Source organism: Halalkalibacter oceani, assembly GCF_023715705.1.
Classification (GTDB): domain Bacteria; phylum Bacillota; class Bacilli; order Bacillales; family Bacillaceae_D; genus Halalkalibacter; species Halalkalibacter oceani_A.
The window spans coordinates 115,344-157,858 of sequence record NZ_JAMBOS010000008.1 but is presented as its reverse complement, the minus strand read 5'-3'; the positions used below and the strand labels follow the sequence as shown (position 1 = coordinate 157,858).

Genomic DNA, 42,515 nt, shown 5'->3' with positions numbered 1-42,515 from the left:
TCTGGGCCGTGTCTCAGTCCCAGTGTGGCCGATCACCCTCTCAGGTCGGCTACGCATCGTCGCCTTGGTGAGCCTCTACCTCACCAACTAGCTAATGCGCCGCGGGCCCATCCCCCAGTGATAGCCGGAGCCATCTTTTATAACGGGATCATGCGATCCCGAAAATTATCCGGTATTAGCACCGATTTCTCGATGTTATCCCAGTCTGAGGGGCAGGTTGCCCACGTGTTACTCACCCGTTCGCCGCTGGATCCACTGACGTCATCCCGAAGGAATCTGTCAGGTTCACCCGCTCGACTTGCATGTATTAGGCACGCCGCCAGCGTTCGTCCTGAGCCAGGATCAAACTCTCCATGAAAATGGTGAGCTGATTAAGCTCTTAAACTTTTTTGACGGTGACATTCGTCACCTTTTTTTCGCTTGGCTTTTGTTCAGTTTTCAAAGAACTCGTTAGCGTCGTTTGTTAGCGACTTGATCATCTTATCAAACGATTTCGGACAAGTCAACACTTTTCAACAAAAATTTTACTGCGTTCTCCACGCACTAGGATGAAAGCTAGTAAAAAAGTAGCTCAACCTTTATCAATCGGGGAAGTTATTCCCGCTTCCGTGTCAGATTCCGAGCAAATCCATGTCATATTATCTAAAATTTATGTCAGATTTCCTTTCGATCATTCGGACTTTTTACCCGCAACATGCTAATCTTAGCTTAAAATTCAGAATATTCGCTTTTGGGAGGGGATCAAGTGGAAGAGTTACAAATGCACTTAAACTTTGTTTGGGTGATTCTTGCCAGCATACTCGTTTTGATCATGCAGGCAGGCTTCACTGCCCTAGAGGCCGGAATGACCCGGGCAAAAAACTCCATTAATGTAGCGATGAAAAATGTCGTCGATATTATTATCGCGACTATCCTGTTTAGTCTTATCGGCTTTCCTATTATGTTCGGGGAAAGTGCAGGAGGGTTATTTGGAACCGACTCATTCTTCTACAGCGGAATGGAGGAGGACCCATGGAATTGGGCATTTTTATTATTTCAAATTGTATTCGCTGGAACAGCCGCAACAATTGTATCCGGAGCGATAGCAGAGCGCGTTAAATTTTCAGGCTATGTTATCGGCACTATTTTGATCATTCTCGTCATATATCCGTTTTTCGGACATTGGGCGTGGGGAAGTCTCTGGAAAGAAGGGCAGGAAGGCTGGCTCGAAGGAATCGGCTTTATGGATTTTGCCGGTTCGACCGTCGTCCACTCTGTTGGCGCATGGGTCGCATTAGCAGCAGCGATTGTCATCGGACCGCGAATCGGAAAATATACAGAGAATGGCGAACCGCGTTCTTTTACAGGAAGCAATGCTGTTATGGCGACATTGGGGGTTTTTATTCTCTGGTTCGGCTGGTTCGGCTTTAATGCCGGCTCCACGACCTATGCTGATACGAATATCGCCATGATTGCCCTGAACACGCAACTCGCTGCTGTCGCCGGCGGTCTGCTCGCCTTAACAGTATCATGGTGGCTATATCAACGCCCCCATGTCGAAAGTATTCTAAACGGAATTCTTGGCGGACTTGTTGCGATCACTGCCGGAGTTGATGTCATGTCTCCCTTGAATTCACTCCTCGTCGGAGCAATCGGCGGAGCAATTGTCGTTCTCGCCTCACATTTTATTGAGCGAAAATTAAAAGTAGATGATGCGATCGGAGCGATTGCTGTTCATGGCGTCGCCGGAGCATGGGGCACACTTGCCATCGGCTTCTTGGGCAAGGCGGAACTTTTAGCATTAGATAGCCGCCTGCAGCAAATCGGCGTTCAAGGGATAGGCGTAGTCGTCGCCTTCATTTGGGCGTTCGGCCTTGGTTACATTCTCTACTGGAGCATCAATAAAATTTACCCACTCCGTGTCAGCCGTGAAGATGAGGAAGCCGGCTTAAACGTATCCGAACACGGGGAGCGGATCGCGATGGTTGATTCGATTATCGCCATGCAGGAAATCGCCGCAGCGAAAGGCGATCTAACGAAAACATTGCGGGTTGAACCCGGCGAAGATACAGCAGAGCTTCATCACGCCTTTAATACATTATTGCGGCGGCTAAACAGCCTGATTGAACAGGTGAAGACGGAATCGAACTTTGTTTTCCACGCTTCAGATCAACTAATCTCACTGACTGAGAAGCTCGAGAAAAGCTCCGGACAACAAAAGGATTACATCGGCCAATCGAAGGAGTACTTCACAAAAACGAAAAACCAGCTGGCAGAGGAGCTCGCGACAGATGAACAGGTGCTCGCCACGATTCAGGAATCCTTTAGTACGATGGAACAGCTTGGCAGTAAATTTGATGCAATCCAGCTGGAGATAAGAGAGATGTCCTCCTCTCTCGCTGATGTAACCGAATCAACTGCCGACACCCATCAATCCGTTGATCAAATGAGTAATCATATTGAACAGATTTCCCAATTCTCCGGAAAGATCGAGAATATTATTACAACGATCAACTCAATTACCGAAAAAATCAACCTGCTCTCGCTTAATGCGAGAATTGAGGCCGCGCGCGCCGGTGAGCACGGCAAGGGCTTTTCCGTTGTCGCCGATGAAATTCGCAAACTTGCAGATCAATCGCAGGAAGCGACGACGCAAATCTCAGCTATTTTAAAAGAAAATGCGACGATTATCGATTCGGGGCAAAATCAGTTAAAAACATTTATGACGAGCTTCCACTCATTGTACAAAAGCCTCACCCAGCTGCCGAGCCGCTTTACCTTTATTGATGAAAGCATTCTAACCGTCAACAATGAAACAGCCTCCTTTGTGAAAAAACTCGATAAAATCAGCAAAGAAACCTCTGAAATGGGGCATAACCGCCTCCGGCAACAGGAGGAGATGGACAGTCTCGTCAAAACAATTGATGACATTTATGCGATTGCCGAAGACACCAGCACCCTTTCTGATGAGATTCGTGACAGCTCCATTAAAATGAAAAAACAAAGCAATACCCTGCGGCAAAGTGTTGATCAATTTAAAACAAACCCAACGTTAACGCTCTCGTAAGGAAAAGAGCAAAAAGAGGCTGGGACAAAAGGTTGTTTTTTTTACCTTTTGCCCAGCCTCCAAGCAATGAGCGGAACCGCCACGATCTTTTAAAGCCCGTTGTGAGTGGGTTTCTCACAACGGGCTTGTGGCGTGTGAAGCCATTGCCAGTAGGTCCAAAGCTAGTTTTGTCTCAAGCTTTTTTCCATGTCGGCCTACTCCGATAAGAAACCAAAGTAAGCTAAGAAGACGAAGAATAGGACATACATAATTGGATGAACATCTTTCCCTTTCCCCCTACAAATCATCGTAACAGGGTACAAAATGAACCCGATCGCAATCCCGGTTGCGATGCTGTAAGTTAACGGCATCGTCACGACGGTCAAAAAGGCCGGTATAGCAATTTCGAGCTTCTTCCAGTCAATCTGACCGAGAGAGGACGCCATTAAAATACCAACGATAATTAAAGCCGGCGCCGTCACTTGATCTGTCACCACTGCCAGCAGCGGCGAGAAGAAAAGCGCAACGATGAATAACAGAGCTGTTACCACTGACGCAAAGCCTGTCCGACCACCCGCAGCGACACCAGAAGAAGACTCGATGTACGCCGTTGTCGTCGACGTTCCTAAAATCGCACCAATAGATGTCGCGCTTGAATCGGCAAGCAACGCCTTATTAGCCCGTGGAAGCTTGTTATCTTTGACAAAGCCCGCCTGATTCGCCACCCCGTATAACGTTCCAGCCGTATCAAAGAAATCAACAAATAAAAATGTGAGAATAACGATAAGAAGCTGTACCGTGAAGACGGACGACCAGTCAATCGCAAATGCTTGTCCAAAAGTCGGAGCAAGCGAAGGCACAGCGCCAATGATACCGTCAGGCATATCAATGACACCTGTGATCACCCCGGCAAGTGAAGTGAGAATCATCCCGTAGAAAATTCCGCCCTTTACGCCACGCACCATCAGAATAACCGTAATCACCAAACCGAAAATAGCAAGCAACGTCGTCGGCGCGTGAATGATGCCAAGCTCGACAGCCGTCGCTTCGGATGGTACGACAATACCGGCGTTTTTCAAACCGATAAAGGCGATGAATAGCCCGATACCTGCCGCCGCTGCATATTTCAGTTCAGCCGGAATCGCATTGATAATTAACTCCCGAACACCAACTAACGTAATAAGAATAAAAATAATACCAGACATAAACACACCGAACAAAGCAACTTGCCAGTCAATCCCCATTCCGAGCACGACAGAATAAGCAAAAAAGGCGTTAAGCCCCATCCCCGGTGCAAGGGCGATTGGGTAGTTCGCCAGCAGACCCATGATCAATGTCCCTAATGCCGCCGCCAGTGCTGTTGCCGTAAAGACAGCGCCAAGATCCATACCTGCGTCTCCAAGAATAGAAGGATTGACAAACAGGATATAAGCCATCGATAAAAACGTCGTCAAACCAGCGATGATTTCTTTCCGATAGGACGTGCCATTCTCCTTAAAACCAAAATACCGATCCATTTGATAGCCTCCAATTTATATTTTCTGTTCCACAAACGACGAAAAAAGCTTCAGGCCCTTCTTTGCCTAAAGCTTTCCTCAAAAAATCCGACATATTCCGTTTATTTGTGGAATAGGTTGATTTTTCGTAGTCAAGCTATTTACGGCAGCTTGGTAGAGACTTGCAGGCCATATTCCTGCAGTTATACGAAAATAAATACGAAAGGAGAGAAGTCTCTCTCATTCATCCATAAGAAGTGTAGCAATCAACCTATCTGTTGTCAAGAAAAATCCGAACGTTAATACAATATAATTATTTAATATTCGCCTATTATACTTCCGCCTTCACAGTCCCACTTACCGATTAAATCTTTTCAGAGACTACTATCCAAATTTTATCGCCTTATCAACAGACCTGTCAATTGGAGGCCACTGAAAAAATGAAAATCGTACTTTTTCAGCAGCTTCGTCAATTGCAGCTTTTTATAGAACGACCGAGCGCTGCAAACCGTTCAATCCGTTACATGATACCGTCCTTTTGGAATCACTAATGGGGTATCAGAGATCGGGTCCGGAATGACAACACAGTCTAAATCAAAGACTGTCTTTACTAAATCACTTGTCAGGACCTCAGCAGGCTTGCCTTCGGCGACAAGACGTCCTTTTTTCACCGCAAAAATATAATCTGCATAGCGGGCCGATAAATTAATATCATGCAATACCATCACAATCGTTGTCCCAAACTGGTGATTCAGATTTGTAAGCAAGTCAAGTATCTCTATCTGATAGATGATATCCAAAAAGGTCGTCGGTTCATCTAATAGCAAAATATCTGTTTGCTGGGCCAGGGCCATTGCAATCCACACGCGCTGTCTTTGACCACCTGAAAGCTCATCAATATCCTGATTCGCAAACTCCATTATATTCATAAATTCCATAGCATCTTCCACAGCTTCATAATCCTTTTTCGACCATCCACTGAATAAGGATTGATGCGGGAATCTTCCCCGCCCGACCAAATCTGCGACAGTAATCCCGTCCGGTACTACGGGAGATTGCGGAAGCAGCCCTAACGTACGCGCTAATTGCTTAGGCGGGTATTTGTGGATCGCCTTCCCATCAAGCGTGACTTCCCCTCCTGTCGGCTTAATAAGCTTGGCCATTGTTTTCAAAAGAGTTGATTTCCCACATCCATTTGCGCCAATAATGACGCTGATTTTATTTTTCGGAATTTCAAGATCAATTTCATCAATAATCGTCTTGTTATCATAGCCGGAAACAAGACGCTCCGCTCGAAAAACATGCGTGTTGCTCATTACAATTCTCCTTTTCGGTTCATCCGGATTAGCAAATAAATTAAATATGGCGCTCCGAGTATGCCCGTTATAACACCCACAGGAAATCTATATTCAAATGCAAATTGTCCAATTAAATCTGCAAATAATACTAGATTGGCACCGACTAAACCTGCCGGAAGAATATTTGAAGCACTAACACCGACTAAGCGGTTCGCAATTGGTCCCGCTAAAAACGATACAAAGGCAATTGGGCCTGTTGTTGCTGTCGCAATCGCCACCATAAATACGGAGCCTACAATTAAAATGACTCGTGTTTTATCGGTAGCTACACCGAGCGAGGTCGCCATTTGATCTCCTAACTCCAGCATGCTTAACTGTTTGCTAAGCACCAACATAACCGGTGCCAAAGCAACAACTATGATAATTAAAGGAAGGACTGCACTCATTTTTGCACCGTTTAAACTGCCGCTTAACCATCTTAATACTTCCGCAATATCCTGCTGAGCGCTTCTGAGAATTAAATAGGAAATGACCGCATCGAGCATCGCCTGCATCCCAATTCCGATAATAATCAAGCGCCCAATTGAAAATGACCGGCCACGAGCTAAAAAATACATCACGATGACTGTTGCTAATCCTGCAATGACAGCCGCGAATGATATCGCTGTATTGTTTAGATGCAACACGGTAATGCAAAACACAGCAGCTGCACTGGACCCCGATGTAATGCCTAATATATTTGGGTTAGCTAATGGATTCCGTAAGATCGTTTGAAAAATATAACCGGCCACACCAAAGGCAAATCCCGCAAATAAACCGGTGATCATTCTTGGGAGCCGAATCGTATTAACGGCAAAGTCAGCTCCTGCAATTTCTTCTCCCATTAATGTTCGAATCACAACACCGACCGGATAAATCGTGTTCCCTAATAAGAGCATCGCACAACAAAGAACAACAGCCAAGACGGCCAATAAAGAGGTAACTATAAGCCAGCGTCTTTTTCTTTTACGCATCTCGAGCATAATCTCATTGACTTCAGCTGATTGAATTCTCATAATGCCCTCACCTTCGATCTCTTTGCCAGTAAGATGAGGATCGGCGCACCGATAAACGCCGTAATAATACCTACTTCGAGTTCTCCCGGACTTCCAAGGAGCCTGCCTGCCACATCAGATAATGTTAAAATAATCGCCCCTGCCAATGCCGACATAGGGATTAAAAAGCGTAAATCCGGTCCAATAACGAAACGCATAGCATGAGTAGCCAAAAGACCAATAAAACCGATCGGACCAGCCAGGGCGGTCGTGACGCCGCATAAAATAACACCGGCGCAAATCGCGCCTACTCTCAATAGCCCCGGACGCACTCCTAAGCCTGTCGCCACATCATCACCTAATGCTAATGCATTCAATGCCGGGGCCGTGATAAACGCCAGGGTCATGCCAATAAGTAAAAAAGGAATGAAGATGGTGATTGACTCCCATGACCCAGAGCCGACACTTCCTACCTGCCAGAATCTAAATTGATCCATCGCATATTGACTTGGAATCAAAATGGCCGTTACGAGCGAAGAAAGAGCTGCAGTAGTTGCAGCCCCGGCTAACACTAATTTTATTGGCGTTGCTCCACCGCGCCCCATAGAGCCTATGCCGAAAACGAATACGGTCGTAACAGCAGCTCCGATTAAAGCTAACCAAATGTACTGGCTTGCCGTAGTAATATTAAAAAATGTAATACCGCTCACTACAAACAAGGCTGCTCCTGTATTCACACCTAAAATACTCGGGTCAGCTAATGGGTTGCGGGTTACAGATTGCATCAGGACACCGGCAATCCCTAACGCTCCCCCACAGCACAAACTGAAAATCGTACGCGAAACCCGTTTTTGCACGACGCTTGCGCCGTAGGAATCCTGGTTTTGATAAAACAGACCATCCATTACTTCCTGGACACTGACCACCCTGGCTCCTAATACAAAAGAAGCGATGATGGTAGCTGCTAATAAAATCAGACCCAGTATTAAAATAAGCGAAAAATGCTTCGGTACCCGTAAATCAAGTTGCTTTATTTCAGAATCTGAAGTACTATTCTTCAATTTTATCAATTGCTTCACCGATTAATTCTAAATAATCATCAATTGTATAAGCGATGGAGAGCGGGTTTGGAGTCCCTGCTGCTACCAGTGGCGACTCACTTGTAATAAATGCGACGGAGCCTCGCTCAACTGCCGGGATTTTGCCCAGAATTGGATCAGCTTTAATTGTTTCATAGAGTGCATCATCGCCATAACCAACGATGATGTCTGCATCGAATAAAGATTCGACATTTTCAGCACTCAATCGTAAAGAGTAACTCTCTGGATCCGTAATCAGGTCAGTCACACTTTCCGGATAAGTCAAACCGAACTCTTCCAGAAACGCGACACGTGAATCAATTGGAGTATAGATGTGCAATTGGGATAAATCTGTCGCTGAAAAGTTAACCCACACCACTTTTTTTCCATTGATTTGCGGGTAAGCACTTAGTTTTTCAGCAATTAATTCCTCTGTTTCTTCAATGAGCTGCTCGCCTTCTGCTTGCATGCCCATACCTGCCGCGTTGAATTCAATTTGCTCGCGCCATGTCGTCGCCCATGGGGCTGTCGGATATGCAACAACGGGAGCAATTTCAATCAATGTCTCATAGTCCTCTGTAGTAATGCCGGAATAGGCAGCAAGGATGACGTCCGGGTTAGCATCAGCAATTGCTTCAAAGTCTAAACCGTCCGTATCATGAAATACATTGGGAGCCGCTTCGCCAAGTTCATCCAGCTTTTCTTTTGTCCATGGTAATAATCCACTATCATCTTGAACCCCAAAGTTAGCCGCCGAAAAACCGACCGGCACTACGCCTAATGCTAATGCAACATCCTGGTTTGCCCACTGAATCGTTACAACTCGTTCCGGCTTGCTTTCAATAACAGCCTCACCTAAAGCATGATTAATCGTAATCGGGAATTGAGAATCCGTTTCCGTTGCAGTCTCTGATCCCTCTCTTTCATCACTAGGCTGCTCTGCCTCATCTGTTGATGATTGACTGGAACAACCGAATAATACCAAAGCGATCGTAATGACGAGCGTCCAAACTAATAAAAGCGATTTTTTGTTTTGCATATGTAAACCTTCCTGTCTCCTATGTATTTGTCGAGCATGTTGTTATCGATCCCACTAAATGACATTGATGATCATTATCAATTATAATGAAGTTATCCTACGTTTTCAAGTTGAATATTTAGAATAGAAACAAAAGAAGCTCCTCCGTATGCTTGTTAAATAACAGCATTGTGGAGAAACTTTTTCATTTCACAAAAATACGACAGGTCTGGATATATCCAGACCTGTCGCTTTCCTCTTCTATTCCCACTCAATCGTCGCTGGCGGCTTTGATGTAATGTCATACACTACGCGGTTGACGTGCTTGACTTCATTGACAATCCGCGTTGAAATCAACTCCAGCACATCCCACGGAATCCGCGCCCAGTCGGATGTCATGCCGTCGATTGATGTAACGGCGCGAATGCCGACGGTGTAATCATACGTCCGCGCGTCTCCCATTACACCGACGCTTCGCATGTTAGGAAGTGCGGTGAAGTATTGCCAAATTTCGCGGTCCAGCCCAGCCTTTTTAATTTCCTCGCGTAAAATGGCGTCGGACTCGCGCACGATCTCAAGCTTTTCTTCCGTAATTTCACCGAGGACACGGATGCCCAGACCAGGTCCCGGGAACGGCTGGCGCCAGACGATTTCGTCAGGAATGCCGAGCTCTGTCCCGACTTTGCGCACTTCATCCTTGAAAAGAGCGTTTAGCGGTTCGATTAACGTAAAGCTCATATCTTCAGGCAGGCCGCCGACATTGTGATGCGATTTAATCGTTTGCGCCGTATCGGTTCCGCTCTCAATGATGTCGGTATAGAGTGTTCCTTGAGCAAGGAAATCCATGTCCTTCAGCTTGCCAGCCTCTTCCTCAAACACATAAATAAATTCATTTCCGATAATTTTACGTTTTTGTTCCGGGTCAGAGACACCTTTTAACTTCGACAAAAAGCGCTCCTGGGCATCGATTTTAATGACGTTCATGTTAAAGCCTTCACTGAACGTTTTCATCACACTTTCCGCTTCGTCCTTCCGGAGCAGTCCGTGGTCAATGAACATACATGTTAACTGATCGCCAATCGCTTTATGAATTAAAACAGCCACGACCGAGGAATCAACACCGCCGCTCAAGGCGCAAAGCACCTGCTTGTCCCCTACCTGTTCACGGATCTTCACAATTTCTTCCTCGATGAAATTCTCCATCGACCATTCACCCGCGCACTGACATACTTCAAAGGCGAAATTCTTTAATAAGGCGTCGCCAAACTCAGAATGCCGTACCTCCGGATGGAATTGTACGCCATAAAGCTTACGGCTTTCATCACTCATCGCCGCCACCGGGCAAGAAGGGTTGGAAGCATCAACGACAAAACCATCCGGCGGAGCAACAATTAAGTCACCATGACTCATCCAGACAGACTGCTCTATCGGAAGACCGAGGAATAAATCGGACTGGTTTTCGACTTTAATCCGCGCTTTTCCGTATTCACGATGCTCAGCGGCTTCAACGCGCCCGCCAAAATGCTGGGTCATCAGCTGCATGCCGTAGCAAATCCCTAAAATCGGTACATCCAACTCAAAGATGGCCGGATCACATTTCGGCGCTCCTTCGACATAAGCACTATTTGGGCCGCCCGAAAAAATAATCCCTTTCAGGTTCATTTTTTTCAGCTCATCTGCTGTGATCTTATTGGAATGCAGTTCACTATAGACCCCTAAATCACGGATTCTCCGTGTAATCAGCTGGTTGTACTGTCCCCCGAAATCAAGAACAACGATCATTTCCTGGTTTAACTCGTTCACTTCTTCCACACCCTTTATCTAATTTTCAGTAAGAAAAGCGGCAAGCCGCCTTTCTACTAAGTACGCCAGCTCCCTTGAAATCACTAAAAGAGGCGATGCCAATTTTAGTGATTCCAGCTGGATTTCTATCCATTTTTATCTTTCAAAAAAAGCCGGAATCCACCTTTGCTTCTCCGCAACATACAAAGGCAGATTCCAGCATAATAGAATCTGCTTCATAGTCAGATGATTTCCGGTCATCCGGTAGAGACTCTTAGGCCATATTCCTAAGGATATACGAAGGCTTTTTCTCCTATACAATTAAGCACTGATTTATTTTATCAGTGAGCTATACTGCGGTCAAGAATGGATTTTTCTGACCAGTGCTTCCCAGTTGCCTTTATGGGAAGACCAGCTCGCTTTAAGTGATTTTCCGCCATAGACAAGACGCTCATATTCATCCGTTAACAGCAGCATTTCATCAGCGGCAAAATGTTCTGCCGTCCGGTTGGCGTATTCCCGCAACGTTTCTCCGTCCTTTCGGCCCCAGCCAAACCGGTGAAGCAGCCATAATAAGCGCTCGTAGGCCGGGATAAAGGCCGTTTCATCATTGCGGCTCATAAACCGCTTCAAAACCATATATTGCATGACCTTTTTATTTTTCAGGATAAAGACAAATAAGAGAGCCACTCCGAAAAGGACAAGCAGCGTCGCCCCGCCCGGACGTGCCCAGCTTCCAGGAGAAATCGCCTGGTTCCGCTCCTCTTCTTCCTCCAATTCCGCAAAGACATCCTCTACTTCCTCGTCCTCTTCCTCCTGTTCAGGTTCTGTTGAATCAGGCGATTCCGCTTCAAGCTCCGGCTCGATAAATTCAAAGCTCGAATCAAAGCCGCTTGTCGGCTCAAATGGAACCCAACCTGCCTCCGGAAAATAAACCTCCACCCAGGAATGGGCATTTCCGTTTGTAATCTGATAAACATTCCGGTTCTCATCGAGCGTGTCAATCTGTTCGCCCTGGGTAAAGCCCTTTACCCAACGGGCCGGAATATCCAATGTCCGTAACAGGACGACCATCGAGGTTGAGAAATTATCACAATAGCCCCGTTGCGTGTCAAATAAAAACTGATCAACATAGTCTTCCCCTTCGCCCGGCACGGCAACATCATTGGTTTCATATTGAAAGAACGGACCGGACAAATAACGCTCTATCGCCTTGGCGCGATCATAGCGATTATCCTCTTCTGCCGTGATTTCCTCAGCCAAATCCCGCACCCGCTCCGGCAATTCCTCCGGCAGCTGCGTATAAAATTCGGTAATGTCAGCCGGGTCACTTTCGTGCGAGGAACGGAGTCCTTCAATATGATAGGTCGGGTAGACATATTCATAACGATAGTTTGTGAGCCCGACTGGCTCTCCTCCGAAAGAGGTTTCCGCTTTGGCAGTGAACGCATCGACTGTCAGCTCGGCCTCCATAATGCTCGAACGCGTGACCAGTTCACCCGGATAAAAGAGATGGGCGTAGCTCCGGTTCGATTCGTCGGCAAAGGCAACCTCCGCTTCAAGATACTCAAGCTCATACATCCAGCTGTTCCCTTCCTGGAAAAAGCTTTGATCGCTTCTCACTGCCGGCGTTGTCGTCTCCCAGCCCTTCCCGGTATAGAAATCCTTCGTTTCTCCACGCCAATAATGCTCCTGGGTGGCCGCCGCATAAAACAACGGCGTATCATCATCAACAAAGCCGCCTCCCAGTTGTTCATCATTATCGCCGTAGCCGATCCTTCTTACAGCATCGCCGAACCCGTCTCCCTCGGCGCCAACGGCCGCTCGCATAAACGGAACGGGATCGGCCCATTGCGGCTCAGGCTTCGGTGAAAGAAAGCCGAATATCCCACCGGTGACGACCATTGCCACAAGCAGCAGCGCCAGCCGTACCGGCAGAAGCCGCGGGGCGGAGGCAACTTTTTCCTGCTCAATCATCCGGTAAATTGTCACAAGTCCGAGCAGCAGGAAGCCGATCACGAACGTTCGGATAATCGCATAGGTCGCATCATAGATCGTGAACGTATCGAGAACCGTAATATAAACAACCGTGAGAATGAGAAAGAAAAAAATCCGCCGCGCATACACGGTCCAATAGAATAATAGATAACTCATAATCGCCAGTAGAAGAAAGAACAGAAAGCTGCGGAACAGATCCGTCAGCATATGCCACTGCCCGGTAAAAATAAATCCGCTGTTTTCAACGAAGTCAGCCAGAAAGATTCTCATCCACTCGAGCGAAAGAAACGGTCCCTCAAAGAATACAAGAAACATACCGTACACGATAACGACAGCTTTAATCAGCATCGAGACGAGAAGTGGCAATTGAATGAATGTCACGAAAAAGAATATGGCCGTAAACAGGATAAAAATATGAATGAATCCAGTATCCGTAATATACGGGAGCGGCAAGAGCCATTCCATTAGCAGCAGGAAGCTTAGCCCGTACAGGAGAAAATCCCTGCCGAATTCCATCTGTTTTTTTTCTAAACGCATGACTCTCCCCCTTTTTTTCTATTCATCTTCAAAGAGAAGCACCGAAACCCCCATCGCTTTGCATTCATCAATCAAACGGCGGTCGCTGTTCCCCAGCCCCTTCATACAGAGCGATACTTCAGCCTGCTGTGCCTGAATCGTCCGGCACGCCGTCACTAATGATTGATTGAGTTCGACACAAACGAGGTAAACATGCATCCCCTTCCATTCGCTGTACAGTCGGTGCACCGGTTCAAGCGGTTTATCAAGCGGCGACACCTGCGCCAACAGTCTCAGCCCCTGGCTGACGGTCCGCTCCGAAAGAGAGATCGACGTCCACTCCAAAGAGCGGACAGCCAGCTCAATGCTCTGGTATCTTTTACAGAATTCCGCAACGAGTGAAGCGGTGAACTCCACCGTCTGCTCAAATTGCACGGAAGAGGCGGCATGCCGGTAAGGATCAAAAGCGACCAAAATCCCCTCTCCCTGAAACGATTCAAATTCCTTTGTCATTAAGGAAGCCGAGCGTGCGGATTGCTTCCAGTCAATACTTGTCAGCCTGTCTCCGGGTACATATTGCCGCACCCCCGCTAACGAGCGATCCTCTTCGATCGCCTGACGTGAGCTGCTCCCTTCCTGCTGACGCGGACGGCCGCTGGCAGGAATCGCGTGCAGCCGGTGAATGCGCGGATAAACGAGCAGGTCTGTCTGCTGATTGAGGACCATCCTTCTTTCAAACAAACCAAACAGATCACCAAAGACGAGAATGACCGGCCCAAAGGAATGAAGCCCCCGCTTTGCCGCTGCCACCGTATAGGTCAGCTCGATCTTCTGCTGAAAGGAAAAGAAAAACAAGGCCGCGGAATCAGCGCTTCCGATCCGCTGCGGCACCGTATCCTGTATCCGGACGTAAAAGAATGGCTGGAACCTGTTTTTATGAATGATGATCGTCACCGTCAGGTCATCACCTGCCTGAAGTGAGCTCTTACTGACATTACGCTCCACCTTTTTCACTTGAAAAGGAAACAGCGCCACCAGAATCGTCGATAAAAGCACCGTCGTCACACTGTAAAACAAAAACCAGCTGACAAATCCACCTTGAAACATCGCATAAGAAAATACCGCCCCGACGAGCACTACGAGGGAAACATATTTTAAAAAAGGCCGCAAAGTGTTGATCAGCGTCACGAGCGGGCCATCCTTCTTTGCGGAACAGGTACGGAAACCTGATCAAGAATATTTTCCACAGTTTGAGCGGCTGTCGTATTGGACATTTTGCTTTCTGCTGTCATCATCATCCGGTGTGCCAGCACAAATGGCGTAATATGCTTGACATCATCCGGGGTGACATAGTCTCTTCCCATTAAAAATGCGTAAGCCTGAGAAGCTTTCATTAAAGCGATCGTCCCCCGCGGGCTGACGCCGAGCTCAACTGCCTGGTGATTTCTCGTCGCATGCACAAGGTCGATCATGTACGCTTTGACCGGCTCGCTGACGATTGTCTTCGTGACTTCATTCTGAATCGCCACAACCTCCTCCGTCGTCATCACCGCTTCAATCCCTTCGATCGGGTGCTGATGCTGAAGGCGGTTCAACACCTCAAGCTCTTCCTGTTCACTCGGATAACCGAGCTGCAGCTTCAACAAAAATCGATCAAGCTGGGCTTCAGGCAATGGAAAGGTACCGGCGTACTCGACCGGGTTCTGCGTCGCCATCACGAAAAAAGGACGGTTCAGCTGCAATGTTTCCCCGTCAACGGTCACACTGCTCTCCTCAAGCGATTCCAGCAGGGCGGATTGTGTCTTCGGTGACGTCCGGTTAATTTCGTCGGCCAGCACGATATTGGCCATGATCGGCCCTGGCCGGAATTCAAATTGACGAGTATGCTGATTATATATAGAGACGCCTGTCACATCGGACGGTAGAAGGTCAGGCGTAAACTGAATCCGCTTAAAATCGGCTCCCAGTGAGCGCGCGATTGCTTTCACCATCATCGTTTTTCCGACACCCGGGACATCCTCAAGCAAGACATGCCCTCCCGCAAAAAGCGCAACCAAACTCAGCTCGATTTCCTTTCTTTTACCTACTACAACTTGCTCAATGTTCGCAATCACTTTCTCGACTTGTTCAACCGCTGCTTCCATTCGACTGCCTCCAATCTATCATAACGCTGTAGTCCCATCATACCATTTAAGCCTTTAAAAATACGTTACATTTATTTTACCAATTTTACGCGCATTGTTCTGCTTGCTTGCCTTATTCCCTTTTTCCCTTTAGGAAAAACGCCTGAGCGGATGCCAATTTTTGTTACAGAGGCGGCTCAAGCAAGTCTGACTTTATACACAGTTTTGAAAAGAGCCCGAAAATCCGCACCCGCCCAGTTCCTTTTTTCGGAGGGCGCATAATCTATAGTATCCTCACCTGAAAGGCGGTGCCAATATGAGCGGACATACTGGTGGTTATAGCAACGGTTTCGCATTACTTGTCGTTCTGTTTATCCTCTTAATTATTATCGGTGCTTCATACTGCTACTAATCATCCACCTTGGTAGCAGTCAGACATAGGCACGACGAATGATGGGGTGTCGAAGCGGTCAAACGCTGACCAATCCGCCACCCCATCATTCGCTTATTTATTCTTTCCCCGCGCTTCAATCGAAAACACCTTTTCTATTCTCCCATTTCTGATGCCAATTACTTCATCAGCAAGGTTCACCGTCGGACAAACATGATTCGGGATCACCTCGATTTGATCGCCGATTCGCCAGGAATGCCCCTCCTCCAGTTCAATCACGCCATGCTCCTCTGACAGCCAGCTTACCCAGACATGATCCTCGCCTTTTATTCGGCCAAATCCTTTCGTAAAAGCACCCTGATCCGAGGTTAACGTTTTTGAGCCGGCATCAATAATGACGCGATCAGCAGCCGGTGCGCTGACAATTGTCGTATAAACAGAAAGCGCGCAATCCTGTTCGTCAACGACACCGAGCGAAGCCAATGTCGCATCATTGAACACATAGGTCCCCGGCCTCATTTCCGTCAAACCCGGAAAGTTCTGCTCATCATACGCAGTCGGGGAAGAACCGGCGCTGACTTCCGGAATCTTGTAGCCGAGCTTGTCATCTACCATCTGCTGAGCGGACAGCAGACCTTCCGCCTCTAGCCGGCTGACTTCCTGCAGCTCTTCCTTCGTTCTAACTTTATAGGCAGTACCGGAATGCGTCATTACTCCGGTAATCTCCAAAAAGGACAGCTTCATAACCTGCTCCGCCAGTCTGACAATCTCCTCGGACGGCTGAAGTCCACAACGCCCCAATCCCGTATCTACTTCAAGATAAACAGGGATCTTCCTTCCAAGCTGCTCGCCAACAGCAGCAATTCCGCGCGCCACCTCCACACTATCAAGCGCAACAGTGACCTTTGTGTCCTTCGCAAGCTCCCGCAGGCGTTCAAGCTTCTTCTTTCCAATCAGCGGATACGCAATTAAAATATCATCAATGCCGTGCCGCCGCATTACCTCGGCCTCGCCCAGCTTGGCAACTGTAATCCCTGTTGCCCCGAGCGCAAGCTGCTGCAAAGCGATCGCTGGACTTTTATGGGTCTTCGTATGCGGACGAAGCTTCAGCTTCTTTCTCGCCGCGATATTCGCCATCCGCTTTAATTGCGCCTCCATTTTATCTAAGTCAACAACTAATGCTGGTGTATCGATCATGTTTCTCATCCTAAATCCTTCCTCCTACGAATTCGCGTTGAACATGCCTTCTCCTTCTACTGTAACCTGACTTCAATGTTTTTTCACAATTCCATGCTATGATAGTACCATAAGAAAACCGCGTAGCGGCTTTTCCTAGAAGCGGCGTGCGGAGCCGTTACAATCATGTAAGGCCGTCTGAAAGCGGGGTTCTTTTCAGACGGCCGCGTAACGTGCGGAGCCGATGTCCTTCCTCGAATCAGCCCCGGAAATTTTAATAAATGAAGAAATGGTGGAGACTGATGAAGCATATTCTTTCTGCTCTGCTCGCTGCCTGCCTCCTAACCGTTGGCGGATGCAGTGAGCAGCATTTTACTGAACCGCCTTCAGACAAGCCGCTGACGATCCTTTCGCACGCCAAAGAGCCGACGCTCACTTTTCTCGATGAAAACTGGCAGGTCGCAGTCACGGCGAACAGTCGCGCGGTACTAACCGATATGATCCGGACCGGCGACCGGCAGCTCATCGCCACAAGTCAGGAGGAAACCTCTTTATTTCTGTTTGATCTCGCTGAAGGAAAAAGCCGCCCCTTGCTTGAATTGAATGAAGGATTAACGGCGCTGGCCTTCTCTGCCGAAGACGAGCAGCTCTATGTTTCCGATATCATCAACGATCAGGTTCACATCATTGATTACCACAAAAACGAGCAGCTCGGCAGCATCGACGTCGGCGAAGCCCCGACCGACCTCCATCTTGCCTCCGACGGTACATTGTACGTCTTAAATGAACGCAGCCATACCGTTACGGTCATCGACAGCGCCACTGCCGAGGTTTTAAGGACATTCTCCGTCATGGAGCGCCCGGTTGGACTGCTTGAAGACGGCCGTCAGCTATGGATTGGCGGGCATGGGCCATTCGGAGAATTAAATAATCGGATAATCGCCTATGATAAGGAAACGGGGCAGCCATTACAGGAAATCACGGTCGGCCTGATGCCTGTCGCATTTTTCAAGCAGCCGGATACTTCTTATTTGTATGTGCTATGTCACGGGGATCATTCCCTTTATAAAATCGATACGACAGAAAATGAAGTCGTTGACCGTCTGGAGGTTGGTCATAATCCAAACGGGATGGCGGGCAATCGTTCGACCATCGTCGTCACAAGCCTTGACAGTGATACGGTATCCGTCATTGACCTTGCCACGTTCTCGCTTATTCATGAAGAACCTGTCGCGCCGGGTCCTTATACTATTGTGCTGGAGGAATCAGAATGAAGACGCTGCCCCATATTCTCTTAGTCGATGATGAGGAAGCCTTGCTGGAGCTTGTCGCTTCTTATTTAAAAACTGAATATGAGGTGACCTGTGCCTCAAGCGGTGACGAGGCTCTCAGCCTGCTCGCCCGGCATGAGATTGATCTAATTGTGCTCGATGTAATGATGCCCGGAATGGACGGCTTTACGACGTGCGAGAAAATCCGCGCCTTTTCATCCGTACCAATCGTCATGCTGACCGCCAGAAGCAGTGAAGAGGATAAAATCAAAGGGCTGAAAATCGGTGCGGATGATTACGTCGTCAAGCCTTTCAGCCCGCGCGAGCTGATGGCGCGAATTGAAGCGGCATTGCGCCGCAGCCGCGCTTTCTCGCAGCCGCATGAGGTTTTACGTCGTGGTCCCCTGCTCATTGATAAGCATGCCCGGGAGCTGACACTGGCTGGCACAGCGGTTACGATTACTCGGCGTGAGTATGATCTGCTCGTCTTTCTGATTGAGCATGAAGGCCAGGTTTTCACCAGAGAGCAGCTCTATGACCGGATCTGGGGCATCGACTCGGAGTACGGCACGCTCCGGACGGTCGACACCCATATTAAAACATTGCGGCTGAAGCTAAAGTCGGCTGGTGCGATGATTAAAACGGTCTGGGGCATCGGCTACAAATTCGAGGGGCAATCATGACACGACTTTCCATTAAAACGAAGGTATGGGCAACGGTTTTCGCGGTCGCGCTCTTTTTCCTCGGGGCGGGCGTCATGTTAACCTTCTATTTGTATGAGCGGCTTTATCTCGATAAGCAGATTGAGCTTTTCGTCAGACAGGGAGAAGAGCTTGCTGAAGCGTATCAGACATCTGGCAACAGCGAAGCATTTGCCGAACGGATCGACTGGGTAACTGAAAGCACAGCCGCTGACATTTTGTTTACCGCTGACCCGATGCTGCTTGGCGGCGGCTCGCCCTTTGATCCATACTCCAATGAAACACTGATTACATTTGAAGAGCGGCAGCAGCTGCTCAATGGTGAAACGGTTGTCATGATTCGGCCTCATCCCCGTTTTCAGCAGGATATACTCGGGGTGGCCATTCCGCTCTTCCACGACGGTCATCTGGCGGGATCAATCTTTTTAACGAATCCTCTTTCAGAGGTGCATGAACCATTTTTGGCGATTCGCGATACGCTGGTAATCGGCATGCTTGTATTCTTCCTGCTTATTTTGTTCCTTGGGCGAAGAATCACCAATGCCTTCGTTGCCCCACTGCTTGAAATGAAGCAGATTGCCGGACGGATGGCTGGTGGCGATTTTTCCCAGCGAATTGCGATCGAGGCGCGTAAGGACGAGCTTGGCCAGCTTGCTCAGTCTTTTAACACGCTTTCAACTTCTCTGGAAGAAGTCGAAATGAAGCGGCGTGAATTTCTTGCCAATGTTTCACATGAGCTGCGCACTCCGTTAAGCTATATGAAAGGCTACGCAGAAGCTGTGGAGGAATCGGTGATTGAGCCGAAAAAGGGACTGACGATTATTCAAAATGAAGCGAATCGGCTGGAGCGTCTTGTCAATGATTTGCTTGACCTCGCTCAGCTGGAAGGGGAATCGTATCCGATGAAGCTCGAACCGATCGCCTTTGCCCAGCTGATCAATGACGTCGTTGACACCTTTGACGTGATCAGTGAGAAAAGAAGCGTTACGATTAAACGGCAGCTTGATGAGGATTGCATCATTTCTGGTGATAGCGATCGGCTTGAACAGGTCGTGCGCAACCTGCTTGATAATGCATTACGCTATTCTCCGGCCCAGGAAACAATCGACGTGACACTCACCGTCCGGGGAGCTTTGGCAGAGCTGACGATTTCTGACAAGGGTCCCGGGATTCCTAAAGAGGATGTACTGCATGTAACAGAGCGTTTTTACCGGGTCAACAAGGCCCGGACCCGAAAGGATGGCGGCAGCGGTTTAGGCTTAGCGATCGTCGCCCAAATTGTGAAGAAGCATCAGGGAGAGCTTGAGTTCGTTTCGGGAGAACAGGCCGGAACGATCGTCCGCGTCGTCCTGCCGCTGGAAATGTGAACATTTTCGCGCAACGGTGAAATTTCACGCCCCCTTCACAATTTCACGTTAAAATTCAGATAGATGCATATTCAAGAAAGGTGATTATAGAATGAAGGTAGTAGTAAAAAGCTTACTTATGCTAACCATTTTGCTCACGGCAGCCTGTCAGGCAGAGCCGGAGGACGAGCTGGGAGGCGGCGTCGCCGCTCCATTAGAAGCAGAAATTATCGCGCCAGACACAGCCGAACCAAACGAAGAGCTTGAATTGGCCGTCCGTGTCACTCAGGGTGGTGAATTGGTTGACGATGCCTCGGATGTTCAATTTGAAATCTGGAAGGCTGATGATCGCGACAACGGTGAGATGCTGGAAGCGGAGCACGTCGGTGACGGTGTCTACCAATTGACCCATGCCTTTACCGAGGACGGGCTGTATTCCGTTCAGACCCATGTTTCCGCCCGTGACTTGCATGTCATGCCGGTGCAGGACATTGCCGTTGGTGATGTACCCGAACAAGAATCCGCTCATGAGCAGACCGACAACGAAGAAGATCATCACGACCACGACGCTCATGACCATCATAATTAGATGAAGGGGGAAAATTGATGAAGAGTTATTTTGTACTGCTAGCTTGTATCTTCTGTCTCTTGCTCTTTCCGGCCACTGCCGGCGCCCACTCCCATTTGGAATCATCAGCACCGGCCGACGGAGAAACGGTGGAAGAACCGCTCGATACGATTGAACTTCGATTCGATGCTGGTATCGAACCATTAAGCACCATTCAGCTCTTTAATGAAAACGAGGAAGAACTGCCGGTTGAGAACATCAGCATTGACAGCCCTGTCCTGACAGCATCGCTCGCTGAACCACTGGCAAATGGCCAATACCGGGTCGCCTGGACAGTGATCGGTGCAGATACTCATCCAACAGAAGGTGAGTTTTCATTCACTGTCGATGCGCCTGCGTCAGCTAATGAACCGGCTACAGAAGAGCAGGACGCTCCAGTAACAGAAGAACCGGAAACTGAACAAGAAGAGACTATAGAAGAAGAGATGACAGAACCTGAGTTGGCAACAGCAGACGAGGAAGAAGATCCGCCAGCAGCTCAAACGATTGTACCCCTATTGACGACCGCCGTCGTCATCATCCTGTTTGGCGCATTAGCCGGCTGGTTAGTCAGACGGAAAAAATAAAGCAATAAAAAGACCTAATTAAATAAATAAAGGACATAACATATTTTACATAACTAATATGTTATGTCCTTTCTTGTTCAACTAATGCCACCCGTTAGTTCAATATCTACTTACAACTTTTGATATTACTTTCTAATATAATCGGTCCTAATTTTTCTGTTTTAGAATTAGACAGACGTACCTGAACTACTACATTCTCTCCCATTTCCGCTGTAATTTCATCGAACCTGCCAGCCCAAGTTGGACTTTCTTGTTCTGGAGTAGGGTACAGTTTGAACCGCCAACTAATTTCCTCTGGTATGAAAACAAAGCCTTCGTAACTATCGTAATCTCCATAGGTTGATGGTTCTGGAAGATGTACTCCAAGAATACTTATATTTGTTCTTGCAAAACTTGGTGGACGTAACTGAACTTTATAAACCAAAGCTACTCCCTGTGTATTTTTCAGTTCTTTATCAATGGGGTTTAAAACCATACTACAAGGCGTAGTTATTGCCTTTGAATAGGAAGGACAAATTACTAAAAAAGAGACAGTTAATATAACTAGTACAAATTGTTTCATATTACACCTCTGCATTTTTCCAATTTGTCCTTATTATCTTCTAAGTATTTTGGATTATCCTTATCACATAAACCTGCTTCGTTAGTTAAGGAATAGAAAGACAATACTTAAATTGGGTGAATAAGGAAATAGGATTTAGAAAGAAGAAGCGCAAAGAGCTGCCCCGCCAAAGTCATTCCTCTGACCTTTCGGGGCAGCTCTCACTTTATTAATAATAAGGGTAGTATGGGTAATATGGATAATAAGGGTAATACGGATAGTACGGGTATCCTGGATAAAAAGCACTTCCTGCTAATCCGCCAAGAAAGCCGCCGAGAAATGCTCCGCCGCCATAAAACGGCCGGCGTCCAAAGCCGCCCCAGCCACCGAAGCCGCCAAATGGCCGGCGTCCGCCGAAGCCAGGTCTTCTTACATCTGCTCCATTCATCGCTGCTCCTCCTCATTCATTCATAGTGTCACTCTAGCCTATGCACGTCATAAGGAGGTGGTGACGAGTCGCGTTGCCGCTTTAGTCAATCGCTCCGGCTACATCGTACGGAGCTAAATCAAGCTCTGTTTTTTCTCCGCGCACAAGCCTGGCCAGCTCTGCTCCGAAAAACGGTCCGACCGTTAAACCCGAGGCCCCGAGACCGTTGGCGACAAAAATATGGTCATATCCCGGCAATCTGCCAATGACCGGCAAAAACCCCGGCGTATACGGGCGGAAGCCGACTCTTGTCTCAAGCACTGTACTTTCAGCAAGACCCGGTGCTGTCTGCAACGTCTTCTCAAAAATTTCATTCAGACCTGCGAGCGTTCTCCGCTGATCAAAGCCTTTCTCATCCTCATGCGTCGCCCCGGTCACCACATGCCCCCCGCCGAATGCCAGCATATAGTGATTGGCTGGAGCCATCACGACAGGCCACTTGTCTGTTTCGGCGCCAGGTAAGACCAGGTGAACAATTTGTGCCTTTTGCGGACTAACCTTGAACGTCACTCCAAGTGGTGCCAATAGCGCTTTTGCCCAGGCCCCGGCTGTGATGATTACCCGGTCAAATCGTAAGCTCTCCCCGTTTACCTGGACAACAAGATCAGCTCCCTCATAAGCGAACGTCGCATCCCCCTTTACTTCTTTCGCTCCATATCGGATGGCGGATGCCAGTAAAGCCCGGCGCAGTGACCGGCCGTTCACCCTTGCCGCGCCGCTCACATAGACCGAGCGGTAGCCCGGTGCCAATGGTGGGAACAATGCTTTCGTTTCCTCTTCAGAAAGCGGGATCACCTCGCCAATTTCCGGTGCGTCCTCGCGCCGTTTGAGCGCCCGCTCGACCATTTACAGCTGCTTTTTTTCTTCAGTATGAAGACTGATCGCTCCGACCTTGGCATAGCCCGTATCCGTCTCGCCCTCTTCCTCCAGCGCCGAAATGAGTGCCGGATAATAGCGCGCTCCCGCTTTCGCGAGCTGATACCAGGCCTGGTTACGACGCTGCGAGATCCATGGACAGACGATGCCCGCCGCTGCATCCGTCGCCTGCCCCGGCTCTTCCCGGTCTATCATCGTCACGTTGACGCCGGCCTTTGCCAGATGATAAGCTGTTGCCGCTCCCAAAATCCCCGTTCCAATTATACTTACGGTCTGCATCAAAACACCTTTCCTTCTGAAGCAGCTGAAAAAGGACAATTTTCACTTTTTCAGCTGCTTTTTAGTTACGAAAAAGGAAGTTTTTTTAGTGGCCTTTTCCTTCTCTACGTTCCTATCGGCTATTTTACTAGAAGAGACCCGATAGCTCAAATTACCGGAGGAAGGTCAGGCGCGGATTTCCTGGCGCATGAAAATCAGATACGAGATGCCAAAGCAGAGGCAGGTCGCCGCAAGCAGGCCGACAAATTGCGGCCAGATTAATAACAGACTTTGCATGAAAGGCAAAGGCGTCGGGATCGCTCCGACTGCCTGCTCCATCGTCAACGGACCTAACGCCCGAATCGAAGGAGTCAGCAGAATCGTCGTAATTTCACTAAATAAATAGCTCGGATTGAGCCGGGACAGCATTTGCATAAAAGCAAATTGAGAAGGATCATTGGCCGACGACTGGCCGCTGACCAGATTGACAAGCATCGAATAAAACAAGCTGAAAAACAGCCAAAGACCAATACTGGCAAGCGCAGAAGTCGCGGTTTGCTTGAAACGGACTGAAAACAAAATCGCCAAATTCAGCCAAAAGCCGATATAGATTACACTTAAAAACAAAAATGTCACCATCCGCGCAAATTCATCCCAGGTAGGTGGAAGACCAATCGCCAGAATTCCTAAGCCAATTACTAAAAAGCCTAAGGAAAAAATGAAAAATGTCACAATGAGCAAGGTTGCGACAAATTTTGCGTTGATTAAGTAATCGCGGGGGATCGGCTGGGAAACGATACGGCTCAATGTCCCCTTATTGCGCTCGGCACTGATCGCATCAAAGCCAAGTCCGATTCCAAGAATTGGACCGAGAAAGCTGATAAAGGTAATGAACGGCGGCAGCGAGCCGTTCTGATCAGTCAGTGTAAATAAGTTCAAAAACAGGAACGACTGATTCGAGTCAATCTCAGCGGCGGCATCACGAATAGCGGATAGCGCTGTGTAAAGGGAAGCGAAGCACGTCAAAAAAAGGATAACGAGCAAAATGACAAACCGCCAGCTGCGAATATGATCGCCTACTTCTTTTTGAACGATGACCCAAAAAGGGTGCAGCGGTTTGGATCGTTCTTCCGGCTCGCGACGCTTGAGCTTCAGCTTAAACTTCGGAAACTTCATCAGACACTCCCCCCTCAAAATAGTGATGATAAATGTCATCTAAACCGTATTCCTTCAAGCCAAATTCGTGAAGGGCGGCTCCCGATTGCACGATAAAGCCCGCCAGCCGGGCTGAGAGGTCGACCTCTGTCTTCATAATGAGCTGCTGCCCGCTCTCTCCCTTTTCAACAGAGAAAACGCCATTAATCTTCTGAAGCCTTTCAACCAGATCAGGCGGCTGATTCGAAACAGTGGCATAATAGGTTAGCTTGTAGGCCGGAAATAATTTACGCGCCAACGTCTGCACATCCCCCTCAGCCAAAAGGCGGCCATCAACAAACAAGCCGACCCGGTCGCAGATTTGTTGTACCTGATGAAGCTGATGAGAGGAAAGCAGCACGGTTATCCCTTTTTCTTTACTTAAATATCGAATAATCTGCAGTAGCTCCTGAACACCCTGGGGATCAATCCCCAATGTCGGCTCATCGAGAATAATCACTTCCGGCTCTTTGATCAGCACATCGGCTAAGCCGAGCCGCTGCCTCATCCCGCGGGAATAATGACCGGCTTTTTTGTTTTTTGCCTGTTCAAGTCCGACCTGCTTCAGCAGACGCTCTGCCCGCTCTGTCGCCTCCTGCTTCGGCACGCCGTTAATGAGTGCCGTATACACGATATTCTCCAGGCCAGTCCGCTCCTCATAAAAGCCGATATTATCCGGCAAATAACCTACTTTCCGCTTCACTTCGATCGGCTGGCGCGTGGAATGATACCCGCAGACGATCGCCTGACCTGCGCTCGGTTCAGAGAGGCCGAGCAGCATGAGAATCGTCGTTGATTTACCAGCTCCGTTCGGTCCAAGCAATCCAAAGACCTCGCCACGTTGGATCGTCACATTCAAATGATCGACCGCACACTTCTGTGAATAATATTTCGTCAGGTCAGTGATCTCGATAATTGCTTCTGCCATCGTTATCTCCTTCCATATTTACGCATCACAAAGTAAATACCGGCCAGCACACACGCGATGATCAGGACCCCAATCCATCCCCAGAGCATCGACGTTTCAACCTGCATGCGAAAATCAGCTTTCCCTGCTGCTCCGGCACCGCTCGCGTCTATCGAAACAATATAATCGCCAGCAATTGCGTCCTTGCTTGCCTGAATTGTCGTCTGAACTGTTTCTGTTTGACCGGGCTCAATGACCGGAATCGTCTCTTGGGCAAAGGTGACAGTCCAATCAACCGGTTGCTGGGCGCTCAGCTTCACATCATTGATCGGCACAGAGCCTGTATTGGTGACAGCGAGCTGAATCGTCTTTTCCCTACCGGCTGTAATCGTTTCACTTAGTCTCCCGGAAGGCGTCGACACCTCCATTGCATAGTTCCCGGTAATCACCGTCTCCAAGTTGACCTCGGCGCTCGTTGAATTGGTCGATGCCGAAATGGGAATCGAATAATCGCCCGCCTCTACTTCAGGTGGCGGGGTAACCACGGCATCGAAATCCTTCGTCGCATTTGACTCCACCGTCACGGAGGTCACATTTTCACCGTCGACCTGGAAGCTGACCCCCCAGCCCTCCGGCGCGTTTGCCTTCAGCGCATAACGCTGTTCGTCCGCTGTCCTGTTGCGCAGCGTGACCTTATACGTAAACGTTGAGTCGGCATGGCCTTCCATGTTCGGCTGCTCCGAGGTCAGCTCTGTTCGAAACGTTCCCTCCTCCGTGACTTCAATCTGGACAGGCAGCGTTTCAACGACCCCGCTTTGGTTTCTGGCAATGACATCAAAGGAATACGTCCCTTTCTCCACCTCAAGCGGAACATCAACATTAATTGAAAAATCAGTAAACTCATTTGGCTTTATCGCCAGTTCATGTAATTGCCAGCCACCCGAAATAAGCTCGTAGCTCCATTGCTCCGGTAAATTAGCCACCTCAATCGACACTTGCTGTATCTCAGCTGTTCCATTCATTACCTCAAAGGAATAATTGATTGATTCCCCCGGCGTAACCGCAATTCCTGTATACGGGGTATAAAGCTCGATTCCCCCAACAGCAAAAGATGGTGATGGATACACTCCGGCCATTACCAACATAACAGCCATGAGCAAAGCAAACAGTTTTTTTCTCATGTCATCTTCCCTCCTTCTATTTTCATTAAAAGTACGTGGCTGATGAAAAATTGGATTTAAAAAAATCGCAATTTCTAAATCCAAATCCTCTTTTCAGGAGTATTATTAAATAGAAGAAGGTTGAAGCCAGGAAAAGGCAGGTGAGTTTCATTGACCTCTATTTCTGATGAAGAATATTTGCTGCAACAAATCGGGAATGGTTCTTCCAAGGCGTTTGAACAGCTTTATGACCGCTATTCTCCACTAGTGTTTCGGATTGCTCTCGGTATATTAAAAAATCAGGCCGACGCCGAAGACCTTTGTCACGATGTCTTTCTTGAAATCTACCATCAGGCTGCCAGCTATAATCGGGATAAAGGAAGCATTGAAGCCTGGATTGCCGTAAGAACGCGAAGCCGCTGTCTTGACCGGTTGCGCCGGGCAAGGCGTATTCATTCCAGAGCGGAAGAGGAATTGAACAACAAGCCGGCTGAACAAGCGCCGGTTGAGGAGCAGATTATTCTGAAGGACGAAAGGGAAGCCATTCATAAAGCGCTTAACGGCTTGCCGGCTGCGCAGAGAGTGGCCATTTACGGGAATTTTTTCTTAGGTTATTCCCACCGCAAGCTGGCTGCTCAATTAAATCGCCCCTTAGGTACGATTAAGTCTCTTGTTCGTTATGGTATGAATAATATGAGAAAATACTTGAAGGAACAAACGAAGGATTACCAAAGCAAGAGGTGAAATAGATGTCTTGTGATAACAATTTTTCAGAGGAACAGATTATTGACTATCTCCGCGGAGAAGCCGAGGATGACGTCGGCATGAAACAGCATCTCGACCACTGTTCGCACTGTCAGCAGCTTCATGATGAGTGGAGGCCTTTTTTTGCCAAAGAAGCTAATGTGCAAATCCGCCCACCGGTACGTCTGAAAAAGCGGTTGTTACATACAATTCGAGCCGAACAGCGAAAGCCATTTTTTCATGTTCTGACCCGGAGTTCGTTCCCGGCACGGTTCAGCTTTGTCATCATCGTCCTCCTGCTCGGTTCATGGCTGACAATCAGCCATGTTCAAAAGACGTCCCTTCAGCATTCAGCCGAAGAGCCGCCACCATTTTTAATGAACGAGGAAACGACATTATATGAAATTTCGCCGGCGGACAATACAGCGATTAAAGGCTATGCCTGGATCAACAACGATTCAAACGAGCTGATGCTGCTCGTCGACGGCCTCCATCCTGTCTCAATCAATGACTACCAAGCCTGGATCCGCTCGACCACTGACTTAAAGGACGCCGGCATCATCCAAGTAAATGGCGCCCAGGGCCAGCTCTACCTCCAGGATGATATCGTCAACCAGCTCGACCACATCATCCTCAGCAAAGAACCGCGCGGAGGCAGCGTCAAACCAACCGACCCGAATCCGTTTTTGATTAAGCTGAGCATGCCGTGAACGAGTGAAGAGGTTTTAGAAGGTGTTGAAGGGGGGATTTCCCCCTTTTACGTGTTACTGTTAGTTGAAATAGATAGTTCTTAGAAAACCTTTTGAGCAGATTTGGTCTTGGTCCCTATAACGACACGATTCTAACATGAGTGTTACAAAAACCAATCCATTGGACTTTTTGCTATTCCATAAACGGTTTTCTTCAAATTTTTAGGATTCGAGACTTGATATAAGTAAATAGAATCTACATTATTATCAATAATATTGTTAAGTTCTGCTAAGCATTGAGTCAGTTTCCCTTTTGTAATTTCACCTTCAAAAACAGAATTCTGACTCCAGTCTAAATATTCCCGTAATTTTTTACAGACCTTCCCCACCCTTTTACGTTCCACATCATAAGTGATAATGACAAACATACTCACCACCACGCTTTCAAAGGTTTATAAACATCATCTCCAATCAGATGCTTGATTAACTTGTAGCATTCGAGTCTAATTAGATAACGATAGCTTGTTTTACGTTTTAATGCTCTATGCATTACACTGCTTTTTAATCTCTCTTCCCATGCTCTAATAAAGCGCTTCTTCCCTTCTTCATTTAAAAAGCAGATTTCTCCTTCTAAGTATTCAAAGTGCTTTTTTGTAATAGATCGCTTATTAATAAGAGAAAAAATAATAGGATCTACAATTAAGGGTTTAAAGATTTCAGCCAGATCAAGACATAAAGAGAATCGTTTAGTCGAGGGTTCATGCAAATAGCTAACCGTTGGATTTAAAGTTGTACGATAGATTTCTGAAAGAACAATTTGGTACATGAGTGAATTCCCAAAAGAAATCATTGCATTCAGCGGGTCACGCGGCGGATGTTTTTCCCGCTTTTCAAACCCGATATCCTGTTTTAGAATTTTATTAAATGCTTGATAGTAGCTTTTTCGAATTTGCCCCTCTTTTCCCATCAAAGAGGAAATGTCTGTGCAGGTTTGCATCTCAAATAGCTCTTTCTCAATGGTCTTCACAACCTCTGCTGTCTGTTCCTTATGTCTTCTTAAATTTCGAAGCATATGATGAACAGCGCCTTGCATAAAACTATGAGCTAAATATAAGCGTTTATACTTATGTGTATAATGTTCTGCTTGATTGACTAGCAAAAAACCAGAAACCGACTTTTCTCTCGGATAATAAGTGCCCGCATAAAAGCCATAATAGTTGTAAACATGAACACATATATCGTATTGACTAAGATAATTAAGTAACTTCGTGTTAAATTCCACTTCTCCAAAAACATGAAGGTTTCGAATTTTTTCAACCGGTAACGGTTTCTGTTGCCCATCCTGATTGATATAATAAATGGTATTGTGCTTTCGTTTTAAGGCTCCATTTGAAAAGACATAATGGTCACGCATCATCCTCATCACCCTCCCCAGCATAACAAAAACTATAATATGCGCACTTCTTGCAATAGGAGAGCTTCTTAAGACCAGGTGGTTTTTGTTTCTCAACCACTTTATAGGCCTCAGCGATAGCTGCTTTGATCTCTAATTTCTCTTGCGGACCAAGTAAGATTTCTTCCGTTCGTCTCTCCTTTGTATAACTGATTAGTCCTTTCTTCACTACTCCACGTAACTGTAACTGATATAAATAAAAAAGCATCTGCAAACGATCCGATTCTCTCATTCGACTTGATAACTTTACTTCTCTGACAAATTCCCCATCAATTGAATCAATTTTAAATTCGTTATCAATTAAAACTTCCCGTTTTTCCAATCTGGGATATGCCGATTCATGAAGAACACTCCCTTGTAACACTTGATCCGACTCATTCTCCATCTGAATCCCATGCTTATATAACCACAGCTTCCGCTTGCAAAGTGACAAATAATGAATATCTACACCACCAATGGATTGCTGCTGCATCTTTTTCCTCCTTAAGAAAAGGGGTCTTTTTTTTGATCGATTAACAGACCTAAATCTTCATCGTATTCACATCTAATTATGCAAAGCCCTTTTATTAAGGGGAATTCCCCCAAAAGCTCTTTTGCTTTAAATGGATTTACTCCAACTGTAAATTGCTCAATTTGACGGCGTGCCTTCCTTTTGATCGCTTTAACTTGATTCTTTTGCTTGGTCTGTTTTGTTGCTTGTTCCCATTCGTGAAGCGCATCTTGAACTTCCTTACTTCCTATATATCGTTCCGGAATAGCTTGGACTTGTTGAATGTCTCGTAATAGTTTCTGTGCTTCTAATTTCTTCGTTTCATATAAAGGGCGATTCTTCAGCTCTTTCAATGTATCATCAAATTGTTGCTTAAAGTTTGACCCCTGAAGAGCCTCTTCATTATAAAGCTCCTGAATCATAGCATGCTTTTTTGATTCTACTAACAATCCTTGCTCCAACTGAATTAACCTTAAACTGCGCTGATAGATTTCTTCGTGGTAGACCGACCCTACGCCACTCACCTCTTTTGCCATCACATGGATATTTACCGCCTCGATAGGCTTTGTTCCTTTACGATTGCAGCGACCAAATCGTTGAAACAAGCTATCTAAGGTAGCCATTTCCGTATATAGTCGATCGAAATCAATATCAAGACTTGCTTCAACTAATTGGGTTGTCACCCAAATACCTGCCCTTTCACTATTTGCAAAAGCTAAAATCTCTTTCTCTTTTTTACGTCGATCCTTTTGAATAAACCGAGCATGCAACAGCCAAGACTCTTCGTTCAAAAGATGAATTTGCTTAAAAACCTTTCTTGCCTGATCCACCGTATTACAAATCACAAGTACTTTATTCATCTCACCTGCCCGAGCAATCTCTTCAACTGCATCAAAGATCGTTTCTTCTCTTACATGAATATGATGCCTCTTAACCTCGTCATCAATAAACTCCTGATAAATTAGAGGACGCTTCGAAGAACTCAATTCACGTTCTAAAGCTTTAAAATAGAAATCTGGGAGAGTGGCTGTCATAATCAAGAAAGCACCTCCGAGCTCATCCAATAAAACCATGGCACGAACAAGCAATGCAGCGATCCGGGGATCGTAGGCTTGCAACTCATCGATAATGACTTTTGCCCCCACTACTGTGGCATATTCCTTTTCAAACCCAAGATAATAAAAGGGAAATTTCAACACTTGATCAATCGTCGAAATAGTCAACTTATTAGCAAACTCCCTTGATTGTGAATGCATTTTTTCCAATGCCTCGTCATTAGCTTCTCTACGATCATATAAATAATCCATGCTAGTGGAATGTAATAGCCCCGTTGCTTCCTCTATCCCTTCTTCTCCAATCAAGCTAAAGCCTATATTCTCATTCGAAGTCACTCGTTCATACATAGCATTAATGCTTACTCGTAAAGGTAACGTAAAAAATCCCTTCTCTTTGCCTAGCCAGAGTAGACCAGCTTCTGTTTTGCCCATACCCGTTTGGGCAACAACAACAAGATGCTTATCTTGATTCTGTTCAGTGAAATGCTGCAATGGTTTTTTTCTTCCCTCAAACTTTTTATTGAAAAACTGATTTACATGGTCAACAACATTCATTTCTAGCCCCACCTCTATAGGTACATGTGCTGAAGCAGCATGATCGAGCCGATGGAGTAGCCCCTTTAGCAAAACATACCGCCTAAATAATTCCGGTTCATATTCACGAATTCTTGCCTGATGCTTTACCTGTTCTAATCGAGCTGACCGTATACTCGTTTCAAGCGACAATTCCATTTCAGCTTCCAATTCTTCGCGAAATGGCAGGATATTATGTTCATAATTCGAAGCAGCTTCCTCATTATTAGGATCCTGCCCTCTCTCATGATGATACGCTATAATTTGCATCAGTAGCTTTTGTTCTTCCTTGAGAATACCTAATCTCTTAAAAGGAATGGCTAAAATAGACAGAAAGTTATGTTGAACATTAAACTCTGACTTGACTAAAAGAAGCGGCTCCCCAATCACCTTACGAATTTTATTTTGAAAAAAAGTATCTGCTTTTCCTATATCATGATAAAGCACCGCAATTCGTAGCAGTTCCCAATCTCGATCATCAAGGGGCAAACGATGATAATAGATTTTTTTAAGAACAGAATACCGTTTCAATAGTTCTTTTGTGTGCTCTTTTATTGTCTCGATCGGACTTGACTTTGCATAGAATTTCATAATTGTCCTCCTTAGACCTATAGTTTTCAAAAAAAAGAAGCCGTGACAGACTTCTTCTTTTTAACTTCAGGAAGGAAATAAAAGACAACTCCCTTTTTCATCAAATAACAATTCCTCCTCTGCATTAAGTGTATAGCCCTTTTGTACATAACCGACTGCAATCTTATCCCAGATTCGGACATTATCAACAGAACGATAGGTCCAATTCAATTTATATGGAAAATAGTGACCTTCATTTAACAGTTCTTTGGGAACATACGCATTATAGGGGAGAACGACATCTCTGTCTCTTTCCTCTGCAACAGCTTCCACCAATTCACATTCATCTATTCGAACAAGATCCTCCCAGCGTCCCAAACTTAGGTGAGTCGTGGCAGACAGGAGCTGCTCCTGCAAACGTTGTAGCACTGCTTCCGTTGCCTTTACATGAATTAATAATGTAACATCATACAGCAAATGCATATAGATTGGCATTGTCGTGATATCACCCTCTAAACCCCGATCAAAGCCAAGACCCTCTGCTGTCAATGTAAACTTGTCTGTTTTATCACTTTTAAAAAAATAGTGCGTTTGATAATCTGTTAATAACGTATCGTAGCTCCCCTGAATGCTTAACTTCATCGGTATTAACGATGTTGCATTGAGCACGGCATGGAGCATGCCTTTCACCGTCGAGTATGGAGGCAGTGGATACGTTTCGGAGACTTTAAAGGCAAACGGCTTTTTGTAACATGCAGTCTGCTGATAAAGTTTTAGCCGTAACACTTTCATCAGCTATTTACTCCAAAATAAGCACTAACTTCCTGCTTCAATCCAGCAAAGAATTCCTCGACAGAACCAACTTTCCCCTCTGCAGCTAGCGAAAAGTCGACTTCATTAGCAAATAAACCCGGTATAAATCCAATGTGAGTAAATTCACCAATCACCTGATTTGCAAATGTTGTTTTCGCTACATCGACCAATGCGGCTATATTCAATTTCCAACTTTTTATGCCTTGTTCCAACTGAACTCTCCCAAGAAAGAACGGATTCGCTGCCGGATACACACCACCAATAACAAATAAAGGAGATAGACTTTCCTGACGTCCACGAATGTTACGGTTCAACAATTTGATCACTTCCAGAAATTGATGTAGACGTTCCACTTTCTCGTCGTTTGATAAGACGACATCACGATCCACACCTACCTTGTCCAAATCAACAGTTACTGTATATGCGTACAAACTCTCGTGTTGCTCGATATTTGCCAGGTTAGGTGCTTCATCAATACGCTCTGCCAAGCCCATATTATTCAGAAATTCGAGGTCATGACGATATGGTTCTAACGAAATGGCGTGGGACAAACGAACTACAGCTGGTCGTTTCTGCGATTTTTTCCCTGTTTTTAGATAACCGAATAAATCCATTTCAACCGAATCGGCAATTGATAGATCTTCTCTAAACTGCAAAGTCCCTTTCGCCTTATCAACCGTGTCTAAATTCCATTCAAACCATTCATTTCCTAAACGCACAATATCATATCGAATACTCTGACGGGATGCAAACGTATAAACATCCCCGTTACCCCGATGAATTTTTTTCAATTCAGATACATTGGCAATGCCTTCGCCGTAATTTAATGAATTTGCTTTAAAAATAGCTGTAAATGTAAGTGCTTTACCCATTTTCTTGTCCTCCTTCTTGTTTTCGTTCTTGATTTAATAAACCAGCTATAAAAGCACTGCCAATTGTTTCAAAGTCCAGCCCTTCTTCCTTATAGGTTTCTGTAAAAATGGATGGAATCGATAAATCAGCCGCCATATGAACACGAAAGATCGTATCCATAAAAGCCGATGTATTACCAGCTTTAAGAGCATTTAATAAACGATACGCAATGCCCTCTGCTTTTTTTCCACCGCTTGCTCGATACAGCTCTTCACTTCCAGGTCGACTCTTTATCATTGCCGCACGCAATGCCCTTCCCCGAGTATAAATAAAATGTATCTTCTTATCTTGATTAACCACGTTCTCAGCTCCTTTTCTCGCTTCTATAATTCTCCAACGCTCTTGCGTTGCAATATAGGCTCCTTTGGCATGCCACGATTCGTTCACTGCGAGCCGTAAATAATCAAACACGACTCGTTTTGGATCTTGTCCTTTTAACACAGTACGAAGAAATTCATCTTTTAGCTCACGATGACCAAGCTTACTGATTACCTTTCCATGAAGCGATAAATACGAAGCTAAATACGGAGGCATATGATAATAATCCAATAATGTTTTCTTGGTTGTATAACTAGAATAGACTTCTACAAACAAGTAGGAATGAGTTAGCTTCTGTGCTTTATCGGTTACTTCCTCTAATAAATTAGCTACGGCTTCACCAAAGGAGTTTCCCTTTTTTTGTCTTAAAGTTTGATAGGTTTCATTCTCTTTTACTATTAGTGGAAAAGGTTGCTGAGACAGAAGAATTCCAGCAAAACGTAATGTTTCATTTGATAGTTGAGAACCAATTCGTCTTGTATAAAATGCAAGCCCAATGGGAACTAAAAATAGCAAGAGACGTGCAAGTGAGCTGATTGGAACCGGATTTTTTCTATTAAACTCCCAATTGAAATTAACTGCCTTATCTTTTGAAAGAGCCAAAGGAGAGAAAATCATCTCTTCAAAAGACTGAGTCGCAACCATGTCATAAATAAATGAGCAAGGAAATGACTCAGCAAAAAAAGCTTGAATTTCTGGGCCTTCTCTTTTCTTTAATTTTTTGTACCAGTCTTTAAAAGGCTTATATTCTTGATTACGCTCTAAATATCCTAAAATAGCTTGTCCCTCTGTTTGTCTTGTTATTTGTTCATACAGTTCTAATTCCATTTTTGCCGGATAGGTAAAATCCTGCTCAAACTGGTAGATATGTTCTTCTAATGATTTTGCATTAAAAACAGGCTGAAAGAAACTCGGTTGACCAAAAAAAGGAGATAGAATAACAGCTTTTACGTAGTTTAGTGTAAGTTTCTTATCAATAAATGGTGTAGACATTATCCGTCGGTAGGCCTGAACAGCTTCCTCCACTTTTTCTGCATTCTCATCTTTTTTCACTAACTTCAGTGCCTCAGTAATCTCGTTCAATTCTTTACATTCTTTGGAAGTGGGGAAATACTTCTCTACTTTCTTTAATTGCTCATTCATCATTTTTCGAACATCTGCTGCATATTGCTTCGCTTTTTCAGGCTGTCGTTTCAATTGCGATGTATACCAGCTCATCCGGCCGACATCTCTTTCAACAATGCTAAACGTCTTTAATAAATAAGAGAAGTAGCGCTCAGGCAATTGCTCAATATGGTGAGAATGAATCGTCACCCCCGTTTTGGTGATCATCTGTTCATCTTCTGGAAATAAACGGACAAGACCAATCAGCCCAGCTGTAATCATCCAATCCTCGGCTTCAATTTGAATAATAGCCATTTGCTCACCCCTCTCTTATAATGTCCAGCAAGCCAAAGCCTTGGGAAGTCCGTTTACCCACTCCCGATTGATAAAGAAGCTGCAAATCCTCCGGATGCCCATCTAATCGTAATTCTCCTTGGTATGCGGTGTAAGTTAAAAGTTCCCCCTCTGTTTCTTTTCGCAAAGTTGAATTAGATTCTTTAACTACAACTTTACGCATGCGAATGGGTTCGATCATTATTGGTTTATATGCATTCCGTCCACTTAACTCTTTAATTCGCAAATTGGCATAATAGGAAAACTCCTTCCGATAACTTTCATCTTCAAGATGGACAGGCTTCCCATGACGATTTTCAATCAAGATCGGTGACAAGGTACGGCAGTTAATAGAAGAGCTGGATATCTCCCATTCCTTTACCATTCTCACTCCGAGCATTTTCCAAGCTCCCCTCCTTGTTTGATATTCCCGAATCAACTGGATCCCATTAAATAAATGAAGCATATACTCTATATCTGAAGAACTTACTGTCACAGAAATTTGGTCTAATTCAATTTCGTTTCGCTGAATGGTAAAGTTTTTCAAGAAAACTGAGTAGGAAAAAGGCTTCATTTTCCCCTCTCCTTCTTCATACAATCTTTTAAAATAGGTTTCATCTCCTTTTTTTATGGCCTCCTTTAAAAAGCTCAAAACAACAAACCGATAAGCGATAGGAAGAGATGCTACTTGAAAGTTAATTTGAATTCGCATTGATTCACCTCCATCATGCAGAAGAAATTTCTTAATTACTCATTATTTTAAGAGTAATGTGACACCTTATGTCAGATGTTTATAAATTTTCTGCAATTATTTTTTATATTTTTCGAACTGCCGGAAATACTCGTCTACCAACTGTTGGCGTACCTCTTCGGGTTCCAATATCTCCGCATCAAGACCAAATGATCGAATCCAACGAATAAATTCTTTTTTACTTTGCACAGTTGCTTTCAACAAAATTGTCCCATCGTCGTGTTCGGTGAGTTCTGTTTCTGTATAAAACTGTTGCTCTTTTATATACCGGGATGCTAAGGACTTGAATTTTACAGTGAGGGTTGTCGGTCTTTTGTCATCAGCAAAGATTGACCATCGATTTGAGAGGTAATCATTTATATCAAAATTACGGGGAATTGAAAATGTTTTATCCAGTAAAGTAGCCGTCGCGATACGATCTACTCTAAATATACGGATATCTTTCCTCAACAAGCATTTTGCTATCACATACAAATGTCCTGATCTTGGTAGAATGTAATATGGATGAATCACCCGTCTTGAACTTTCATCTCGAGAAATAGCATAATAATCAACCTCCAGTGCTTTATTTTCAAAAACTGCTCTTAGAAGACTAGGCATAATGTGATTACTAAAGTTGCTCTCTGCTTGATCATGAATTAAAATTCTTTTTCCTAAGTGACTGCTTACTTTTATTAACTTTTCATTTGTACCAGTGATCGTAAGGGCCTTCAGCTTCTCAATTCCTTTTTTATACGCGTTCATTCCTTTCTGATCTTGAAGAGCCTGCGTACTTCCCAAAAGTGCTGGATAAACCGTTAATGCCAAAAGTTCTTCTTCTGAAAACAAACGATGTGGCTGAGCAGGTTTCTGAATGAGTTTATACCCCTCTTTGCCTTCGGAAATAAACATAACACCGATTGATTCAAGCGTCCGCATATCTCGATAAATACTTCTAGTCGACGTACCGCAATAATGAGCTAATTCTTTTGCTGTTATCGTTTCACGTTCGGTCAGTAGATTCAGAATCATCAATAAACGTTCAATCTGACGAATTTTGCGAGGCGCCATTTCATCATCCCTTTCCTCCAAAAGAATCAGTATAAATTTTATTTGGATTCATTATACAATACACAACTTTGGTCGTAAATACATTTTCATGTAATTATCGGTAAATTTTGATAACTTTTTCAACTTTATTAAACAATCAGCCTTGACTCCTACTTAAATATTGCTTTAATCTGAATTAAATTAGATTCATCCAAAATTGCAGTAAATCATTTTTCACGTTAACTCAACGTACCCCTTTATTTATCATGCTTACAAGTGTATTTATAATAATTATAAATACGCAACTAGAGACTTACAGCAAAACAAATAAACCTTATGATTTCTATGCTGCTGCAAAACCCTTGAAAACAGCGGGTTTTGAGAGGCTCGATTTCAAGTCTTTTATCTGAACGTAGTGGGTTATAAAGGATGATGAACCGGTCATATCAAATGGGACATCATGCTTTTATCTGAACGTAGTGGGTTATAAAGTTATAAATTTCTTTTCCGCATTTACATTTTCTGTGGTACTTTTATCTGAACGTAGTGGGTTATAAAGCGACAAGTTCCATGTAGTGAGTGAATGCTTTTACTTCTTTTATCTGAACGTAGTGGGTTATAAAGTGTTTATACAGATAGCGGCGTGTTTGAAGTTTTTGCTTTTATCTGAACGTAGTGGGTTATAAAGTTGCTCATATGCCCCAGGGCGACATTTAGTGCAAATCTTTTATCTGAACGTAGTGGGTTATAAAGAATCAACGTCTGCTATTCGGATAGCTCCTGTTCGTTTCCTTTTATCTGAACGTAGTGGGTTATAAAGTAGTTACAAGTGCAAAACCTTCTTGCGTGAGGATGCTTTTATCTGAACGTAGTGGGTTATAAAGATAGTTCTCCGAGTACCTTTTCGTAATCTACATATTCTTTTATCTGAACGTAGTGGGTTATAAAGTGATATTCATGTTATCACTCACTTTCTATCGACACCCTTTTATCTGAACGTAGTGGGTTATAAAGAAGGCATCTATAGCATTTGTGGTTTTCATTTTTCATCCTTTTATCTGAACGTAGTGGGTTATAAAGAATGTAAACCTTGTTAACATAGGTATATAGAACCATCTTTTATCTGAACGTAGTGGGTTATAAAGTAATATCACCTCTACAGTATATTACGGCATTCGTCACTTTTATCTGAACGTAGTGGGTTATAAAGCGAGTTATAGTAATTAACAAAATCTGCATCACTTAATCTTTTATCTGAACGTAGTGGGTTATAAAGGAGAAAAATAATCAGTCATAGCATCACTTTCATCAGCTTTTATCTGAACGTAGTGGGTTATAAAGGAACTTTAGCCCTTTGTAACGTTTCCATGTCCATTTTCTTTTATCTGAACGTAGTGGGTTATAAAGCTGGTATAAGATTAACCACTCTTTGTGTGCCTTCTCCTTTTATCTGAACGTAGTGGGTTATAAAGTGACTTCGTTCATTAGCTCCAATTTTGAATCGTACCCTTTTATCTGAACGTAGTGGGTTATAAAGCGACATTTCCGCTCGTTGTTGTGCGTATCACACCGCCTTTTATCTGAACGTAGTGGGTTATAAAGTCAGAAACGGTGATTTCATCAAGATTATTTTCAAATCTTTTATCTGAACGTAGTGGGTTATAAAGTCGGTAATCTGCGATTGCTCAATCGCTGTATCAGCCTTTTATCTGAACGTAGTGGGTTATAAAGCTCGTTAGGAGTAGCTTATTTCTTTATACACCTAGCCTTTTATCTGAACGTAGTGGGTTATAAAGTGCCCAGACGGTTATCCGACCTTTTCGCAAGTTTCCTTTTATCTGAACGTAGTGGGTTATAAAGGCAGCACAGGGAATGCGCCAGCCGGCTCTATCACCGCTTTTATCTGAACGTAGTGGGTTATAAAGGATTGTACGTGTACATTCATGTCAGGTGTAGCAGATGCTTTTATCTGAACGTAGTGGGTTATAAAGCACTTCTATAGATTTGATCATGTTAACCCCCTATAACTTTTATCTGAACGTAGTGGGTTATAAAGGAGAAAAATAATCAGTCATAGCATCACTTTCATCAGCTTTTATCTGAACGTAGTGGGTTATAAAGTTGTTCCGGTTGAGCCCGTCGGGGCAACCGTTAATCTTTTATCTGAACGTAGTGGGTTATAAAGGAAACTTTCCTGTTTTCTTCGCTTTCTCTACAAGCTCTTTTATCTGAACGTAGTGGGTTATAAAGTGTCGTATTCACCGTATTTTTCAATATCGGGAAAGCCTTTTATCTGAACGTAGTGGGTTATAAAGTTGCTTTATACGACGCAGAGGGTAATATGCGTGACCCTTTTATCTGAACGTAGTGGGTTATAAAGCCAGCCAAAAATTCCATTAGCTCGTCCTTTTCGTTCCCTTTTATCTGAACGTAGTGGGTTATAAAGGTGTCACGCTCTCTGGCACATCAAGCACCGCCTCATCCTTTTATCTGAACGTAGTGGGTTATAAAGTGCACACACTCGATCCCGAGGCTTCCCTCCAGCTTCTTTTATCTGAACGTAGTGGGTTATAAAGGCGACGATGGAACACAAATAATCACTCCCGGTATCGCTTTTATCTGAACGTAGTGGGTTATAAAGCAACCTTAATTACAGGGAAGGGCCAAGTGAAGTTATTGCTTTTATCTGAACGTAGTGGGTTATAAAGTCACCTTGCTTTATATTCACGCCCGGGAAAATGTCGCTGCTTTTATCTGAACGTAGTGGGTTATAAAGTAAAAAGAAGCCGCCTCGTTCGAGACGACTTGCTTCTTTTATCTGAACGTAGTGGGTTATAAAGAGACTTACCACGCGCGATTAAAGGCGCTGCGTCTTGCCTTTTATCTGAACGTAGTGGGTTATAAAGGGAAAGGGAGGATGACAATGAATAGATCGGAAGAAACTTTTATCTGAACGTAGTGGGTTATAAAGCTCGCATGAAGGCCAGCTAAATCTTCGGCTGAAATCCTTTTATCTGAACGTAGTGGGTTATAAAGTAAAATTAGCGCTACGCCGGATATGACTGATGCTAATCTTTTATCTGAACGTAGTGGGTTATAAAGAGCATGGAAGGACTTAAAGGACGCTTTCGGTGTAGCCCTTTTATCTGAACGTAGTGGGTTATAAAGGGTGTCACACCGCTCATATCAATGTTAGCCTTTGTCCTTTTATCTGAACGTAGTGGGTTATAAAGAGGAAAAAGCATATGTGCAAATTGAGGAATTAGCACTTTTATCTGAACGTAGTGGGTTATAAAGTAAAAAGCGGATCTTGAAATGCTTTAATTGCAATTGCTTTTATCTGAACGTAGTGGGTTATAAAGCAATTAAATTATTTTTATTTAAACTATCTAAAATATCCTTTTATCTGAACGTAGTGGGTTATAAAGGGTGATTTTCGTTTTGAGGAGCCGACCGCAGCTCACTTTTATCTGAACGTAGTGGGTTATAAAGTGCAATATCAATAGCGCCCGCAACCGTGTTGACAGTACTTTTATCTGAACGTAGTGGGTTATAAAGTTAGAAAAACGTTCAATTCTGCCATACTAAACCAACCTTTTATCTGAACGTAGTGGGTTATAAAGGGTTTTGTACTCCGGATCGTACACCGGAATCATGAAGCTTTTATCTGAACGTAGTGGGTTATAAAGCTCTTTATAAGTGGTTAATTTATGAGGCTTCCTCTTCTTTTATCTGAACGTAGTGGGTTATAAAGGAGGGTCAAACAGTGAAAGGTTGTAAGGTGCGTTATACTTTTATCTGAACGTAGTGGGTTATAAAGTCAGGTAAGATATATTCATCTGAATCATGAACGAAACCTTTTATCTGAACGTAGTGGGTTATAAAGTGATTATATAGAGAATCATGTATGTAACACCCAGGACTTTTATCTGAACGTAGTGGGTTATAAAGTCGTAAACATAGCGATACACACCCTCCGTATCCCACCTTTTATCTGAACGTAGTGGGTTATAAAGGGACGATGACGCAGCCAATCAAGCGAAGGTTGTAACCTTTTATCTGAACGTAGTGGGTTATAAAGGAATGTGACCTCTTGTCCATCCTCGAACTAACTTTCCCTTTTATCTGAACGTAGTGGGTTATAAAGGAACTTGCACATAAGCTTGATAACTTGGAAACTCTTTCTTTTATCTGAACGTAGTGGGTTATAAAGTAATAACTATTATTATTATATAGGAGGATATGGACAACTTTTATCTGAACGTAGTGGGTTATAAAGTATACTTTAATTTTAGTTTATAAGCCATTAAAACGCTTTTATCTGAACGTAGTGGGTTATAAAGGTCACTCGTTCTTTAGAATAATCCGTGGCACCTACCTTTTATCTGAACGTAGTGGGTTATAAAGAGCATAAACTAACCTCCTATATTACTTGCAGAGTAACCTTTTATCTGAACGTAGTGGGTTATAAAGGGGTAGTCACTGCTAAACTTGCTTTTTTACCTACATTCTTTTATCTGAACGTAGTGGGTTATAAAGAAGAAGTAGCCCCGCCCAACATTTTAGGAATGTTTCTTTTATCTGAACGTAGTGGGTTATAAAGACTGATAAAGCCGCTGGAGTTTTAGAAATGCTTAACCTTTTATCTGAACGTAGTGGGTTATAAAGTACAAATGCCACATATTAATGGATGGGTGATTGTCAACTTTTATCTGAACGTAGTGGGTTATAAAGCTCAATTAGAAAACTCAGAAGGCACAGCATCAGAGACTTTTATCTGAACGTAGTGGGTTATAAAGAAGGAATTCGT

At 44.8% G+C, this 42,515-nt stretch carries 33 protein-coding genes, 1 rRNA gene, 1 pseudogene, 1 CRISPR repeat array and 2 riboswitches (1 of these 38 only partly in view); of the genes and pseudogenes, 9 read left to right on the top strand and 26 right to left on the bottom strand.

What is annotated here, in order from left to right:
* Positions 1–358 (bottom strand): 16S ribosomal RNA (locus M3212_RS10480); the annotation flags it as partial.
* A gap of 387 nt (positions 359–745) precedes the next feature.
* On the opposite strand from M3212_RS10480, the gene amt reads away from it, so the two are divergent.
* Positions 746–3,046, top strand: a complete 2,301-nt coding sequence (gene amt / locus M3212_RS10475; RefSeq protein WP_251193915.1) for an ammonium transporter — start codon at positions 746–748, stop codon at positions 3,044–3,046.
* A gap of 194 nt (positions 3,047–3,240) precedes the next feature.
* On the opposite strand, the gene M3212_RS10470 is transcribed toward amt, so the two are convergent.
* The 9 genes from M3212_RS10470 to M3212_RS10430 form a co-directional block, all read right to left on the bottom strand.
* Positions 3,241–4,542, bottom strand: coding sequence for an NCS2 family permease (locus M3212_RS10470; protein WP_251193914.1), 1,302 nt, complete (start codon positions 4,540–4,542; stop codon positions 3,241–3,243).
* 108 nt (positions 4,543–4,650) lie between these two features.
* Positions 4,651–4,752, bottom strand: a riboswitch (purine riboswitch).
* A 281-nt stretch (positions 4,753–5,033) separates the two neighbouring features.
* Positions 5,034–5,837: an ABC transporter ATP-binding protein gene (locus tag M3212_RS10465; RefSeq protein WP_251193913.1), complete on the bottom strand. Its 804-nt coding sequence runs from the start codon at positions 5,835–5,837 to the stop codon at positions 5,034–5,036.
* Positions 5,837–6,874, bottom strand: a complete 1,038-nt coding sequence (locus M3212_RS10460; protein WP_251193912.1) for a FecCD family ABC transporter permease — start codon at positions 6,872–6,874, stop codon at positions 5,837–5,839. The genes M3212_RS10465 and M3212_RS10460 overlap by 1 nt, the downstream gene beginning before the upstream one ends.
* Positions 6,871–7,914 (bottom strand): FecCD family ABC transporter permease, encoded by a 1,044-nt coding sequence (locus tag M3212_RS10455; protein ID WP_251193920.1) that lies wholly within the window; start codon positions 7,912–7,914, stop codon positions 6,871–6,873. Before M3212_RS10455 ends, M3212_RS10460 begins: the two co-directional genes overlap by 4 nt.
* Complete coding sequence (locus M3212_RS10450; RefSeq protein ID WP_251193911.1) at positions 7,904–8,971, bottom strand: iron-siderophore ABC transporter substrate-binding protein; 1,068 nt, start codon at positions 8,969–8,971, stop codon at positions 7,904–7,906. Before M3212_RS10450 ends, M3212_RS10455 begins: the two co-directional genes overlap by 11 nt.
* Before the next feature lie 240 nt (positions 8,972–9,211).
* Positions 9,212–10,732 carry a glutamine-hydrolyzing GMP synthase gene (guaA, locus tag M3212_RS10445; RefSeq protein ID WP_251193919.1) on the bottom strand — a complete coding sequence of 507 codons (1,521 nt, stop codon included), beginning with the start codon at positions 10,730–10,732 and terminating at the stop codon, positions 9,212–9,214.
* A gap of 219 nt (positions 10,733–10,951) precedes the next feature.
* Positions 10,952–11,053: riboswitch (purine riboswitch) on the bottom strand.
* 39 nt (positions 11,054–11,092) lie between these two features.
* The gene (locus tag M3212_RS10440) at positions 11,093–13,267 is read right to left on the bottom strand and encodes a DUF4129 domain-containing transglutaminase family protein (RefSeq protein WP_251193910.1); all 2,175 of its coding nucleotides are present in this window, start codon (positions 13,265–13,267) and stop codon (positions 11,093–11,095) included.
* 18 nt (positions 13,268–13,285) lie between these two features.
* A complete protein-coding gene (locus tag M3212_RS10435; protein ID WP_251193909.1) occupies positions 13,286–14,434 on the bottom strand; it encodes a DUF58 domain-containing protein in 1,149 nt (382 codons plus the stop codon).
* Positions 14,431–15,390, bottom strand: a complete 960-nt coding sequence (locus M3212_RS10430; RefSeq protein ID WP_251193908.1) for an AAA family ATPase — start codon at positions 15,388–15,390, stop codon at positions 14,431–14,433. The genes M3212_RS10435 and M3212_RS10430 overlap by 4 nt, the downstream gene beginning before the upstream one ends.
* A 295-nt stretch (positions 15,391–15,685) precedes the next feature.
* Here M3212_RS10430 and M3212_RS10425 point away from each other — a divergent pair, with 295 nt between their 5' ends.
* Complete coding sequence (locus M3212_RS10425) at positions 15,686–15,781, top strand: YjcZ family sporulation protein (RefSeq protein WP_251193907.1); 96 nt, start codon at positions 15,686–15,688, stop codon at positions 15,779–15,781.
* A 93-nt stretch (positions 15,782–15,874) separates the two neighbouring features.
* Here M3212_RS10425 and M3212_RS10420 read toward each other — a convergent pair whose 3' ends face one another.
* Positions 15,875–16,966, bottom strand: coding sequence for an alanine racemase (locus tag M3212_RS10420; RefSeq protein WP_251193906.1), 1,092 nt, complete (start codon positions 16,964–16,966; stop codon positions 15,875–15,877).
* Positions 16,967–17,238: 272 nt separating this feature from the next.
* Between M3212_RS10420 and M3212_RS10415 the strand changes: the two genes are divergently transcribed.
* From M3212_RS10415 to M3212_RS10395, 5 genes are all read left to right on the top strand, one after another.
* Positions 17,239–18,210, top strand: a complete 972-nt coding sequence (locus tag M3212_RS10415; RefSeq protein WP_251193905.1) for a YncE family protein — start codon at positions 17,239–17,241, stop codon at positions 18,208–18,210.
* Complete coding sequence (locus tag M3212_RS10410; protein ID WP_251193904.1) at positions 18,207–18,890, top strand: response regulator transcription factor; 684 nt, start codon at positions 18,207–18,209, stop codon at positions 18,888–18,890. The genes M3212_RS10415 and M3212_RS10410 overlap by 4 nt, the downstream gene beginning before the upstream one ends.
* Positions 18,887–20,275: a sensor histidine kinase gene (locus tag M3212_RS10405; RefSeq protein WP_251193903.1), complete on the top strand. Its 1,389-nt coding sequence runs from the start codon at positions 18,887–18,889 to the stop codon at positions 20,273–20,275. Before M3212_RS10410 ends, M3212_RS10405 begins: the two co-directional genes overlap by 4 nt.
* Positions 20,276–20,366: 91 nt before the next feature.
* Positions 20,367–20,843, top strand: coding sequence for a FixH family protein (locus M3212_RS10400; protein ID WP_251193902.1), 477 nt, complete (start codon positions 20,367–20,369; stop codon positions 20,841–20,843).
* Between the two features lie 17 nt (positions 20,844–20,860).
* The gene (locus M3212_RS10395; RefSeq protein ID WP_251193901.1) at positions 20,861–21,448 is read left to right on the top strand and encodes a copper resistance CopC family protein; all 588 of its coding nucleotides are present in this window, start codon (positions 20,861–20,863) and stop codon (positions 21,446–21,448) included.
* 106 nt (positions 21,449–21,554) lie between these two features.
* On the opposite strand, the gene M3212_RS10390 is transcribed toward M3212_RS10395, so the two are convergent.
* The 6 genes and pseudogenes from M3212_RS10390 to M3212_RS10365 form a co-directional block, all read right to left on the bottom strand.
* Positions 21,555–22,010 carry a hypothetical protein gene (locus M3212_RS10390; protein WP_251193900.1) on the bottom strand — a complete coding sequence of 152 codons (456 nt, stop codon included), beginning with the start codon at positions 22,008–22,010 and terminating at the stop codon, positions 21,555–21,557.
* 208 nt (positions 22,011–22,218) lie between these two features.
* Complete coding sequence (locus M3212_RS10385; protein WP_251193899.1) at positions 22,219–22,437, bottom strand: hypothetical protein; 219 nt, start codon at positions 22,435–22,437, stop codon at positions 22,219–22,221.
* An 81-nt stretch (positions 22,438–22,518) separates the two neighbouring features.
* A pseudogene (locus M3212_RS10380) lies at positions 22,519–23,631 on the bottom strand (NAD(P)/FAD-dependent oxidoreductase).
* Between the two features lie 165 nt (positions 23,632–23,796).
* Positions 23,797–24,786, bottom strand: coding sequence for an ABC transporter permease (locus M3212_RS10375; RefSeq protein ID WP_251193898.1), 990 nt, complete (start codon positions 24,784–24,786; stop codon positions 23,797–23,799).
* Positions 24,767–25,732: an ABC transporter ATP-binding protein gene (locus M3212_RS10370; protein WP_251193897.1), complete on the bottom strand. Its 966-nt coding sequence runs from the start codon at positions 25,730–25,732 to the stop codon at positions 24,767–24,769. The genes M3212_RS10375 and M3212_RS10370 overlap by 20 nt, the downstream gene beginning before the upstream one ends.
* Positions 25,733–25,734: 2 nt before the next feature.
* On the bottom strand, positions 25,735–26,892 hold the full coding sequence (locus M3212_RS10365; RefSeq protein ID WP_251193896.1) for a COG1470 family protein: 1,158 nt from the start codon (positions 26,890–26,892) through the stop codon (positions 25,735–25,737).
* Between the two features lie 150 nt (positions 26,893–27,042).
* On the opposite strand from M3212_RS10365, the gene M3212_RS10360 reads away from it, so the two are divergent.
* Together M3212_RS10360 and M3212_RS10355 are read left to right on the top strand one after the other, a co-directional pair.
* Entirely contained in the window at positions 27,043–27,615 is a 573-nt protein-coding gene (locus M3212_RS10360; protein ID WP_251193895.1) for an RNA polymerase sigma factor, read from the top strand.
* A gap of 5 nt (positions 27,616–27,620) precedes the next feature.
* On the top strand, positions 27,621–28,325 hold the full coding sequence (locus tag M3212_RS10355; RefSeq protein ID WP_251193894.1) for an anti-sigma factor: 705 nt from the start codon (positions 27,621–27,623) through the stop codon (positions 28,323–28,325).
* 143 nt (positions 28,326–28,468) lie between these two features.
* On the opposite strand, the gene cas2 is transcribed toward M3212_RS10355, so the two are convergent.
* From cas2 to M3212_RS10310, 9 genes are all read right to left on the bottom strand, one after another.
* The gene (gene cas2 / locus M3212_RS10350; RefSeq protein ID WP_251193893.1) at positions 28,469–28,732 is read right to left on the bottom strand and encodes a CRISPR-associated endonuclease Cas2; all 264 of its coding nucleotides are present in this window, start codon (positions 28,730–28,732) and stop codon (positions 28,469–28,471) included.
* Positions 28,733–28,734: 2 nt separating this feature from the next.
* Positions 28,735–29,721 carry a type I-B CRISPR-associated endonuclease Cas1b gene (gene cas1b, locus M3212_RS10345; RefSeq protein ID WP_251193892.1) on the bottom strand — a complete coding sequence of 329 codons (987 nt, stop codon included), beginning with the start codon at positions 29,719–29,721 and terminating at the stop codon, positions 28,735–28,737.
* Positions 29,711–30,229, bottom strand: coding sequence for a CRISPR-associated protein Cas4 (gene cas4 / locus M3212_RS10340; protein WP_251193891.1), 519 nt, complete (start codon positions 30,227–30,229; stop codon positions 29,711–29,713). Before cas4 ends, cas1b begins: the two co-directional genes overlap by 11 nt.
* 11 nt (positions 30,230–30,240) lie before the next feature.
* The gene (gene cas3 / locus M3212_RS10335) at positions 30,241–32,466 is read right to left on the bottom strand and encodes a CRISPR-associated helicase Cas3' (RefSeq protein WP_251193890.1); all 2,226 of its coding nucleotides are present in this window, start codon (positions 32,464–32,466) and stop codon (positions 30,241–30,243) included.
* 66 nt (positions 32,467–32,532) lie between these two features.
* On the bottom strand, positions 32,533–33,237 hold the full coding sequence (gene cas5b, locus M3212_RS10330) for a type I-B CRISPR-associated protein Cas5b (RefSeq protein WP_251193889.1): 705 nt from the start codon (positions 33,235–33,237) through the stop codon (positions 32,533–32,535).
* Positions 33,237–34,130: a type I-B CRISPR-associated protein Cas7/Cst2/DevR gene (cas7i, locus tag M3212_RS10325; RefSeq protein ID WP_251193888.1), complete on the bottom strand. Its 894-nt coding sequence runs from the start codon at positions 34,128–34,130 to the stop codon at positions 33,237–33,239. Before cas7i ends, cas5b begins: the two co-directional genes overlap by 1 nt.
* Entirely contained in the window at positions 34,123–35,907 is a 1,785-nt protein-coding gene (gene cas8a1 / locus M3212_RS10320) for a type I-B CRISPR-associated protein Cas8b1/Cst1 (RefSeq protein ID WP_251193887.1), read from the bottom strand. Before cas8a1 ends, cas7i begins: the two co-directional genes overlap by 8 nt.
* 4 nt (positions 35,908–35,911) lie before the next feature.
* On the bottom strand, positions 35,912–36,637 hold the full coding sequence (cas6, locus tag M3212_RS10315) for a CRISPR-associated endoribonuclease Cas6 (RefSeq protein ID WP_251193886.1): 726 nt from the start codon (positions 36,635–36,637) through the stop codon (positions 35,912–35,914).
* A gap of 96 nt (positions 36,638–36,733) precedes the next feature.
* Positions 36,734–37,726 carry a helix-turn-helix transcriptional regulator gene (locus M3212_RS10310; RefSeq protein WP_251193885.1) on the bottom strand — a complete coding sequence of 331 codons (993 nt, stop codon included), beginning with the start codon at positions 37,724–37,726 and terminating at the stop codon, positions 36,734–36,736.
* A gap of 378 nt (positions 37,727–38,104) precedes the next feature.
* Positions 38,105–42,515: direct repeats of the CRISPR family, unit length 29 nt; unit sequence CTTTTATCTGAACGTAGTGGGTTATAAAG; it runs 2,101 nt beyond the window's last position.

Excerpts from the sequence above, each read along its gene's own strand:
- cas6 (WP_251193886.1), bottom strand. The coding sequence starts at position 36,637 with ATGCGAATTCAAATTAACTTTCAAGTAGCATCTCTTCCTATCGCTTAT.
- M3212_RS10410 (WP_251193904.1), top strand. The coding sequence starts at position 18,207 with ATGAAGACGCTGCCCCATATTCTCTTAGTCGATGATGAGGAAGCCTTG.
- M3212_RS10425 (WP_251193907.1), top strand. The coding sequence starts at position 15,686 with ATGAGCGGACATACTGGTGGTTATAGCAACGGTTTCGCATTACTTGTC.
- M3212_RS10385 (WP_251193899.1), bottom strand. The coding sequence starts at position 22,437 with ATGAATGGAGCAGATGTAAGAAGACCTGGCTTCGGCGGACGCCGGCCA.
- M3212_RS10450 (WP_251193911.1), bottom strand. The coding sequence starts at position 8,971 with ATGCAAAACAAAAAATCGCTTTTATTAGTTTGGACGCTCGTCATTACG.
- M3212_RS10470 (WP_251193914.1), bottom strand. The coding sequence starts at position 4,542 with ATGGATCGGTATTTTGGTTTTAAGGAGAATGGCACGTCCTATCGGAAA.
- M3212_RS10465 (WP_251193913.1), bottom strand. The coding sequence starts at position 5,837 with ATGAGCAACACGCATGTTTTTCGAGCGGAGCGTCTTGTTTCCGGCTAT.
- M3212_RS10375 (WP_251193898.1), bottom strand. The coding sequence starts at position 24,786 with ATGAAGTTTCCGAAGTTTAAGCTGAAGCTCAAGCGTCGCGAGCCGGAA.
- M3212_RS10430 (WP_251193908.1), bottom strand. The coding sequence starts at position 15,390 with ATGGAAGCAGCGGTTGAACAAGTCGAGAAAGTGATTGCGAACATTGAG.
- M3212_RS10365 (WP_251193896.1), bottom strand. The coding sequence starts at position 26,892 with ATGAGAAAAAAACTGTTTGCTTTGCTCATGGCTGTTATGTTGGTAATG.
- M3212_RS10460 (WP_251193912.1), bottom strand. The coding sequence starts at position 6,874 with ATGAGAATTCAATCAGCTGAAGTCAATGAGATTATGCTCGAGATGCGT.
- M3212_RS10395 (WP_251193901.1), top strand. The coding sequence starts at position 20,861 with ATGAAGAGTTATTTTGTACTGCTAGCTTGTATCTTCTGTCTCTTGCTC.
- M3212_RS10405 (WP_251193903.1), top strand. The coding sequence starts at position 18,887 with ATGACACGACTTTCCATTAAAACGAAGGTATGGGCAACGGTTTTCGCG.
- cas7i (WP_251193888.1), bottom strand. The coding sequence starts at position 34,130 with ATGGGTAAAGCACTTACATTTACAGCTATTTTTAAAGCAAATTCATTA.
- cas2 (WP_251193893.1), bottom strand. The coding sequence starts at position 28,732 with ATGTTTGTCATTATCACTTATGATGTGGAACGTAAAAGGGTGGGGAAG.
- M3212_RS10440 (WP_251193910.1), bottom strand. The coding sequence starts at position 13,267 with ATGCGTTTAGAAAAAAAACAGATGGAATTCGGCAGGGATTTTCTCCTG.
- cas5b (WP_251193889.1), bottom strand. The coding sequence starts at position 33,237 with ATGAAAGTGTTACGGCTAAAACTTTATCAGCAGACTGCATGTTACAAA.
- M3212_RS10310 (WP_251193885.1), bottom strand. The coding sequence starts at position 37,726 with ATGGCGCCTCGCAAAATTCGTCAGATTGAACGTTTATTGATGATTCTG.
- cas3 (WP_251193890.1), bottom strand. The coding sequence starts at position 32,466 with ATGAAATTCTATGCAAAGTCAAGTCCGATCGAGACAATAAAAGAGCAC.
- M3212_RS10415 (WP_251193905.1), top strand. The coding sequence starts at position 17,239 with ATGAAGCATATTCTTTCTGCTCTGCTCGCTGCCTGCCTCCTAACCGTT.
- M3212_RS10355 (WP_251193894.1), top strand. The coding sequence starts at position 27,621 with ATGTCTTGTGATAACAATTTTTCAGAGGAACAGATTATTGACTATCTC.
- M3212_RS10370 (WP_251193897.1), bottom strand. The coding sequence starts at position 25,732 with ATGGCAGAAGCAATTATCGAGATCACTGACCTGACGAAATATTATTCA.
- cas4 (WP_251193891.1), bottom strand. The coding sequence starts at position 30,229 with ATGCAGCAGCAATCCATTGGTGGTGTAGATATTCATTATTTGTCACTT.
- guaA (WP_251193919.1), bottom strand. The coding sequence starts at position 10,732 with ATGATCGTTGTTCTTGATTTCGGGGGACAGTACAACCAGCTGATTACA.
- M3212_RS10390 (WP_251193900.1), bottom strand. The coding sequence starts at position 22,010 with ATGAAACAATTTGTACTAGTTATATTAACTGTCTCTTTTTTAGTAATT.
- M3212_RS10420 (WP_251193906.1), bottom strand. The coding sequence starts at position 16,966 with ATGAGAAACATGATCGATACACCAGCATTAGTTGTTGACTTAGATAAA.
- M3212_RS10400 (WP_251193902.1), top strand. The coding sequence starts at position 20,367 with ATGAAGGTAGTAGTAAAAAGCTTACTTATGCTAACCATTTTGCTCACG.
- cas1b (WP_251193892.1), bottom strand. The coding sequence starts at position 29,721 with ATGATGCGTGACCATTATGTCTTTTCAAATGGAGCCTTAAAACGAAAG.
- cas8a1 (WP_251193887.1), bottom strand. The coding sequence starts at position 35,907 with ATGGCTATTATTCAAATTGAAGCCGAGGATTGGATGATTACAGCTGGG.